33 protein-coding genes are annotated in these 43997 nt (G+C 26.9%); 24 read left to right on the plus strand and 9 right to left on the minus strand.

Features of this window, described 5'->3' with window-relative positions:
- Positions 1 to 81: 81 nt before the first annotated feature.
- Positions 82 to 963 (plus strand): Hsp33 family molecular chaperone HslO, encoded by an 882-nt coding sequence (gene hslO / locus ABGF48_RS06050; protein ID WP_408105443.1) that lies wholly within the window; start codon positions 82 to 84, stop codon positions 961 to 963.
- A 7-nt stretch (positions 964 to 970) separates the two neighbouring features.
- Positions 971 to 1624, plus strand: a complete 654-nt coding sequence (locus tag ABGF48_RS06055; RefSeq protein ID WP_408105444.1) for a trimeric intracellular cation channel family protein — start codon at positions 971 to 973, stop codon at positions 1622 to 1624.
- A gap of 154 nt (positions 1625 to 1778) precedes the next feature.
- Here the strand turns inward: ABGF48_RS06055 and uraA are convergent, their stop codons facing one another.
- The 4 genes from uraA to ABGF48_RS06075 all read right to left on the minus strand — a co-directional run bounded on the left by uraA (position 1779) and on the right by ABGF48_RS06075 (position 5475).
- Positions 1779 to 3044 carry a uracil permease gene (gene uraA, locus ABGF48_RS06060; protein WP_408105445.1) on the minus strand — a complete coding sequence of 422 codons (1266 nt, stop codon included), beginning with the start codon at positions 3042 to 3044 and terminating at the stop codon, positions 1779 to 1781.
- A 186-nt stretch (positions 3045 to 3230) separates the two neighbouring features.
- The gene (locus ABGF48_RS06065) at positions 3231 to 3386 is read right to left on the minus strand and encodes a hypothetical protein (protein ID WP_408105446.1); all 156 of its coding nucleotides are present in this window, start codon (positions 3384 to 3386) and stop codon (positions 3231 to 3233) included.
- 155 nt (positions 3387 to 3541) lie between these two features.
- Entirely contained in the window at positions 3542 to 4294 is a 753-nt protein-coding gene (locus ABGF48_RS06070) for an exodeoxyribonuclease III (RefSeq protein WP_408105447.1), read from the minus strand.
- Positions 4291 to 5475: a glycosyltransferase gene (locus ABGF48_RS06075; protein ID WP_408105448.1), complete on the minus strand. Its 1185-nt coding sequence runs from the start codon at positions 5473 to 5475 to the stop codon at positions 4291 to 4293. The genes ABGF48_RS06070 and ABGF48_RS06075 overlap by 4 nt, the downstream gene beginning before the upstream one ends.
- A 113-nt stretch (positions 5476 to 5588) precedes the next feature.
- On the opposite strand from ABGF48_RS06075, the gene ABGF48_RS06080 reads away from it, so the two are divergent.
- Positions 5589 to 6293, plus strand: coding sequence for an aldose epimerase family protein (locus ABGF48_RS06080; RefSeq protein WP_408105449.1), 705 nt, complete (start codon positions 5589 to 5591; stop codon positions 6291 to 6293).
- A gap of 142 nt (positions 6294 to 6435) precedes the next feature.
- On the opposite strand, the gene murC is transcribed toward ABGF48_RS06080, so the two are convergent.
- Positions 6436 to 7818, minus strand: coding sequence for a UDP-N-acetylmuramate--L-alanine ligase (gene murC / locus ABGF48_RS06085; RefSeq protein WP_408105450.1), 1383 nt, complete (start codon positions 7816 to 7818; stop codon positions 6436 to 6438).
- Positions 7819 to 7956: 138 nt separating this feature from the next.
- On the opposite strand from murC, the gene glmU reads away from it, so the two are divergent.
- From glmU to ABGF48_RS06125, 8 genes are all read left to right on the plus strand, one after another.
- Complete coding sequence (glmU, locus tag ABGF48_RS06090; RefSeq protein WP_408105451.1) at positions 7957 to 9330, plus strand: bifunctional UDP-N-acetylglucosamine diphosphorylase/glucosamine-1-phosphate N-acetyltransferase GlmU; 1374 nt, start codon at positions 7957 to 7959, stop codon at positions 9328 to 9330.
- 39 nt (positions 9331 to 9369) lie between these two features.
- Positions 9370 to 10338 carry a ribose-phosphate diphosphokinase gene (locus tag ABGF48_RS06095; protein WP_408105452.1) on the plus strand — a complete coding sequence of 323 codons (969 nt, stop codon included), beginning with the start codon at positions 9370 to 9372 and terminating at the stop codon, positions 10336 to 10338.
- Positions 10338 to 10910, plus strand: coding sequence for an aminoacyl-tRNA hydrolase (gene pth, locus ABGF48_RS06100; protein WP_408105453.1), 573 nt, complete (start codon positions 10338 to 10340; stop codon positions 10908 to 10910). Before ABGF48_RS06095 ends, pth begins: the two co-directional genes overlap by 1 nt.
- Before the next feature lie 4 nt (positions 10911 to 10914).
- On the plus strand, positions 10915 to 14391 hold the full coding sequence (mfd, locus tag ABGF48_RS06105; protein WP_408105454.1) for a transcription-repair coupling factor: 3477 nt from the start codon (positions 10915 to 10917) through the stop codon (positions 14389 to 14391).
- Positions 14378 to 15364 (plus strand): peptidylprolyl isomerase, encoded by a 987-nt coding sequence (locus ABGF48_RS06110; RefSeq protein WP_408105455.1) that lies wholly within the window; start codon positions 14378 to 14380, stop codon positions 15362 to 15364. The genes mfd and ABGF48_RS06110 overlap by 14 nt, the downstream gene beginning before the upstream one ends.
- Positions 15365 to 15482: 118 nt before the next feature.
- Complete coding sequence (locus tag ABGF48_RS06115; protein ID WP_408105456.1) at positions 15483 to 15761, plus strand: HU family DNA-binding protein; 279 nt, start codon at positions 15483 to 15485, stop codon at positions 15759 to 15761.
- Between the two features lie 106 nt (positions 15762 to 15867).
- Positions 15868 to 17922, plus strand: coding sequence for an efflux RND transporter permease subunit (locus tag ABGF48_RS06120; protein WP_408105457.1), 2055 nt, complete (start codon positions 15868 to 15870; stop codon positions 17920 to 17922).
- The gene (locus ABGF48_RS06125) at positions 17923 to 20319 is read left to right on the plus strand and encodes a hypothetical protein (protein WP_408105458.1); all 2397 of its coding nucleotides are present in this window, start codon (positions 17923 to 17925) and stop codon (positions 20317 to 20319) included. It abuts the gene before it with no gap.
- A 41-nt stretch (positions 20320 to 20360) separates the two neighbouring features.
- On the opposite strand, the gene ABGF48_RS06130 is transcribed toward ABGF48_RS06125, so the two are convergent.
- Positions 20361 to 22199, minus strand: a complete 1839-nt coding sequence (locus ABGF48_RS06130; protein WP_408105459.1) for an ATP-dependent helicase — start codon at positions 22197 to 22199, stop codon at positions 20361 to 20363.
- A 132-nt stretch (positions 22200 to 22331) separates the two neighbouring features.
- Between ABGF48_RS06130 and ABGF48_RS06135 the strand changes: the two genes are divergently transcribed.
- Positions 22332 to 25520 carry a SpaA isopeptide-forming pilin-related protein gene (locus ABGF48_RS06135; protein ID WP_408105460.1) on the plus strand — a complete coding sequence of 1063 codons (3189 nt, stop codon included), beginning with the start codon at positions 22332 to 22334 and terminating at the stop codon, positions 25518 to 25520.
- A gap of 29 nt (positions 25521 to 25549) precedes the next feature.
- On the opposite strand, the gene ABGF48_RS06140 is transcribed toward ABGF48_RS06135, so the two are convergent.
- On the minus strand, positions 25550 to 27055 hold the full coding sequence (locus tag ABGF48_RS06140) for an IMP dehydrogenase (protein ID WP_408105461.1): 1506 nt from the start codon (positions 27053 to 27055) through the stop codon (positions 25550 to 25552).
- 179 nt (positions 27056 to 27234) lie between these two features.
- Here ABGF48_RS06140 and ABGF48_RS06145 point away from each other — a divergent pair, with 179 nt between their 5' ends.
- The gene (locus ABGF48_RS06145) at positions 27235 to 28140 is read left to right on the plus strand and encodes a D-alanyl-D-alanine carboxypeptidase family protein (protein WP_408105462.1); all 906 of its coding nucleotides are present in this window, start codon (positions 27235 to 27237) and stop codon (positions 28138 to 28140) included.
- Positions 28141 to 28257: 117 nt separating this feature from the next.
- Here ABGF48_RS06145 and ABGF48_RS06150 read toward each other — a convergent pair whose 3' ends face one another.
- Positions 28258 to 29445 carry a coenzyme F420-0:L-glutamate ligase gene (locus tag ABGF48_RS06150; RefSeq protein WP_408105463.1) on the minus strand — a complete coding sequence of 396 codons (1188 nt, stop codon included), beginning with the start codon at positions 29443 to 29445 and terminating at the stop codon, positions 28258 to 28260.
- 9 nt (positions 29446 to 29454) lie between these two features.
- Positions 29455 to 30138: a phosphoribosylaminoimidazolesuccinocarboxamide synthase gene (locus tag ABGF48_RS06155; protein ID WP_408105464.1), complete on the minus strand. Its 684-nt coding sequence runs from the start codon at positions 30136 to 30138 to the stop codon at positions 29455 to 29457.
- Between the two features lie 170 nt (positions 30139 to 30308).
- Between ABGF48_RS06155 and purE the strand changes: the two genes are divergently transcribed.
- From purE to ABGF48_RS06210, 11 genes are all read left to right on the plus strand, one after another.
- Positions 30309 to 30785 carry a 5-(carboxyamino)imidazole ribonucleotide mutase gene (purE, locus tag ABGF48_RS06160; protein ID WP_408105465.1) on the plus strand — a complete coding sequence of 159 codons (477 nt, stop codon included), beginning with the start codon at positions 30309 to 30311 and terminating at the stop codon, positions 30783 to 30785.
- Complete coding sequence (locus ABGF48_RS06165; protein ID WP_408105466.1) at positions 30785 to 31822, plus strand: 5-(carboxyamino)imidazole ribonucleotide synthase; 1038 nt, start codon at positions 30785 to 30787, stop codon at positions 31820 to 31822. Before purE ends, ABGF48_RS06165 begins: the two co-directional genes overlap by 1 nt.
- Positions 31815 to 35480 (plus strand): phosphoribosylformylglycinamidine synthase, encoded by a 3666-nt coding sequence (locus tag ABGF48_RS06170; RefSeq protein WP_408105467.1) that lies wholly within the window; start codon positions 31815 to 31817, stop codon positions 35478 to 35480. The genes ABGF48_RS06165 and ABGF48_RS06170 overlap by 8 nt, the downstream gene beginning before the upstream one ends.
- Positions 35481 to 35484: 4 nt before the next feature.
- The gene (gene purF, locus ABGF48_RS06175; protein ID WP_408105468.1) at positions 35485 to 36897 is read left to right on the plus strand and encodes an amidophosphoribosyltransferase; all 1413 of its coding nucleotides are present in this window, start codon (positions 35485 to 35487) and stop codon (positions 36895 to 36897) included.
- 1 nt (position 36898) lies between these two features.
- Positions 36899 to 37903: a phosphoribosylformylglycinamidine cyclo-ligase gene (gene purM / locus ABGF48_RS06180; protein WP_408105469.1), complete on the plus strand. Its 1005-nt coding sequence runs from the start codon at positions 36899 to 36901 to the stop codon at positions 37901 to 37903.
- Positions 37900 to 38460 (plus strand): phosphoribosylglycinamide formyltransferase, encoded by a 561-nt coding sequence (purN, locus tag ABGF48_RS06185; RefSeq protein WP_408105470.1) that lies wholly within the window; start codon positions 37900 to 37902, stop codon positions 38458 to 38460. The genes purM and purN overlap by 4 nt, the downstream gene beginning before the upstream one ends.
- Before the next feature lie 13 nt (positions 38461 to 38473).
- Positions 38474 to 39994, plus strand: a complete 1521-nt coding sequence (gene purH, locus ABGF48_RS06190; RefSeq protein ID WP_408105471.1) for a bifunctional phosphoribosylaminoimidazolecarboxamide formyltransferase/IMP cyclohydrolase — start codon at positions 38474 to 38476, stop codon at positions 39992 to 39994.
- Positions 39994 to 41232, plus strand: a complete 1239-nt coding sequence (gene purD / locus ABGF48_RS06195; protein ID WP_408105472.1) for a phosphoribosylamine--glycine ligase — start codon at positions 39994 to 39996, stop codon at positions 41230 to 41232. Before purH ends, purD begins: the two co-directional genes overlap by 1 nt.
- Before the next feature lie 6 nt (positions 41233 to 41238).
- Complete coding sequence (locus ABGF48_RS06200; RefSeq protein ID WP_408105473.1) at positions 41239 to 42888, plus strand: formate--tetrahydrofolate ligase; 1650 nt, start codon at positions 41239 to 41241, stop codon at positions 42886 to 42888.
- Positions 42889 to 43022: 134 nt separating this feature from the next.
- Positions 43023 to 43622 (plus strand): NUDIX hydrolase, encoded by a 600-nt coding sequence (locus tag ABGF48_RS06205; protein ID WP_408105474.1) that lies wholly within the window; start codon positions 43023 to 43025, stop codon positions 43620 to 43622.
- A gap of 145 nt (positions 43623 to 43767) precedes the next feature.
- Positions 43768 to 43953, plus strand: a complete 186-nt coding sequence (locus ABGF48_RS06210; RefSeq protein WP_408105475.1) for a hypothetical protein — start codon at positions 43768 to 43770, stop codon at positions 43951 to 43953.
- Positions 43954 to 43997: the final 44 nt, after the last annotated feature.

Consider the following 43997-nt stretch of genomic DNA (forward strand, 5'->3'; position numbering starts at 1 on the left):
GAAATTAATATTTCAATCTCTTTTTTATATTGATGAAATTTTGTATAATATATATGTATATAAAATGACGAGAGGTATTAAATGGAAAATTACTTAATTAGAGCGATAGATAAAAATAAATCAGTAAGAATTTTTATTGCAGATACAACACAAATAGTTAAAGAAATTAGAAAAATTCATAATAGCTCTGCAACTGGGTCGGCAGCTTTAGGAAGATTAGCTACTATTTCTGCGATTATGGGAGTTACAACTAAAAATGAAGATGAGAAATTAACTATAAGATTTGATGGTGGTGGAGTAGGTGGAAAACTTATTGCTGTTTCAAATACTAAAGGAGAAGTTAAAGTGACTGCTACAAATCCTGAAGCAGATGCACCTTCAAAATATCCTGGAAAGTTGGATGTTAGTGCATTTGTAGGTAAAGAGGGAAATCTTGCTGTTATTAGAGATTATGGATTAAAAGAACCGTATACAGGATTGTCAAATATTGTAACTGGGGAAATTGCTGAAGATATTGCTAATTATTATTTTTACTCAGAGCAAACACCTTCAATAGTTTCTCTAGGAGTTTTAGTAGATACGGATTTATCGATTAGAGCAGCAGGAGGTATTTTTGTACAAGTACTACCTGGAATTAAAGATGAAGAATTAACAGTTTTAGAAAAAATTGCATCAAATTTAGATCCGGTTTCTAAAATGATATATGATGGATTATCGTCCGAAGAAATTCTAGAAAAATATTTTTCAGAAATTGAACCTGAAATCATTGAAAAACAAGAATTAACATATAAATGTGATTGTTCAAGAGAACGTATAGAACAAGGATTAATATCAATAGGGAAAAAAGATTTACAACATTTATTAGATGAAGATGGACAAGCAGAAGTAATATGTGATTTTTGTAAAACAAAATATGTATTTGATAGAGAAGATTTAGAAAATTTAATTAAAGAAAGTAAATAGGAAAATAATGAAAAATTATATTTTTTATATTGAATTGATTGGGATAGTCGCTTTTGCTATTTCAGGTGCTCTAGAGGGCATTAAAAACAGGATGGACTTTTTGGGTGTTGTTATATTAGGTATTGTAACAGCAACAGGTGGAGGAGTTATTAGAGATTTGATACTGGGAATAAATCCTCCCTTATCATTTAGAAGTGGATTAAATATATATATTTCAATAATTACATCAGTTATAGTATTTGTTGTTGCTTTATTTAATGATAAGGTTAATAAAAGAACAGTTCATAAAGTTTTTGAAGATGCATTAGTGTATACAGATGCTGTAGGATTAGGAGTATTCACTGTTACAGGTATGCAAATAGCTTATTCTGTTAGTTATGAATATAGTGCAATTCTTTATATTTTTGTTGGACTTATATCAGGTGTAGGTGGAGGGGTAATAAGAGATTTACTTACAGATAATGTTCCATATATTATGGATAGACATGTCTATGCTTCCGCAAGTATTGCCGGCGGTTTTGTATTTCATCAACTACAATGGCAAACAATAATTCACGATGTTATTTCAATTCCTGTATGTATAATTATCATTGTTATTATTAGAGTATTTGCATATAAGAAAAAATGGAATCTTCCAAAAGCTACAAGAATAATAGATTAAATTAAAAAAAATTGCTGACGCCATTAGTCCTTGCTCATTTAAGAGCTGTGGATATGCCGAAGCAATTTTTTATTTTAACTTAATCTGTGAATATTTAATTTTTTTTATTTCTTTATTGATATTCAAAAACATCTAATAATTTATTTGATTATTTTTAGTTATTTGTCAATTTTAATTTTTTTAATATTGCAAGGAATCCGCTTAATACAACAGCTACAACTGATGCTAATACCATTCCACTTAACTTGATTGATCCAAATTGTATTGACAATCCTGATAAACCTGAGATAAATACAACTGATGTAAGTACTAGGTTTAAGCTCTTTGAATAGTCAACATTTTGGTCTACTAGTAATCTAATTCCAGATGTACCTATCATACCATATAGTAAGAATGTTACTCCTCCAATTACATTTCCTGGTATAGTTTTGATTAATGCTGCCAATGGCCCAAAAAATGCCATTAAAATTGAAATTATAGCTGCACCAGCTATTACTTGTACTGAGTAAACTCCTGTGATTGCCATAACACCGATATTTTCCCCATAGGTTGTTGTAGGAACCCCACCAACTAAACCGGATAATACTGATGAAAAGTTGTCAGCAAAAATTGATCTGTGTAGACCTGGATCTTTAACTAAGTCTTTTCCAACTATATTTGAAGTTACAACTTGGTGTGAGATGTGTTCAGAAGTTATAACTAAAAGTACTGGAATCATTGCAAATATTGATTCCCATGAAAATTTGGCTAATTGGAAATTAGGCATTGTAAATAATTTTGCTTCTAAAACTGGTGTAAAATCAACCATATTGAAAAATATAGCTGTTATATATCCTACAACTATTGATATTAATATTGGAATAGTTGAGAAAAATCCTCTAAATACAATCGAACCAATTACTGCAGTTAAAAGTGTTACTAAAAATACAATCCAATCAGCGTATTTTGCTGTTTCGGTCATTAAATTTGCTCCTATTGCACCACCTGTAACAGTGTTTCCGGCAAGCTCAAATCCTATTAAAGCTACAACAGCTCCCATTGCAGCAGGGGGTAGGACTATGTCTATCCATTTTGTCCCGAATTTATATATAACAAATGCTAATAAACAGCCCAAAAGTCCAACTACAATAAAAGCACCTTGAGCATATTCAAATCCTTGTTTAGCAATAATAGCAGTACCGGGTGCTAAAAATGCAAAACTTGAACCTAAATAAGCAGGTGCTTTTTTCTTTGTTATTAAAATAAATAATAAAGTACCAATCCCGTTCATTAATAAAACGATACCTGGATTAATACCAAAAATAATAGGAACTAAAATAGATGCTCCAAACATAGCAAATGTATGCTGTAATGAAAGCGGTAATAATAATTTCCCAGGAACTTTTTCTTCAATTTGATAGATGTGTTTCTTGTTCTTCATATATCCTCCTAAAATTTCACTGTGAATAACTTTACTATAGAATAAAAAAAATGTCAATATATTTTATTTTTTATTTATAACCTCTCATAGCATTTAATTTCGATGTTTTTATTTCGATATATAATATAAAAAAGCTTCAGACTTAAAATCTAAAGCTTTTAATGTGAATTTAATCTTTCAATTCTTTCATTTTGTTACTGGATAAAATATTATTTCATAAATTGTTTCTAGGAATGTCATTGATAATGTCATTATTAATAAAGTATTAAACGGAATTATTCCTGAAAATGCAATAGTGCTAAATACTAAGCTATCTGCAAGTATTCTTGGTACATTTCCCAATACTATCGAAAATGAAGTTTGAATTTCTGGGGAACTTGCATTTGGAAGTGCTATAGCAATTTTTGATTATATATTAATTTTACATTTATTGCAAAATAAAAGGAGCTGTTGCAAAATAATATTTTTAATTATTTTGCAACAGCTCTTTAATTAAATTATTTCAAATATAACACAACCGGACAGTGGTCTGATCCTAATTGTTCCATATGAATGCTTGCATCCAATAGTCTATCTTCAAAATCTTTACTTACTACAAAATAGTCGATTCTCCATCCAATATTTCTGTCTCTTGCTTTAGTGATATATGACCACCATGTGTACATATCAGGAATATCAGGATAAAAATATCTGTAAGTATCTATGAATCCTGCGTTTAATAATTCTGTAAATTTATTTCTTTCTTCATCCGTAAATCCAGCATTTTTACGATTTGATTTTGGATTTGCAAGGTCGATTTCTTCGTGAGCAACATTCAAATCTCCACATAAAACAACAGGTTTAGTTTTGTTTAATTTTAGTAAATATTCTCTAAAATCATCTTCCCATTTTTGTCTATAATCCAGTCTTAATAATCCTCTTTTTGAATTTGGAGTGTAACATGTTACCATGTAAAAGTCTTCAAATTCTAAAGTTATTACACGACCTTCTTTATCATGTTCTTCGATTCCTATACCATAAGATTCGCTAATAGGTTTTTCTTTGGTAAAAATTGCTGTTCCAGAATATCCTTTTTTTTCTGCATAATTGTAATATTCAAAATAGTCTGGCAAGTCTAATTCTAATTGACCTTCAGACATTTTTATCTCTTGTAAACAAAGAATATCAGGATCTTCTTGATTTACATAATCCATAAAACCTTTGTTCATAACTGCTCTAAGGCCATTAACATTCCATGAAATTAACTTCATTTTTTCTCCTTGTTCTTATCTTCAATAGCTTTTTGATATATATCAAGTAATATCTTAGCTTGATTTAAATGATCGTTTTCCATAGAATATTGTAACACATTTTCTTTTAATTTTTTAGCTTCATCATTACTTAGATTTAAAATCATATTGAATACTTTGCTAAAATCTTCATATGAGTCCCATTGGTATCCGTTTATACCTTCTTTTATTTGTTCTTTATTTGGTCTATCAAGTTTAATAATAGCTGGTAATCCACAAGCCATAGCTTCAAGCATTGAAATAGAGTGCATTTCTGATAGGGAAGCTGTTGTATAGTAATCCATAGCATGTAGATGTTTTGGAATTTCAGTGTTTGGAACTGAACCTACTAATATAATTTTATTTTCAAAGTTATTTTCTTTAATTTGTTCTTTTATCTCTTCAAATTGTGGACCATTTCCTATTATGAACAATTTAGCTGCATCTTCAGAAAAATTAGCTTTAATCCAATTATTAATTAATTCTTTTATATTTTTTTCTTCACCAATTCTACCAACGAATACAAATGCTTTTGTGTTTTCATTTAGATTATATTTTTTTCTAAAATTATTTCTAAACTCTTTTGTTTCATCAGTATCCTTAAATTTTTCAAATTCCACTGCATTGTCAATAACAACTACTTTTTTATCTATTCCTTGTCTATCCATATAGCATTGAGCTTTAGGTGATGGACTTGTAACTATATCAGCTTTTTTATAAAATTTTCTAAAATATTTATCTGATAATTTTTTTGAAAACTCCTCAAAATACTTTAATCCAACATAGAATAGAAATCTGTCATATTCTGTATGTAAAGTATAAACCGCAGGAATTTTAAGCTTTCTTGCAACTCTTAAACCTGTAGCGCCAATTGCAAATTCATTTTGAATATGCACTACATCGGGCTTGAATTCTTTAGCAATTTTTTCTCTTGAAAAATGTATTGGTAAGGCAATTCTGTAATTGTATATTTTTTTTAATAATATACCTGGAACATAAATAACATTATCTTTCACTTCAATTTTTTTTTGTTTTTCGGATCCAACAGTTAACACCATTACTTCGTGACCTAATTTTTCGTATGTGTCTTTTAAAATTTTTGTTTGTGTTGCAACACCATTTATATAAGGTGGATAAGTTTCTGTGAAAATCGCTATTTTCATACATACCTCCATTTTTATATAAATTATATCACATTAAATTTATATGCCAATTATATTTCTAATTTGTAATATTGTAGTATATAATAAAATAAAAACTATCGAGGAGAAATAAAATGATTTTAGAAATTAAAAATAATTTGAATTTTGCCGAAATTGATCCATTTGGCGCTTATCTTAATTCGTTAAAATTTAACGAATTAGATGTAATATTTCCAAAACAAGAAATTTTAGAAGGTAATGATAAAAAAATTAGAGGTGGATCTCATGTTTGTCTACCACATTTTGGATTAAGTGATAAAGTAGGAATGGAAAGACATGGATTTGGAAGAGATTCAGAATGGGAAGTAGTAGAATTAAGAGAAAATTATTTAAGACTTCAATTAGTTAAGAATATAAAACAATGGGAAAATTTAATTTCTACAATGGAGTATATACTTTTAGATAATTGTTTAGAAATGAGATTAGTAGTTAAAAATGTTGGAAATGAATCATTATTTGTAAGTCCTGCATTTCATCCATATTTTAAGTATGAAGATGAAAATGAAATTTATATAAATGGAGAAAAATTTGATTTTAATTTAGAAAAATTATCAAATACAATATTTTATGGTGATGTTATAAGCCTGAAAACATCAAATTATGAGTTAAAATTTGAAAATACTAATCTTTCAAAATATGTTTTATGGACGAATGGTACAGATAAATACTTATGTGTAGAGCCAACCTATAATTTTCAAGCATTAGAAGATGATGAAAAATTATGTGAAATTAAACCTGAATCAGAGAATGAGTTTTCATTTAAGATAATTATAAAGTAGAAATATATTTTTCGATATGCAATATGAGGTAAGACTTAAAAATAAAAAGTCACCAGAAATGATAAAAAAAGAGATCTTTTAAAATATGTTATCACTTCTAATAAAGTAGAAGTAATGCAATAGGGAAAGATCTCTTTATTTTTTATTTTACTAACATTTTAGCAAGAATGTGTGGATTACCACAACCTGTTGTTAATACTAAATCTTTATCTGTAATTTCTGATTGTAAATATTCTTTTGCTGATTCGAAATCTGGAATATATTTAGCATTTACACCATTTTTTACAAGTTTTTCAACTAAATCTCTTGAATGAATTGTAGGATCAAATTCTTCTCTTGCTGGGAAGATATCTGTTACAATTACTTCTTTAGAGTCATAGAATGAATCTGCAAAATCATCTAATAATGCTTTAGTTCTTGAGAATGTATGAGGTTGGAATACTGTAATAATATTTCTTTCAGAAAACGCATCAATTGTCTTTAATGTAGTTTGAATTTCAACAGGATGATGACCATAATCAGTCATTACGATAGCTCCATTGTAAGTCCCGATTGTTTCCATTCTTCTATGAAGTGATTTGTATTTTTTTATACCATCTTTAATATTAGAAAGTTTTACTCCATTTTCATATGAAGCAATTATTGCAGCAATAGCATTGTAAATATTGTGAATTCCTGCAACATTAAGTTGAAATTCTTCAATTGATCCATCTCTCATATTTAGTTTGAATTTTGAATGACCAACTTCATTATATTCAACGGATTCTAAATAATAATCAGCTGATTTATTGTGTAAACCAAAAGTTATTACTTGACCTTTAACATGTTCTATTAGTCTATGTGTATTTTCATCATCAATATTAATAATTGCTTTAGAATTTTCATCTAAGTTTTTCATATATCCGATGAATGTTTCAACAATATGATTCAAATCTTTGTAATAGTCTAAATGATCTTCATCAATGTTTAAAATTACAACGGTTGATGGATAATAATTTAAAATGTTACCCTTAAATTCACATGCTTCAGAAAGTAAAATATCACTATTTCCAATTTTTACATTTCCTTCAATTTCATCAAGTATACCACCAAGTAATATGGATGCGTCATTATCTGAATTTACTAAGATTTTTGCAATCATTGAAGTTGTTGTTGACTTACCATGTGAACCAGATATAGCAATTGAACGTTTATAATTACGCATCAAAGCTCCTAAGAAAACTCCCCTTGATATAACTTCTTTTCCAGTGTTTTTTGCAGCTATTAATTCTTCATTATATTGAGGAATAGCATCAGTATAAATAAATAAATCTTGGTCTTTTATATTTTCTTTTTTTTGTCCAATGAAAATTTTAATATTATTTTCCCTTAAAGTTTTTAAATAATCAGATTCATCTCTATCAGAACCGCTAACATCATAGCCTTTTATTTTAAGCAATAGAGCAATACCGCTCATGCTTACACCACCAATTCCGATAAAATGTATTTTTTTATATTTTTTTTCTTCTAAATTAAAATTAAACATAATATCCCTTCTTTCAATTATTTAATTATAGCATATTTACTCTTTATTTAAAAATTTATATACTTTTCATTTTAATTATCTTGGATATTGTTGTATAATAGATTTATTAGAATTTGTAAAAAAATTAAGAGGAGTTTTATGAATAAAGTCATAATTTTAGCTGCAGGAGAAGGAACTAGAATGAAATCAAATATTTCAAAAGTTCTTCATAAAGTATGCAATAAAACTTTATTATCCTATGTAATAAAAGCTTCAAAGGATGCAGACATTGATGAGGTTATTGTTATTGTAGGAAATAATCAAGATCAGGTAAAAGAAATTTTTGGTGATAGTATAAAATATGTAAAGCAAAATATAGGGGATGAATATCCTTATGGAACAGGATATGCTGTAAAATTAGCAGAATCACATATTGATGATGACGACAAAATCTTAGTTCTTTCAGGAGATGTTCCATTGATTCAATCAGAAACAATTAAAAATATGATAAATTATCATATTGAAGTTCAAAATGATGCTACTGTGTTATCAGCGATTTTTGAAAATCCGTTCGGGTATGGTAGAATTGTAACGGATTCAAAAGGGAAATTAGTGAAAATTGTTGAACATAAAGATGCAAATGATAATGAGATTTTAATAAATGAAATTAATTCAGGAATTTATCTTTTTAATGGTGAAAGATTAAAATACGCATTATCTAAACTTGATACAAATAATGCACAAGGAGAACTATATTTAACAGATGTTTTTGAAATTTTAAAACAGGATAAATCTAATATATCTACTTATAATGTTAAAGATAATAATGAAATTAAAGGAATAAACACTAAAGTTCAATTATCAGAAGTAGAAAAAATAATGAGAAAACGCATAAATGATGAATATATGTTAAATGGTGTTATCTTAGAAAATCCTGAAACGACTACAATTCAAAAAGGAGTTAAAATAGGGAAAGATACCATTATTGAATCCAATGTTAAAATTTTAGGAGATACAGTAATAGGAGAAAATTGCTTAATTGGTATGAATTCAAGAATTGAGGATTCGCAAATAGCTGATGATGTTAAAATTCTTTCATCAGTCATTGAAAAAGCAATAGTAGAAAAAGGTGCAGATGTAGGGCCATTTGCAAGACTTAGACCAAAAGCACATTTAAAGGAAAAAGTTCATATTGGTAATTTTGTTGAAGTTAAGAATGCAGTTGTAGGAAAAGGTACCAAAGCTGGACATTTAACTTATATAGGAGATGCTGATTTAGGAGAAAATATTAATGTAAGTTGTGGTGTGATTTTTGCAAATTACGATGGAAAAAATAAATTTAGGTCTACAGTAGGAGATAATGCATTTATTGGATCAAATGTTAATATTGTTTCACCGGTAAATATTGAAGAAAAAGCATTTTTAGCTGCAGGATCAACAATTACAAAAGAAGTTAAATCAGGACAATTGTCAATTGAGAGAGCTGAACAAAAAAATATTGATGGATATTATAAAAGAAAATTTGAAAAATAAAATATTTAAGAATTATTAATGAAATATATTGGAGGAAAAATGCGTATTTCAGAAAATGAAGTTAAATTATTTAGTGGTACATCAAATAAGCCACTTGCAGAAAAAATTTCTAAAGAGTTAGGATTACCTTTAGGAGATCTACATATCAGTCATTTTGCTGATGGTGAAATTGCTGTTAAAATAAATGAAACTGTAAGAGGTAGGGATGTATTTTTAGTTCAACCAACTTCAAAACCTGTTAACGATAATTTGATGGAAGCATTAATAATAATTGATGCATTGAAAAGAGCTTCAGCTCATAAAATTAATTTAATTATGCCATATTATGGATATGCTAGACAAGATAGAAAATCATCAGGAAGAGAACCTATAACAGCAAAATTAGTTACAGACTTAATTCAAGCTGCTGGAGCAGATAGAGTTGTTTGTGTAGATTTACATGCTGATCAAATTCAAGGTTTCTTTAATATTCCTCTTGATCACTTAACAGCTAGACCGGTGATTGCAGAATATTTTGAAAAAGTAATAGCTGAAAGTGGAAAAGACAATTGGACTGTTGTATCACCAGATTTAGGTGGGGTAACAAGAGCACGTAGATTAGCTGACGTACTTGGATTACCAATTGCAATTATTGAAAAATCAAGACCAAGACCAAACGAATCAGAAATATTAAATGTAATTGGTGAATTTAAAGGCAAAAATTGTATCATAGTTGATGATATGATCGATACAGCTGGTACAATTGTTAATGCATCAGAAACATTGAAAAAAGAAGGTGCTGAAGAAGTTTATATTACAGCATCACATGGTGTATTATCAGGACCGGCAATGGATAGAATTAAAAATTCATGTGTAAAAGAATGCGTAATCACTGATACAATAGATCATCCAGAACTTGAAAATATTAAAAATATAAAAGTATTATCAATGGCTCCAATGTTGACAGAAACAATTAAGGCAATTGCTACATATAAATCAGTTTCTGATATTATGAAAGAAAAGAAATAATGTATTTGATAGTTGGATTAGGAAATCCTGGAAGACGTTATGAAGGTACCAGACATAACATAGGATTTGCTGTTATTGATTCTTTAGCAGAATACTTAGGTGTAAAGCTTGATAAAGTGAAATTTAATGGTATTTTTGCAAAGACAAGTTATAAAAACGAAAAAATTATTTTACTGAAGCCAGAGACATATATGAATGCCTCTGGTGATTCAGTTCAACCATTTATAGATTATTTTGGAATAGATATTGAAAAAGTAATTGTAATAGTTGATGATATTGACATAAAATTTGGTACAGTAAGAATAAGAAAAAATGGTTCTGCAGGGACTCATAATGGATTAAAATCTATAATTCAAAGAACAGGAAATAAAGATTTTCCAAGAGTTAAAGTTGCGGTTAATCAAAAACCTTCATATATGGATTTGGCAGATTTTGTTATGTCAAAATTTAGTGCATCTGAGCAAAAAATTATTTCAAAAGAGGTAGAAATAGCAAGAGATGCTATATTAGATATAATTGAGAAAGATGTAGATTCATCTATGAATAAGTATAATCCAATTATAGTGGAATAAAAATATGATAGAAAAAGCTTATAACAGCTTATTTAAGGCTGTTAACGAAAAACACAATTTAATATATTCTTATGGAATAATAGAACAAGCTACAGGTCATTTTATTTATGAATTATTTACAAACTTAAATAGACCTGTTTTTGTGCTGTGTGAAAATGATGTTATAGCTAGGAAAATTTATGAAAATCTTCAAAATAATAATTTAAATGTAGATTTCTTTCCTGATTTAGAATCAAATTATCAAAATATTGAAGATTTAGATTATACAAATAAATCATTGCGTTTAGGAACGATGATAAATCTAATAAATGAAGAAAAAAATATTATAGTTTCAAGTATATCAGCTGTGACTAGAAAGTTATATTCTAAAGATAATTTTATAAAAAATAGTTTTGAAATAAATATTGAATCTGAAATAGATATTGATGAATTATCAAAAAAATTAATTGAATTTGGATATGTTAGAAGAAATATTATTCAATCTAAAGGCGAGTTTTCAGTGAGAGGGGATATAATTGATATATTTCAAATTCATGAAAATAATCCAACTAGACTTGAATTGTTTGATATAGATGTAGATTCTATTAGAAAATTTGATGTTAATACTCAAATGTCAATTGAAGATATTGATGGATTTACAGTTTATCCTATACAAGAAAATTATTATAACGTTGATGATATTTCAAATATTTTAGAGGAAATAGATAAAGATATTAAAAAATCAAAACAAAAATTTGATGTAGAAATAACTCAAAAAGTTAGTGAAAAATTTTTGAAAATAAAAGAGGATTTAGAATATAATAATTCAATTAATAATATGGATCTTTTAATTCCTTATGTTTCTGAAAAAACTAATAGTATATTTGATTATTTAAGAGATGATACAATTCTACTGCTAAATGATTATTCAGTTATAAGTAATCATTTCAAAAAAATAGAATTACATAGAAATGAAGATATTTTATCTAGAATACAAAGAGGTGAATTGTTATTTAAGCATCAAAATATTTTTTATAAATTTTTAGATATAGAAAGAAAATTTTCAGAATATATAAAAATTAATATTTCTGGATTGTTAAAAAATATTGGAAATTTACATCCTGACAAAATAATTGAATTCAAGGTAAGGCAAAATCAATCTTATCATGGACATTTTGATGATTTTATTCAAGACTTAAAATTTTCATTATCAAATGGATATACAATAAAAATATTTACACCAAATATTGAAGATGCTAAAAACTTGCAAAATAAGTTATTTGAATTTGAGCTAGATTCAGATGTAATATATGAAAATATAACATCTTCAAAAAATATAAAAATAATAATAGGATATCTGGAAAATGGATTTGATTATTTTGAAGAAAAAGAAAAATTTATAGCATATTCTCAAATCTTCAGGAAGGTCAAAAAGCAAAAATCAAAGACTGTAAAAAATAAAGACATTATTAATTATTCAGATTTGGTTCATGGAGATTTATTAGTTCATGATAATTATGGAATTGGTAAATTTGTAGGTATAAAAAATATTGAAATAAACAATATAAAAAGTGATTATATTGAATTGCATTTTAAGGATGATGCAAAATTATATATTCCAACTACGGATATGAGTATGGTATCTAAATTTGTTGGAAATGGAGATAAGAAACCATCACTTTCAAAACTTGGTGGAACTGATTGGAAAAAAGCTAAAAATAAAGCAAGAAAAGCTATTGAAGAAATTGCAGAAGATTTAGTAAAATTATATGCTAAAAGGGCGGAAATTAAGGGATTTGAATATTCTAAAGATACCCCATGGCAAAGAGAATTTGAAGATTCTTTCCCATATCAAGAAACTGATGCACAATTAAGATCAATTTCAGAAATAAAAGAAGATATGGAATCTGATAAAGTAATGGATCGATTATTATGTGGAGATGTTGGATATGGAAAAACAGAAGTTGCTCTTAGAGCTGCATTTAAAGCTGTTATGGATGGAAAGCAAGTTGTAATGTTGGCTCCTACAACTATTTTAGTAAATCAACATTTTCATACGATGAAATCTAGATTTGGAGATTTTCCTGTGAATATTGATTATTTATCAAGATTTAAGACTCCTGCACAAAAAAAGAAAGTTCTTGAAAATTTAAGAAAAGGAAATATTGATTTTGTTGTTGGCACACATGCAATTTTATCTGATAAAGTTGAGTTTAAAAATTTGGGGTTATTAATTGTTGATGAAGAGCAAAGATTTGGTGTTAAACATAAAGAAAAAATAAAAAAAATAAGTGAGAATATTGATGTATTAACACTTTCTGCAACTCCAATTCCTAGAACACTTCAAATGTCATTATCAGGTATAAGAGATTTATCATTGCTTGATGAATATCCTGCAAATAGATTACCTGTAAATACTTATGTCATAGAATATGATGAAGAATATATTAGAGAAGCCATATTAAGAGAAATGGCTAGAAATGGACAAGTATATTTTGTATATAATGAAGTTAAAACTATACATAAAATGTATGAAAAACTTAAAGAAATTGTACCGGAAGCAAGTATTGTAATTTCTCATGGACAAATGAGTACAAGAGAACTAGAAAATATTTTGGATGACTTTACAAATAATAAATATGATATTTTACTTACAACTACAATTATTGAAACTGGTATGGATATACATAATGTAAACACAATTATAATATATAATGCAGATAAAATGGGTCTATCGCAGTTATATCAATTAAAAGGAAGAGTTGGTAGGTCAGATAGAAATTCGTATGCTTATTTTACTTATAAACATGGGAAAATTATGACAGAAATAGCAGAGAAAAGACTAAAAGCTATAAAAGATTTTTCTGAGCTTGGATCAGGTTACAAGGTTGCTATGAGAGATCTAGAACTGAGAGGAGCTGGTAATTTACTTGGAGAAAGTCAAAGTGGTCATATTGAATCTGTTGGATATGACTTATACGTAAGAATGCTTAAAGAAACAATTGATGAAATTAAGGGTATTGATGTTAAGAAAATTGATAAAGAAATTAAAATTGATTTAAATATTGATATATATATTCCATCAGAATATATAAAAGATGAGAATGAAAAAATTAATATATATAAAAAAATTTCATTTATTGAAAACTCTCAAGATCATTATAATATAATTGATGAATTAACTGATAGATTTGGTGATATTCCTCAACCGGTTCAAAATATTGTAGATATTGCATATATACGTGCATTAATGATAATTAACAATATAGATGAATTGATTGAGGTTGATTCTGAGATAATGATAAGGTATACTAAATTAGAAGTTTTTGATTTTGAAAAATTAAAAATATTGTCGAAAGAGTATAAAGGAAATTTGAGATTTAGCTTAATTAATAGTCCAAGTATATATATTCCTAAAGAAAAAGGATATATGATAAAACTGATAGAGTTATTTGAATTAATTAATAGTATAAATAAAGGAGAAAATTATGAAGAAAATTAAATTATTGAGTATTATTTTAGCAGCAACTATATTTGTTGCAGGATGTCAAGCAAAAACTGATAAAAATGGAAGTGAAAAAGCAGATGTATCAAAAACTAAAGATGCAAAAGACGCTGATTTAAATAAGATTAAAATTACTGATTTGAGAGGAAATACTAATACTTTTATGGATATAAATGGACAAAAAGTAACTTTTGATAATTTTTATAAATATTATGATTTATACTCTGGAATTTTAGCAATGCAAAGAAATTTAACAGGTGAATTATCAAATTTATTAGTAAGAGATAAAATTATAAAAGATGAATTAAAAGCAAAGAATATTACTGTTACTGATGAAGAAGTAAAAAAAGAAATTGATCTATATGTTAAAAATTTGGGTGGAGAAGAAGAATTTGGCAAATATTTAAGCATTTTAGGTGTTAAATTGGATGTTTTTACTGAAAATATAAAAAATAGTTTATTAAATAAAAAACATCTAGAAACATTCAAAAAAGAAAATAAGGCAACAGATGAAGAAGTAAAAAAATATTATGAAGCTAATAAAGATTCCTTAGATAATGTTGATGCAAAGCATATATTGGTTGACGATGAAGAAAAAGCTAATGAAATTTCAAATAAATTAAAAGCAGGGGAAGATTTTGAAAAATTATCTACAAAAAATTCAAAAGATACAGCTGCAAATGCAAAAGGTGGACAATTGGGAAAAGTTACTAGAGCTGCATTTGAACCAGATTTTGTTGAAGCTGCATTTAATTTAAAAGATAATGAAGTATCTGCACCAGTAAAAACTAAATATGGATATCATGTAATTGTTGTAAATAAAAATAATGTTGGATTAGATAAAAATAAAGAAAAAATAAATGATATTTTGACAAAACAAAAATATAATAAAAACATTGAAGAAAAAATTAAATCCACAAAAGTAAATTTTTATGATTTTAATGGAAAAAAAATGGAAAATAAAAACTAAAAAATGAAAAAAAAAAGTTAAAAAAATTAATAAAAGTATTGAAAATGCTTGATTTTGTAATTCAATATGTTATAATAAAGATACAGTTTATGATAACTGAAATATTAGGAGGAAATAAATGAACAAATCAGATTTAGTAGCAAAAATTGCTGCAAAAAGTGGATTAACAAAAGTTGATTCAACAAAAGCATTAGACGCATTTTTAGAAACTGTAACAGAATCATTAAAGAAACAAGAAAAAGTACAATTAGTTGGTTTTGGTACATTTGAAGTTAGAGAAAGAAAAGAAAGAGAAGGAAGAAATCCAAGAAATCCTGAAGAAAAAATTCACATTCCTGCTTCAAAAGCTCCAGTATTCAAAGCTGGTAAAACATTAAAAGAAGTTGTAAATAAATAATTTATTTATACATTAATTGACATTGGTTTATCCAATGTCTTTTTTATTTTTAAAATTAAGGGTATAATATCTATGAAATTATAAGCATTTTGATTTAGGAGAAAACATGAAAAAAGTAGCTAGATTTTTAATAAAAAAAAATAAATCTGTTATTTTAATATTTTTAATTTTAACTATTATAACAGGAATAATGGCATTGGGAGTTAGGATAAATTTTTCATTATCAAAATATTTACCTGAAGACTCTGATTCAGTGATATCTATTAGTAAAATGGCTGATGAGTATGTCGAACCTATACCAAATTTGAGAATAATGTTAAAAAATGTTAGTGTTCAAGATGCTATAGCTTATAAAAATAAATTGTCAACTTTACCTGAAGTAAAATTAATTTTATGGTTAGATAAATTTGAAAATACATCGAAACCAATTGAATTAATGGATAAAAATCTATTGGATACATATTATAAAAATAATAACGCACTATTTCAAGTAGCGGTAAAGACAAATAATTCAAAAGAGTCATTAGATAATATAAAAAGAATCTTAAAAGATGATACAGCATATGATGGAGAATTAGTATCTGAGGCAGCAGCACAAAATTCTACAAAAGATGAAATTTCAAAAATTACTATTTTTGTATTGCCTGCTTCATTATTAATACTTTTACTTGCTGTTAAATCATGGTTTGAACCTATAATTATAATGATTGCAATAGGGGTAGCTATTGTTATAAATATGGGAACAAATATATTCTTAAAAGAAGTTTCTTTTATTACTCAAGCAGTAAGTGGTATATTACAGTTTGCTGTTTCACTTGATTATGGAGTATTTTTATTACATGAATTTAAGCATCAGAAGACTCTAGTTGAAGATACTGATTTAGCATTAGAAAATGCTGTAGTTAAATCTTCATCTGCTGTCATTTCATCTGCACTTACAACTATTTTTGGATTTATAGTATTAGTATTTATGAGATTTGGAATAGGATTAGATTTAGGATTAGTTTTAGCAAAGGGAGTAATTTTTAGTTTGTTCTCTGTAATATTTTTGCTTCCTGCAATTATAAAATTATCTATGAAATTAATAGATAAAACAGAACACAGAGATTTATTACCAAATTTCAATCGTTTATCAAAATTTGTATTAAAATTTAGATGGTTAATTATATTTGTTATTTTAATAGTTCCAATTGCATTTATAGGTCAAATAAAAAATGATTTTACATATGGAATGGGTGAATTTAGAGAAGATTCTATTGAAGGAAAAGATAAAAAAAATATAGAAAAGTATTTTGGAAAAGATATACCTATAGTTTTGCTTGTTCCAAAGAATAAAATAGCAAAAGAATTTAAAATGATAGAAGAATTAAAAAATATTGATATGGTTAAAACTGTTCAATCATATACAGAACAAGTAGGTAACGCTATACCTATAAAAATTCCACCACAGGAACAAATAAAATCTTTAATTAGTAAAAATTATTCAAGGATAATATTAAATACAACAAGCGAGAGTGAAGGTAAAACTGCATTTAATCTTATAGATAATATTAAAAATATAGTAACTAAATATTATTCTGATTTTGAAATCTTAGGAAAAAGTGTTGTTTTACAAGATATGAGTAAAATAATAAAAAAAGATAATTCTTTAGTAAATATCTTAGCTATAATTTCGGTGGCTCTGGTAATTTTGATAAATTTTAAATCATTGATATTACCACTTTTACTTGTATTTACTATAGAGGCATCAATATGGATCAATCTATCTCTTCCATATTTTACTAATACAAAATTAAGTTTTATAGGTTATCTTGTAATTTCTTCAATACAATTAGGAGCAACAGTTGATTATGCTATTTTGTATACAAATAATTATCTTGAAAATAGAAAAAAAATGGATAAAAAAGATGCATTAATTAAAGCTTCTGAAAAGGTCTATGGTTCAATAATTCCACCTGCTATGATCCTTATAACATCGGGGTACGTGTTATCTTGGATATCATCAATAGCTCTAGTAAGTGAATTAGGTAAAGTTTTAGGAAGAGGAGGAATATTTTCTCTTACATTAGTAATATTTTTATTACCTGTATTGTTATATTTCTTTGATTCTATAGTTGAGAAAACCACATATAAACCCAATTTTAAGAGAAAGGAGTATTAAATGAATTTTAAAAAGTTTACATTAGTTATTTTATCATTAATAATGATTATAATATATCCATTAAATGTGTTTGCGGCTGAGAATACGACAAAAGATGAAATTGTATATATTTCTGTATCTCCAACTGGTAATAAAAAAGGAGTTTATGTTGTTAATGGTTATAGTTTAGATAAAGATGAGAAAATACTTGATTATGGTAAATATAAGAGTATAAAAAATTTAATGTCTTTGGAATCTATTAATCAAAATGAAGATGAAATATCAATAAATGCAAAAAAAGGTAAGTTTTTCTATCAAGGTGATGAACCGGATAAAGAAATTCCTTGGAATATAAATTTAGATTACTATTTAGACGGAAAAAAATTATCTGAAAAAGATATACTTGGTAAAAAAGGATTAATTACAATTAAAGGAAGTGTATTAAAAAATCCTAAAGCTGATAAAATATATTCTGATTACTATATAGGACAACTTCAATTAAGTATAGATTCTAAAAATGCAGTTGTAAAAAAAGTAGATGATGCAACAATTGCATTTAACGGAAGTATACAATTATTGACGTATGCAGTTTTACCAGAAAAAGAACTAAATTTCGAAATAGAAATTGAAAGTGAAAATTTTAAGATGAATGCATTCACATTTTCAGCAGTTCCGTTTAATATGAATTTTGATATTCCTGATATTGATGAATTTACCAATGAATTAAAATTATTAGAAAATGCAATTGGTCAAGTTGGAAATGGTTCAAAAGATTTATTTAATGGGGCAAATCAATTAAATTCAAATGCTGATTTATTATATAATTCTCTTTATGATATTTATAAAGGTATTGATGATACAAAAGATGGACAATACCAGTTAAAAGATGGTGTATCAAAGTTTAATAATGGTTTACAAAAATATTCAAAAGGTATTGATGAATTAGTTATAAAAATTGGAGAATTGGGTTCAGGTATGGACCAATTAAAAAATGGTTTGTCTGAAATGTCAACAGGTACTAATCAATTAAATGATGGATTAAAAGAGTACTCTGATGGTATTATAAAATATACAGATGGTGTATCTAAACTTGATGATGGATATAAGGAATATATATCAGGAATTGAAAAAATGGGAAATGAATCTAAAAAATTAATAGATGGTGGTTCAAAACTTGTAGATGGATCTTCACAAATTTTAGATGGTTTATCATTTTTTGATAAATTACAGTTTTTAGATAATTTAACAGAATCAGATATGAAAAACTTAAAAAATATTATAAATGATATACTTAAGTTTTGGGTAGATGTACAATTTAAAATAGAAAATTTATCTTCAGATGATTTGAAAAAATCATTAAATGATATAAAAATAAAAATTTCAAATATAATTTCTGAGTTAGAAAAAAGTAATATTTCTACAAATGCTGATGATTTAATTAAAAAATTAAATATAAAATATACAGAAAATGAAGATGTAAAAAAACTTTTAGATGAATCAGTAAGGTTAGCAAATATTATAGAAAATACAAGAAAGAAATTTAACATAATTAATGATATTCTAAATAGTATATTAATATCTGATGATCAAATAGATAATTTAATAAAAATTATTCAAGATTATAATCTTGAATTAAATAGAAAATTATTACCTTTAAGAAAAGCGTTGATTGAATTTGATGAAAACAAAGCATTGGAAAATATAAAAAAATTAACTAGTTTTAAGGTAGAATATCAAAAGTTCCACAATGGATTAGTAGAATATACTAAAGGGACAAAATCATTAGTAGAAGGTATAAATAATGATTTAATTCCTGGAAGTAAAAAAATAGGGAATGGAATTAGTGAATTAAATTTAAATGGAAAAAGTCTAGTTGAGGGTATTATTGGAATAAAAGGAGGAGTCTCTAAATTAAATGATGCTATAAATATTATTTTAGAAAGGTTAAATTTCGGAGAAGATATTTCCAAGGTAAATCAATTGAAAACAGGTATGGATTTACTTGTAGAAAATCATAATAAAATACTTAATGGAGAAACTGAACTTTCAAGCGGTCTATATAGACTTTCATCTGGAGTGTTAAGTTATTACAATGGATTTGGTCAATATAAAAATGGTTTTAATAAATTTATAGATGGTTTTGGACAATTTGAATATGGAACATCAAAATTAAAAAATAGCACAAATGGTATGACAGAAAAAGCTAAAAAACAAATTGATGAAAAATTAAAAGCTTTTAGAAAAGAAGGGTTTAAGTTAAAAAGTTTTGTAAGCGAAAAGAATACAAATTTAAGACTTGTTCAATTTGTTTATGTATCAGATTCTATTGAAAAAGCCTTAAAAAAAGATGAAAATATTGTTGAAAAATCTCCATCCTTTTTTGAAAAACTTTGGGATATTATAACATTTTGGGATTAAAAAAAGCTGTGTTGAGCTTGATTTCAGCACAGCTTTTTATATTATTTTTTAATTATTTCATCAATAAAAGATGAAGGTTTTGTATCATTTACATAAAGTTTTTTAGGATAAACCAATGTTAAATTTTTCTTTGCTCTGGTCATTCCAACATAAAATAGTCGTCTTTCTTCTTCTAAAATTCCAAGTTCTTCATTAACAGATGAAGAATATGATGAAGGAAATTCTTTATCTATTAAATCTATCATAAATACATTATCAAACTCTAAACCTTTTGATCCATGTATAGTTGAAAATATCAAATTTGAAGAATTATTACTATGTAGTTTTTGTTTATTTATTAAAAATTGAACTTTTTGTTCAAATTCTGAAACAGTTTTTACATCTTTTGAGATATTTATTAAAGTATCAATAATTCTATCGAAAGCAATTATTGATCCGGAAGTTCTTCTAGATAGCTCTTTTACATATTCGTAATAATCCATACTCCTTAGGATGTATAAAATAGCATCATAAAAATTTAAAGATGATAATTTGTCCATGTAGTAAGATAGTAAATATACTTTTTCTAAAAAGAAAGAATTCATGCCGTCTACATCCTTTAATCGTTCAATAACATCATAATTTTCGTCCATAAATTCAAGTTGCTTTACAAATTCTTTTTTTATAAATAAATTTAACTTGTAATATATTTTCTTAAATAAATTTAGATCATATTGATCTTTAGAAAAATTTATAATATCAATAATATCATAAATTATTTGATTAGAATAAAATGCATATTTACTGTCTTTTATATAAAAATCTAAGTCTTCAGGTATAGAGTTAATAAATGAAATTGCTGATAAATTATTTCTATATAAAATAGCTACAGTTTCATTTAATTTTAATTTTTCTATTGCGTTTTGCAATACAAATTCTATTTGTTGTTTGGTATTTTTTGTAGCGGTAATATCTACAATCTCACCCTCATCCTTAGTTGATTTTATTATTTTTAAATATCTTTGTTTATTATTTTTTATTAATAGATTAGAGAATTTTACAATATTATCACTTGATCGATAATTATTTTCCATATAAAATATTTTAGCATTTGGATAAACTTTAGGAAAATCAAGTAATTGTTTTGAATCTGCACCTCTAAATCCATATATAGATTGATCATCGTCAGCAACAATAAATAAATTATTATTTTTTTGTGAAATTAAACTAATAATTTTTAATTGTACATAGGATGTATCTTGACCTTCATCTATTTGTATATATTCAAATTTATTTTGTAGAAATTTTAGAGCATATTTATTTGTTTGAAGTATTTTTAATGCTTCTATAAGAATGTCATCAAAATCTAGCAAATTTTTTGTTTTCTTAAAATTTTCATATATAGAATATACTTTTTCAAATCCATTAAATGCACTAGAATACATTTTTTTATAATCATTATAATCCATTAATGTATTTTTTAGGAAACTAGAAACCCTGAAAAAACTTTCAAGTTGCTCATCATTCATATATTTTTTTCTAATATGTAGATAGATTTGTTGAACTATTGAATATTTATTATAGTCTTTAGAATTTTCAATTATTTGAAAATTTGATAATGATTTAGAAAATTTTCTCAAAACTCCATAAGTAAATGAATGTATTGTAGAAAAATGAATATTTTGATTTCCGTATATTTTTCTGTATCTTTCTTCCATATCTTTAGCTTGAGACTTAGAAAATGTCATAGCTAAAATATTTTCAGGATTTATTCCATTATTTATTAAATTGTTTATTCTTGCTAATAAGACGGTAGTTTTACCAGAACCAGGTACCGCCAATACTAAGGCAGGTCCTTCTTTATGATTAATAACATTTAATTGACTTTCTGAAAATTTCATAATAACTCCTTAAAATAATATTAATATAAAACACAAAAAAAATAAAATATTAATTTTTTGTAACAATAATGACAGTTTAAATTTTTATTTATATTATATAATACTTATAAATTTATTTTTTAAGGAAGAAAAATGAAAAATATTATAAAACAAATTTTATTATTCGCTTTTATATTTGGTTTTTTAATAACGCCAAATTATAGCTATGCTCAAGAAGGGAATGATAGAGATATAAATCTCTATAGGAAAAATATAGAATGGAAAAAGGGATCTCCCATTTTTTGGACAATTAGCGATTGGGCTGTTGTATGCTTAAATGCTGATGCTCCAGCTCCTGTCAATGTTGGAGAAAATAAAAATATAAAATTTACCGATCTAAGTAAAATTTATGATCAAACTTTATTAAAAATATTATATTATGGTTATGGGGGACCAAATGAATGGATTGAGTTATCAAAAACATTAAATTCAGAAATGACAACAGCAAATGATGGAACTAAAATATTACAATTTGAAACTTTTGATGGAAATACTAAAACATCGATAAGTGGAGAAGATGCAGCGTATCATAGAACACACTTATATATTTCAAATTATTATAGTCCAAAATTTACACCAGAATTTAGTGATAGGATTTATTTAGCTAAAGAGTATAAAGACTTTCTTAATTTTTTAGAAGGACAACCTAATCCACCATCAAATTTTGAAGCATATATACTACCATCATCAAATGGGAAAGAACAAAATATGGCGTTCTGGAGAATTATAAAAAAACACAATTTTTCAATTACAAAATCAGTTAAAAATTTAAAATTAGAATTATCAAATTATTTATTATCAAATGCAGAATATGCAATCTATAAATCTGAATCAGACGCAAAATTAAATAAAAATCAATTAAATATATTAAAAACAAATCAATATGGAAAAACTGATAGCTTAGAACTAGATTCAGGGATATATTATGTTAAGGAAATTAAATCTCCAAAAGGATTTAAATTAGATGAAAAAATATATACAGTAAATTTAGAAAATGAGTCCTCAAATTTAGAAGTTTTGGAAGAATATCAAAAAGCTAAATTCTCAATTACAAAACTTGATAGTGAAACAAATAAAGGCTTAAAAGGTGTAGTATTTAGCTTAATGAAAGATAATCAAGAAATAAAAAAATTAACTACATTAGACGGTGGAAAAGTAGAATCTGGTGATTTAGATTTTGGAACATATACATTGAGAGAAATTAATGTACCAAAAGGATACACTCAATTACCTGGAGATATTACTATTGTAATAGATGGTGATGAAAGTGGAAATGAATATAGTACAAATATTAAAGTTAGCGGTGAAAAACAAACATTAAAAGGTACAGATATTGAAATTTCTAACCATTCTCAAAAAGGTAAATTAATCTTAGAAAAAAAAGCTAAAGTATTAAATGGAATTTCTAAAGATGAACAAACAGGAATTACTAAATTAGAATTTACAGACACATTCTTAGAAGGTACAACATGGAATTTAATTGCAAATGAAGATATTATGTCTTATGATACAGTAACAAAACTTCACAATAAAGGTGATGTAGTTTCAACAATTAAGACTAATGATAAAGAAGCTGTTAAAGTAAAAGATATAGCATTAGGTAAATACATCTTAAAAGAAGTATCAGTACCAAAACAATATGTATTAGATACAAGAGAATATGAAATTGAATTTACACCACAACAACAAGAAGTGAAAGTACATTCAATAACACAAAGAAAATACAATGAAAGAAAATCAATTAATTTTGAATTTACAAAGAAATTTGAAGATACAAAATTATTCACACTAAATCCTAAGGCAGAATTTGGATTATTTGTTTTAGAAGATTACACAGAAAATGGTGTAACTGTAGCTAAAGATACTATGGTATCAAAGACAAGTGTTTTAGCAAAAGAAACAAATGATAAAGAATTTGTAGTAAAAGGAACATTTGAAAACATACCAATAGATGCAAAATATTATATTAAAGAATTAAATGTAGATAAAAATTATATAATTGATGAAAATAAATATGAATTAGAAGAATTTGATTTTGCAAATACTAAAACAAAAGAAAATACTGTAACAAATAAAGCTATTATAGAAAACAAATTACAAAAGATTTCATTAAAGGTATCTAAAACAGAAATGGGTTCAGATAAATCTATTACTGTAGAAGGAGCTAAATATAGATTAGTTGCTGTAGATAAAGTTAAGGGAGAAAATGTAGTTGGTGAGTATATAACAGATAAAAATGGTAAGATTGAAATTGTAGACTTACCAAATGCTGGAAAATATTACTTAGAAGAAGTTGAATCTCCAAAAGGTTATTTCAAAAATGAAGAAAAAGTAAATGTTGATCCAATAAATACAAAACATGGAGAAACATTAGAAGTAGAAGTTGAAGATGAAAAAATTCCAAGCATTGAAACAACTGCTGTAGATAATGAAACTGATAAAAAAGAATCATTACCATTAGAAGAAGTTATCATTAAAGATAAAGTAATGTATTACGATTTAATTATTGGAAAGACATACATTGTAGATGGTACATTAATGTATAAATTAACAAATAAACCAGTTTTAGTAAATGGTAAGGAAGTAAAAGCAAGTAAAGAATTTATTCCAACAAGTAGAAATGGATTTGTAGAATTATTATTTACAGTACCAGGAAATGTTGTAAGAGGTAAAGAAACAGTTGTATTTGAAGATTTATACAAAGATGGGAAGTTATTAACATTCCATAGAGATATACATGATAAAGCTCAAACAACAAGAACAACAAACCCAAGAATTAAAACAACATTAATGGAAGTAAAAACTGGAGCTAAAGAATTTTTACCATTAGATAAATTAATACATTTAGTAGATCGTATTGAATACTTTGATTTAGTACCAGGAATTAAAATGAGATTTGATTTAGTTTTAATGAATAGTGTAACAAAAGAAGTATTAAAAGATGCTAACGGTAAAGAATTAACAGCAAGTTTAGAATTTACCCCTGAAACAAAAGATGGAGTAGCAGAAGTATTTATCACAGTTAATGCAAAAGATCTAAGAGGTATCTCACTTGTAGCATTTGAAACATTAAGTGATATTTCAGTAGAAGGAAAAGTAAGAAAAGTAGCAGAACATAAAGACTTTAATGATAAAGGTCAAACTGTTGATATTTTAAATAAACCAGAAAATCCTGAAACAGGAGATAGTGGAGTAGCAATATTTGGAGCTATGACAATTATTTCTACATTAGGATTGATATTTACATTTATAACAATCAAAAATAAAAAGGCTCTCGATTAAGAGAAAGCCAATCTAATTAATTTTATTATCTAAATTTTATTTTGAAAATTATCTTTTACGATAACATCGTGAGCTCCACCTTCAACTATAGAAGTAGAAGAAACAAGAGTAATCTTTGCGTTTTCTTGTAATTCTTTAATACTCAAAGCACCACAATTACACATAGTTGCTTTAATTTTATTAATTGTTAAATTTACATTATCATGTAAAGACCCTGCATAAGGAACATATGAATCAACACCTTCTTCAAATTTTAGATTTGAAGCTCCACCTAGATCATATCTTTGCCAGTTTCTAGCTCTATTTGAACCTTCACCCCAATATTCTTTAACAAAATTACCATTTATATTTACTTTATTTGTAGGAGATTCATCAAATCTTGCAAAATATCTACCTAACATTATAAAATCAGCACCCATTGCAAGAGCAAGAGTCATATGATAGTCATGTACAATTCCACCATCTGAACAAACAGGAACATAAACACCAGTTTTTTCAAAATATTCATCTCTAGCTTTAGCAACTTCAATTACTGCAGAAGCTTGACCACGTCCGATACCTTTTTGTTCTCTTGTAATACAAATTGATCCACCACCGATACCTATTTTGATAAAATCAGCACCTGCATCTGCAAGGAAATCAAAACCTTCTTTATCAACAACATTACCAGCACCAACTTTAACACTATCTCCATAATTTTGTCTAATCCATTCAATAGTGTCTTTTTGCCACTCGCTAAATCCTTCAGATGAATCGATGCATAAAACATCACATCCAGCTTCAACTAGGGCAGGTACCCTTTCCTTATAATCTCTAGTGTTGATACCTGCTCCTACTACGAAGCTTTTATTATCATCTAGAAGTTCATTAGGATTTGATTTGTGCATATCATAATCTTTTCTAAATACAAAGAATTGTAGATTTTGATTGTCATCAACTATTGGTAAAACATTTAATTTATGTTCCCAAAGTATATCATTAGCTTGACTTAGTGTTAAACCAACATTAGCATAGATTAGATTTTCAAATTTAGTCATAAATTCTTTAACTTTAATATCAGTAGTCATTCTTGAAATTCTATAATCTCTACTTGTTACAAGTCCTAAAAGTTTACCTTTACTTGTACCGTCTTCAGTTATTGCTATTGTTGAATGACCATTTCTTTCTTTCAATGCAAGTACATCTGCCAAAGTTGCATCTGGAGATAAATTGCTATCACTTATTACAAATCCTGATTTATATGATTTAACTTTTCTAACCATATTTGCTTGAGATTCAATGGATTGTGATCCGAAAATAAAAGAAATTCCACCTTCTCTAGCTAAGCTAACAGCCATTTTGTCATCTGAAACTGCTTGCATTATTGCTGATACAAGTGGAATATTCGCACTAATCTTAGGTGTTTCACCCTTTTTAAATTTTGTAATAGGTGTTTTTAAACTTACATTTGATACCATATGTTGTTTTGATGAATAACCAGGTACCAATAAGTATTCACTAAATGTTCTTGATGGTTCGCTAAAATAAAATGCCATAAAATATCCTTTCTTATTACTAAATATTTTCAAAATTAAAATTTAAAATATCTAAATTTGTGATTAATTTTACCATTTATGTTTAGTAAAGTCAAAGGGATACAATTTAATTAATAACTTTTTAGTTAAAAAATTGTAATCCTTTACATTAACAGTTATATTTATTTTGAGGAGGAGATATGGATTTTAATAGTCGTAAAATTTTAGTAAAAAAAAGTAGATTAAACAAAAATAAAATTGTTAAAAATATTTTATACATTTTATTTATAATTTTTATATTATTAATAGCAAAAAATTATATTTTTAAATCAAAAATGAAATCAGAAATTATTTACGTTTTTGATAAAACAAACAATAATGTTATATTTGAAAAAAATAAAAACAAAAAAATATCTCCAGCAAGTCTATCAAAATTATTTTTGATAGACTATGTCATAGAAAATTATAATTTAGATACTGTAATTTATCCTTCGGATGGCATATTAGAATACGTACCTAAAAATTCATCTTTAGCTAATATTGAATATAAAGAATATACATTAAGAAATTTAGTTGCAGGGTTATTAGTTCCATCAGGAAATGATGCTGCGTATGTTTTGGCTGATTTTTGTGGAAAAAATTTAGATAAAAGTTTAATAGATATAAAAACTACATTAGACTTATTTCAAGAAAAATTCAATATATTTTTGAGGAATAGGGGATATAAAAATACTAAAATATATAATCCATCTGGATTTGATTATGAATCATATACCACATCTGAAGATCTAAATAAAGTTGTAAAAAATATTATTCAATATAAATTTATAAGAGATGTGATATCTACTTATGAATATCAATCTGTTTTATCTGATAATACAAAGCATATTTGGATAAATACGAATAAGTTTTTAGACCCTAATTTTAAGTATTTTAATGAAAATGTTAAAGGAATTAAGACAGGTTCCTTAGATGGTATAAATAATTTGATTTTATTGTATTACAAAGGAAACACAGAATATATTATTCACGTATTAGGCTCAAAAACTGATGAACAAAGATATGAAGATGCAAATGAAATTATAAAAAGAATTATTGAAAAATAAAATAGTCATGTTCTAATTCAAATTTTGAAATGACCCCAAAAAGTTGGACTTAAAATCCAACTTTTTGGGGTCACCTTATTTTGAGAACATGACTATTTTTTATTTTTTTATTTAATTTTATTCAACTGAGTAATTATCAAAGTAACCTTTAATGTAAATTACAGGAGTACCTTTATCTCCAGAACCTGACATTAGGTCACATAATGAGCCAACAAGGTCTGTAAGTTGACGAGGTGTTGTACCTAATTTTGCATTTTGTGTAACATCGTCACCATCTTTTGTTTTGATTTTTTCTTTCATAGCTTTAATTGCTTCTTCACCGGATAAATCCGCTAAATCATTATCTGCAAGATATTTGATTTTAACTTCATTTGGTCTGCCGATTAAACCATCTGTAAATCCAGGTGAAACAATAGGATCAGCTAATTCCCATATTCCACCAATAGGATCTTTAAATGCACCATCACCATATACTAAAACTTCAATTTTTCTATCAGTTCTTCTCATAATTTCTGCTTGTACATCGTCAACGAATTTTTTTGCATCTCTAGGGAATAACTTTAACGAATCATCACTAGCTGCGTTTGAACCATATAGTCCATATTGTTCGTTATATCCAGAATTGTTAATTGGGCTTGACATAATATCAGCAAGTGTATATACAGAGTTAATACCATGTTCTTTGAAATATTCTTTCATGTATGCACGATCATGGATATTTGCTACTAGTATTGATTTTGAGTTTTTTGCAATGTCTTCTAGATTATTTGAGTATAAGATTTCTACTTGACCTTTTTGAAATACTGATTTATATATTTCAACATAGTCAAGTCCTGTGAATGGGTGAAGGTATTTTTTACCTAAGATATTTAGATAGTCCTCTTCAGTTAGAGTATCTTTGTAGATATTTACATTTTTTTTCATTATTTCATATTTGTCCATAAGTAGATTTCCTACTTCATCACTTGGATATGAAAGATAAATTTTAACTTTTTTATTTGTATTTGCGATAGCTTTTAGAATGTTTAAAAATCTGTTTCTACTTAAAATTGGGTGCACTAAGCTTATTTCATCTTCGTACTTGTTATTCAAGTCTTCAGTTATATCAGATAATTTTACATAGTTTCCTTGTGTTCTTGCCAATAAAGATTCAGTAATACCAATGATGTCAGTATTTGAAACTTCGATTTTTTGCTGTTCGATAACTTCTGTAAAACAATCACTCACAATTTTTACTAAATCATCTCCTTGTTTTACAATTGGTAACCTTATTCCTAATGAACTTGTACCTATTAATCTACTCATTTATGCTCCTTATTTGTTTAATACTAATTTGTGTAATTCTAATGGCAAGATATATTCACCATTTTTGTAAACTCTCATATTTCCACCGGAAATTTCGTCTATAAGAATAATGTTTTGATTTTCATCAACACCAAATTCTAATTTAATGTCATATAAGTCTAAACCTTTTTCTTTTAGAATTTCAAATATTTCATCGGAAACTAATTTAGTTTGTTCTACGATTACATCATATTGTTCAAAAGTTATAATATTTAATAAATTTAGAGTTTCTTTTGTAATAATTGGATCTTGAGCTTTATCGTCTTTTATTGTAATTTCAACGAGTCCTCCTAAATCTTGAGCTTCTTCAACGTATTTTCCATATCTTTTGAAGAATGATCCAACTGCTTTGTATCTACATATAAATTCTAAACCATGTCCAAATACTTTAGCTTTTCTAACTTCCATAGTATTTTCTTCAATGTTTGAATCTACATAATGAGTTACAATTCCTTTTTCTTTTAATTTTTCAAAGAAAAATTTTGTTAGTTCCAGTCCTGCTTTTCCTGACCCTTCGATCGAAAGTCCAACTTGGTTTTCACCTGGATCGAATACGCCATCTTTACCTGTTACATCATCCTTAAACTTTAATAGAATGTTGCCATTCTCTAGTTCAAAGAGTGTCTTAGTCTTACCTTGATAAATTAATTTCATAATTTTCTCCTTTTTGACAAAACTTTTACAAGAGAATACTACATTAAATTTATTTAAATTTCAACTAAAATTTAAAAAAATTTTTTTGTTAAAAAATAATTGCAAATAAAAAAAAATTTGATATACTAATCTTGTAATTGTAAAAAATTAAAAAAAATAAGGAGCATACAATGCCTAAAGTCGCTGTTGTTATGGGATCATCTTCTGATTTTGAGACAATGAAGGAAACTTGTCAATTATTAGAATACTTTGGTATAGAGTACGATAAAAAAGTTATTAGCGCACATAGAACGCCAGATTTGTTAGTTGATTTTGCAAAAAACGCAAAAAATAACGGGTTTAGTGTAATTGTTGCTGCTGCAGGTGGAGCTGCACATTTACCGGGCATGATTGCATCTATGACAATTTTACCTGTTATAGGTGTACCTATAAAGTCTAGTACATTAAATGGTGTTGACTCACTTTTATCAATTGTTCAGATGCCTTATGGGGTTCCTGTACATACTATGGCTATAGGTGTAGCTGGAGCTAAAAATGCAGCTATAAGTGCATTATCAATTCTTGCAATTGAAAATGATGAGTACGCTCAAAAATATGAAAAATTTAAAACTGAATTAGAAAATATAGTAAAGGATATGAAGATATGATGAGTACTATATTACCTAAAAGCACTATTGGAATAATCGGTGGTGGTCAACTAGGAAGAATGTTAGCTATGTCTGCAAAAGAGATGGGATATAAAATAGCTATACTGGATCCAAGTGAAGACGCCTGTGCAAGAAAATTTGCAGATTTTTTTATACATAGTGCTTTTAGTGATTTTAAAGGCATAGAAAAGCTATGCGAGTTAAGTGATGTAATCACATTTGAATTTGAAAATATTGATTTGGATGTATACAGGCAAATTGAGAACAAATACAATATTGTTCAATCGTCAAAAATTTTAGAAATATCACAGCATAGACTTAAAGAAAAAGAATATGCAAAAAAATTAAATATTCCTACGGTTAAATATTTTAGCTCGGATGATAAAAATATTGAAATTAATGGAAAATATATCATGAAAACATTGAGATTTGGATATGATGGCAAGGGTCAATCAATGATAACCTCAATATCTGAATTACAAAAAAATACTATTTTAGAAAAATTTATTTCATTGGAAAAAGAAATTTCTGTAGTTGCTTGCAAGGATATTCAAGGTGTAAATATCGTAGCAGTAGTAGAAAATGAACATAGAAATAATATTTTATATAGATCTAAAATTCCTGCAAATATAAGTAAAGAACAGTATGAAACAGCTGTGGAATATACAAATAGGATTTTGTCAGACGTAGAATATTACGGTGTTTTAACTGTTGAATTTTTTATCAGCGAAGGAAAAGTAATTTTTAATGAAATTGCTCCAAGAGTTCATAATTCAGGACATATAACAATGCAATCCGCAAATAAATCACAATTTAGAGCTCATATAGAAGCAATTTGTGGGTTGGCAGTAGGGAAGATAACAAATAAAGAAACGACTTTATACAATATTTTAGGTCAGAACGAAAAATATTTTATAAATTTAGTTAAAAATAAACAATGTTATTTGCATTTGTACGAAAAGGAAGCCCGTCACAATAGAAAAATAGGACATATTAATTTCGATGGAAATGTTGTTTTGGAGGATAGTTTTGGATAAAAGAATTTTTGTAAAGAAAAAAAATAAATATGATGTAGAATCAAAAAATTTAATGACCTTATTAAATTTAGAGTTTGGAATATCAATATCAAAATTAGAAAAATACGTAATTTATGATATTTTCGACATTGAAGAGGATATTTTTAATAAATCAAAAAATCTTGTATTTTCCGAAGTAATGATAGACGAAGTCTATGATAATATTAGCTTAGAAAAAAATAAATATATTGCTTACGAAACTCTGCCAGCACAGTATGATCAGAGTTCTGATAGTGCTATGCAATGTTTGAAATTAATAGATAATAAAAATAAATCTGTTGTAAGGACGGGTACATTAATTGTATTTGACAAGGAATTGAGTGAAATACAATTACAAAAAATTAAAAACTTTTTAATCAATCCAATTGAATCTCAAGAAAAAAATCTAAATAAATTAGAATTTATTATCAATCAAGAATCTAAAAAAATGTTAGATTTAACAGGATTTAGAACATTTAATAATCAAAAATTAGAAGAAATCAAGAAAAAATTATCTTTAGCTCTTGATCTAGAAGACCTAAATTTTATTCAAAAATATTTTGTGAAAGAAGATAGAGATCCTACAGAAACAGAATTGTACGTTCTTGACGTATTTTGGTCAGATCACTGTAGACACACTACTTTTGAAACAAGTCTAGATGAAATATCAATTAATTCAAAATTATTCCAAGAAGAAATGCAAGAAGCGTTTAATTATTACATAAAAATAAGGGAAGAATTAGGTATTACAAAACCAATAAGACTTATGGATATGGCATCCATTATTGGAAAATATCATACAAAGATATTAGGTGATAAAAACATAGAAATTAGTGAAGAAATAAATGCTTGTTCATTCTTTACTGAAATAGAAAATAAAGGACATAAGGAAAAATGGTTAATTCAATTTAAGAATGAAACTCACAATCACCCTTCAGAAATTGAGCCATTTGGTGGCGCTTCCACATGTATAGGTGGAGCAATTAGAGATCCATTGTCAGGAAGAAGTTATGTTTATCAAGCAATGAGAGTGTCTGGTTCAGGTAATATTTTACAAAATAGGGAAGATACATTAAAAAATAAATTACCTCAAGTTGATATTTCAAAAGGTACTGCACAAGGAAATAGTTCTTATGGAAATCAAATAGGATTAGCAACAACATTTGTAAAGGAAATTTATGATGATTCATATGTTGCAAAGACTATGGAAGTTGGAGCGGTAGTTGGAGCAGTTAAGGCTGATGAATATAAGAGAGAAACCTTAGTTTCAGGGGATATAGTTGTTATGATTGGTGGAAGAACTGGTCGTGATGGTATTCAAGGAGCTTCAGGATCATCGATAGAACACAATGATGAATCATTAGTAACTGCATCAAGTCAAGTTCAAAAGGGAAATCCAGTTGAAGAAAGGAAAATTCAAAGATTATTTAGAAAGCCTGAAGTGACAAAATTAATAAAAAAATGTAATGATTTTGGGGCTGGTGGAGTATCAGTTGCAATTGGAGAATTGTCTGAAGGAATTGAAATTTTCTTAGATAGAGTTCTTACAAAATACAAGGGATTAAATCCTACAGAGATTGCAATTAGTGAATCTCAAGAAAGAATGGCAGTTGGAATTTCTAAAGATGATTATGAAAAATTTGTAGAAGAATGTGAAAAAGAAAATCTTGAATATGTTCACGTTGCAAATATAACAGACAGAAATAGACTTGAAATGTATTACAATGATGAATTAATTGTAGACTTTAAGGCTGAATTTTTAGAAACTGCGGGTGTGAGAAAACATTCAAAGGCTGAATTAATAGACAATTATGCTGAAAATCCATTTGAAAAAAGAGAATTTACAAAAGCTGCATTCCTAAAAGAGTTATCAGATTTAAATGTAACAAATCAAAAGGGTATGGTTTCTATGTTTGACTCAACTGTTGGAGCTATGACTGTAATGATGCCATTTGCAGGGAAAACAAGATTGACACCTGTACAAGCAAGTGTTGCTGCCATTCCTACTTTATATAGCACTCCAGATACAGCAACTGTATTAACTTATGGATTTATTCCTAAAATTTCAAAATATTCACCATTTTTATCAAGTATTTACGCTGTATTGGAATCACTTGCAAAAGTTTATGCAATTGGTGGAACTAAAGAAAACTTATATTTTTCATTCCAAGAATATTTTGAAAAATTGCTAGATAATCCTACAAAATGGGGTAAAGTTACACAGTCACTTTTAGGAAGTATCGTTGCACAAAGGGAAATTGGAAGACCTTCAATCGGTGGTAAAGACTCAATGTCAGGTACATTTAATGATATAAATATAGTTGAAACTTTAATATCATTTGCATGTGCACCTGTAAAAATAAATGATGTAATAACACCTGAATTGAAAAAAGTAGGAAATAAACTTTATTTAATAGATATTGAAAAGAATCCTAAGGGATATCCAAATATCAAAAAAGCAGTTGAATTATTTGAAAAATTGAATCGATACATTAAAGATGGAAAAGTTGTTTCAGCGTATGTTCAAGAATATGGTTCAATGGCATCATCATTATCAAAGATGGCAATAGGTAATAATCTAGGATTTACAGTAAATAGTGAAAAAGTATTTAATTTTAATCCTGCATCCATTGTTGTAGAAACTACTGAAAAACTTGATTTTGAATTAATAGGAGAAGTTACAGAAAATATTTCAATAAATGGTGTGGAAATAAGTAAAGAAGAGATATATCAATCATATATGAATACATTAGAAGAAATTTATCCAACTTACTATAATCTTGAAAAAGATAAAGTAGAAAATATTTCTAACGCTTGTGAAACTAAGAAATATTATAAGGAAAAATTAGATAAAGTCAGAGTTGTGATTCCGGTATTTCCAGGGACAAATTCAGAATATGACACTCAAAAAGCATTTGAAGAAGCTGGGGCTGAAGTTACTCAGGTTGTAATTAGAAATACAAAAGAAGATGATATTCAAAATTCTATTGATGAATTTGTAAAAATGATTGAAAAATCGGAAATTATAGCATTTCCTGGAGGTTTTTCTGCAGGCGATGAGCCAGATGGTAGTGCAAAATTTATTGTAAATATTTTGAAAAATGAAAAAGTTAAAAATGCAATTCATAAACATTTAGAAGATGAAAAATTAATTTTAGGAATATGTAATGGATTCCAAGCATTGATAAAATCAGGATTATTGCCATATGGAGAAATAAAAGATTTAGATACTAATGATTTAACATTGTTTAGAAATGAGGGACTAAGACATATTTCTGATACTGCAATTACTAGAGTTGCAAACACAAAATCACCATGGACTCAAGACTTTGAAATTGGACAAAAACATGAATTAGTGTTTAGTCATGGAGAAGGTAGATTAACAGGAGAATTAATTGATAAATTTAAGCATTTAGCTGCATTCCAATATGTTGATGAATATGGAGATGCTACATTAAATGGTAAATATAATGTTAATGGATCACTTTACGCTATAGAAGGAATGATTAGTGAAAATGGTTTAATTTTAGGAAAAATGGGGCATAGTGAAAGATCAGGAGAAAATTTATACAAAACTAACACTATAAAGGAAAGACAAGATATATTTTCTAATGGAGTTAAATATTTTACAAGGGGTTAAGTAAATGTTTGGAATTTGGAATAACAAAAACGCAGTAAATTTGACATATCTGGCATTGCACAGTATGCAGCATAGGGGGCAAGAAGGAGCAGGGATTGTTTCTAATGATAGAAATAGAATAAAAGGTTATAGAAATATCGGCCTATTAAATGAAGTTTTTAGAAATAGAAATGTTTTAGAAAACTTAACAGGGGATAGTGCTTTAGGTTCAGTTTGGTATTCAAGCCACGATACAAATAATATTCAAAATATTGAGCCATTGCTTTTTAAGTTTTTTGATGAACATATTGGAATATCATTTTCAGGAAATATACTAAATGCAAAATCTCTTAGAAAAAAATTAGAAGAAAAAGGAGCTGTATTTCACTCATCATCAAATGCAGAATTAATTGTTCATTTGATAAGAAGAAGCTCTAAAAAAGAATTTGAAGAAAGATTAAATGAAGCTCTATTAAAGCTAAAAGGAGCATTTTCAATAGTTATACTACTTAAAAATGCAATGTATGGAATTGTAGATAAACATGCAAGAAGACCTTTAGTTTTAGGGAAATTAGATAATTCGCTAATGATTGCTTCAGAAACTTGTGCATTAAATGTTATCGGTGCAAAATTTCTAGATAATATCAGTGCTGGTGAAATAATAAAAATATCTGATGAAGGTTATAAAAAATATAATTTTGTACAACCTGAAGCTATCACAATTGAAGCTATGGAATTTATATATTTTGCAAGACCAGACTCAACAATTTTAGGTAAGAATGTCCATATGGTTAGAAAAAATTCTGGAAAAATTTTAGCTAAGGAAAGTCCAGTAGATGCAGATATTGTAGTGGGTGTGCCAAACTCTTCATTATCTTTAGCTAGTGGATACGCTGAAGAAATTGATTTACCTTATGAAATGGGATTAATAAAAAATCAATATATGGGAAGAACATTTATACAACCAACTCAAGATTTAAGAGATTTAGGTGTGAAAATGAAACTATCTGCATTAAGAGATGTTGTAAAAGATAAAAGAGTCGTGCTTTTAGATGATTCAATTGTAAGGGGTACTACTTCTAGAAGAATTGTTAATTTACTAAAAGATGCAGGGGCTAAGGAAGTTCACTTGAGAATCGGATCACCGCTTATATTATTCCCTAGCTATACAGGAATTGACATGCAATTATCTAAAAATTTGATTGGTGCAAATAAGAGTAAAGATGAGATATGTGAGGAAATAGGGGCGGATTCTCTAGAATACTTAAGTTTAGAAGGGCTACAACAAGCTGTAGGATTTAATTTCGATTCAAAATTTAATGGAATCACAAGTGATTTATTCAATGGTGAATACACAGATGAATTATGTGATTATGAAAAAATATTTAATGAGGAACTTACAGAAATTGAAAAAGAATTTTTAAATCAAGGAAGGTAACATGAGTCTAAAATATAAAGAATCAGGCGTTAGTTTAGAAAATGGATATGAATCTGTTGAAAGAATAAAAAAACATGTTCAAAGAACGAAAAATAAAGGAATGATGTCAATGATTGGTGATTTTGGTGGAGTTTTTGACCTTTCAAAATACAATTTTAAGAATCCTGTTTTAGTCAGTGGTACTGATGGAGTTGGTACAAAATTAAAATTAGCATTTGAATTAAATAAGCATGACACAATAGGAATTGACGTTGTTGCAATGTGTGTAAATGATATTTTAGCTAAAGGTGCAATTCCACTATTTTTCCTTGACTATTTAGCAGTTGGGAAAAATAATCCAAAGCAAATAGAAGAAATTGTTAAAGGTGTTTCTGATGGATGTGTAGAATCAAATATGGCATTAATAGGTGGAGAAACAGCTGAAATGCCTGGATTTTATAAAGAAGATGAATATGATATTGCTGGTTTTTGTGTTGGAGTCCAAGAAAAAGAATTATTAATATCTAAGGAAAATACAAAAGTAGGGCAAATAGTCATAGGTATTAAATCCTCTGGATTTCATTCAAATGGATTTTCATTAGTTAGAAAAGTGTTGAACGACAGTAAAATTGAATTATCAGAAAAATTTGAAAATACTACAATTGGTGAAAAACTTTTAACACCAACAAAAATTTATGCTAAAGAAGTATTAAGTTTAATTGAAAATATTAAAATAGCAGGGATTTCTCATATAACTGGTGGAGGATTTTATGAAAATTTACCAAGATGCTTAAAATCAGGATTGGGAATGAAAATCAAAAAAGATTCTTATGAAGTTCCATCTATATTTAGATATATTCAAGAAAAAGGAAATATTGAAGACGATGAAATGTATCAAGTATTTAATATGGGAGTTGGTTTAGTTGTTGTAGTAGACAAAGAAGATGTTTCTAAAGTGTTAGAGATTATTCCTGAAAGTTTTGAATTAGGTGAAGTAACTGATGAAGAAGGAATTAAATTAATATGATAGATGTAGCAGTATTTGCATCTGGGACAGGATCAAATTTCTACAATTTAGCTATTAATCCAGATTTAAAAAAATTGATTAATATTAAATATTTAGTTTGTGATAACCCAAAAGCAAGTGTAATTGAAAAAGCAGAATCATTAAATATTAAAACGCTTGTAGTTAATCCAAAAGATTTTGATTCAAAAAAATACTATGAAGAATATATTTTGAAAAATATTGAAAATGTAAAATATATATTTTTAGCGGGATATATGAGAATAATTTCGCCATATTTTTTAGAAAAATTTAATGGGAAAATAGTCAACATTCATCCTTCCTTGCTTCCTTTATATAAAGGAAAATATTCTATAAAAAGAGCTTATGAAAATAAAGAGGAATTTATAGGGATAAGCATTCATTATGTAAATGAAGAAGTGGATGGTGGTGAAATATTAGCTCAAGATAAATTTAAGGTTGATTATAAATTAAGTTTAGATGAAGTTACTCAAAAAGTTCATGAATTAGAGCATGGACTTTATCCAAAAACTATTATAAAGATTTTAACTGATAATTAATTAGGAGGAATAGTTGGAAAAAGCATTAATTAGTGTAAGTGATAAAACTGGCGTTTTAGAGTTTGCAAGGTCATTAAAAGAAAATAATTTTGAGATAATTTCAACAGGTGGGACACTTAAACATTTAGTTGAAAATGGAGTTGAATGTATTGGAATAGAAGATTATACAGGATTTCCAGAAGTTTTAGAAGGTAGAGTTAAAACACTTCATCCTAAAGTTCATGGTGGGTTATTGGCAAAAAGAGATAGTGAATTACATATAAAAGAAGCAAGAAATAATGAAATTGATTTTATTGATTTAGTTTGTGTAAATTTATATCCATTTGAAGAAACATTAAAAAAAGACGGAGTTTCTGATGTTGAAATAATTGAAAATATTGATATCGGAGGCCCTAGCATGTTAAGATCAGCTGCAAAAAATTTCAAGTTTGTTACAGTTGTTACAGATTATAAAGATTATAATATGATTATTGATGAAATATCTGAATTTGGAGAAACAAAATTTGAAACAAGAGCTTATTTAGCTTCAAAAGTTTTTAATAAAACGGCAAATTATGACTCAGCAATAGCAAATTATTTTAATAATAAATTTGACTTCAATCCTGAAAAATTAACATTAACATATAAATTAGAAGATGAATTGAGATATGGTGAAAATCCACATCAAAAAGCTGTACATTATACGAATGATGAAGTTTGTTCATATAAATTGCAAGATTGTGAACAATTACATGGAAAGAAAATGTCATATAACAATCTTCAAGATGCAAGTGCAGCATTAGATATTTTACAGGAATTTGATGAAACAGTTTGTGTTGCATTAAAACACATGAATCCATGTGGAGTTGCAACAGGAAATACTGTTTTAGAAGCATATACAAAGGCTTATGAAGCTGATCCGATTTCAATATTTGGTGGAATTGTTGCAATAAATGGAAAAGTTGATCTTGAAACTGCAACAATGATGAATAAGCTATTTTTAGAAATAATTCTAGCTGAAGATTATGATGAAGATGCTTTAGAAAAATTAAAAACAAAGAAGAATTTAAGAATTTACAGAATCCCTAAGAAAATATCAAATAATTCTAAACTTATTAAATCGGTTAGAGGTGGGATTTTAGTTCAGGATTATGATGAAAAATTGTATGATGAACTAAATGTCGTTACTGAAAAGAAAGTATCTGATGAAGAAATGAATGATTTAATATTTGGATATAAAATTGTAAAGCATGTAAAATCAAATGCCATAGTTGTTGTTAAAAATCAACAAACATTGGGAATTGGTGCTGGACAAATGAATAGAGTAGGAGCTTGTGAAATTGCATTAAAACAAGCTGGTGAAAGAGCAAATGGAGCTGTAATTGCTTCAGATGCATTCTTTCCAATGAGAGACAGTGTTGACATGGCTGGAGAATATAATATTTCTGCAATAATTCAACCAGGAGGATCTATTAAAGATCAAGATTCTATTGACGCATGTAATGAACATGGAATTTCCATGACATTTACAAAATTACGTCACTTTAAGCACTAATGAGTAGAGTATTAGTTTTAGGAAATGGTGGTAGAGAGCATGCCATTTCATATAAATTATTTAATGAAGGTCATGATATATTTATGCTTGGACAAAATCCAGGTGTTGCAAAATTTGGTACTTGTGTAGAAATATCCGAGGATCAAATTGCAGAATTTTGCAAAAATAATATGATCGATTTAGTATTTGTTGGACCTGAAAAATATTTAGTAGACGGTATAGTTGACAAATTAGAAAATGAACAAATTCGTGTATTTGGACCAAATAAACGAGCTGCCATATTGGAAGGAAGTAAATCATTTTCCAAAAATTTAATGAAAAAATACTACATTCCTACTGCTAAGTTTGAAATTTTTGAAAAAATTGAAGAAGCAAAAGAATATCTTAAAAATTTAGATTTTCCAATTGTAATTAAAGCAGATGGTATAGCTGCTGGAAAGGGTGTAATTATATCGGAAAGCTATGAATCTTCAATTTCTGATTTAGAAGAAATTATGATTAATAATAAATTTAACGATGCCGGCAAAAAAGTAGTTATAGAAGAATTTTTAGTAGGGGAAGAATTTTCATTAATGTGTTTTGTGAGTGGAAATAAAGTCTATCCTATGAAAATTGCCCAAGATCATAAAAGAGCTTTTGATAATGATGAAGGCTTAAATACTGGTGGAATGGGTGCATATTTGCCTATAAAACACATAACTGAAGAAGATGTTAAAGAAGCAGTTGATAAGATTATCATTCCTACTGCTGAAGCAATGATTTCTGAAAATAGGGAATTTAAGGGAATATTATTTGCTGGACTTATGAAAACTGCTGATGGGATTAAGACAATTGAGTATAATGTGAGATTTGGTGATCCTGAGTCAGAAATAATTTTACAAAGTATGAATTCTAGTTTATTCGATATTGCTAATGAAATAATTGATGGAAATGATATTAATTTAGAGTGGGATGATAAATCTCATGTTGGTGTTGTTTTAGCATCTAAGGGATATCCTGAAATTTATGAAAATGGATATGAAATTTTAGGATTAGAAAAAATTGAATCACAAATATTTTATATGGGAACTAAGGAATTAAATGGTAAAATAGTTACAAATGGTGGACGCGTTTTAATTGTGTGTGCATCTGCTCATACATTAGAGGAGGCTATTGAAAAAGCTTATAAAGACATTGAAAAAATAGAATGTGATAATTTATATTATAGGAAGGATATAGGGCATTTATCATTAAAGTGAGGTTAAATGAAGACAGATTACGAAATTTCATTAGAAGCTAATAAAAAAAACATTGAAAAAGTTGCTTCAAAAATAAATATATCTCAAAAAGATTTAAATAAATATGGAGAATATAAGGCAAAAGTTAATATTCCAAGTTTTGATAATTTATCAGAAAATTTAATTTTGGTTACATCTATAAATCCTACTTCTAGTGGAGAAGGAAAATCTACAGTTACAGTTGGATTATGCGATGGTATGAATTTAATAGGCAAAAAGACTTCTGTTGCACTTAGAGAGCCATCTTTAGGGCCGGTTTTAGGTAGAAAAGGAGGTGCTACAGGGGGAGGTTATGCTCAAGTAGTTCCAATGGATGAAATAAATCTTCATTTTACAGGAGATTTTCATGCAATTACATCTGCACATAATGCAATAATGGCTTTAATAAATAATCATATTTTTCAAGGAAATGAATTAAATTTTGATAAAATAAAATTTAATTATGTAATGGATATGAATGAAAGAGCACTTAGAAGTGTTGAAATTTACAGTAATGGTAAATTAAGTAGTCCAAAGTCAAGTTCATTTGATATAACTGTAGCTAGTGAAATTATGGCTATTTTATGTTTATCAGAAGATATTTTTGATTTGAAAAAGAGAGTTTCAAATATCATATTGGGATACACAAAAGAAAATAAACCTATATATTTAAGGGATTTGAATATAGATGGTGTTATAACAGCTTTATTAAAAGATGCAATTAGACCAAATTTAGTACAAACACTTGAAAATAATCCAGCATTTATACATGGCGGTCCATTTGCAAATATTGCTCATGGCTGTAATTCGGTGATTGCAACAAAGACAGCTCTAAAATATAGTGATTATGTAATTACAGAAGCAGGATTTGGAGCTGATTTAGGAGCAGAAAAGTTTTTTAATATAAAGTGTAGAAATGCAAATTTAAAACCTAAAGCAGTTGTAATTGTAGCTACTATAAAAGCGCTTAAACTGCATGGTGGAGTGCTTGAAAAAGACTTATTATTTGAAAATTTAGATGCGTTAAAATTGGGTGTAAAAAATTTAGAAAAGCATGTTGAAAATGTAAATAAATTTAATTTACCGGTAGTTATCGCTCTAAATGAATTTATAACAGATACAAAAGCTGAAAAAGAATATTTATTAAATTGGGCTAAAGATCATGATGTTGAAATTTCCCTTACTCAAGTTTGGTCAAAAGGTGGAGAAGGGGCTATTGATTTATCAAGAAAATTAGTCAATTTGATAGAAAATACCAATAAAGAATTTAAGTTATTATATAAAGATGAAGAAACTATTGAATCAAAAATAAATATAATTGCAAAAGAAATTTATGGTGCTAAATTTGTAAAATTTACAGAATTAGCTAAAGAAAAATTAAATTTAATTAATGAATTAGGATATGATACGTTACCGGTTTGTATGGCAAAAACTCCAAATTCACTTTCTGACAATCCTAAATTATTAGGAAGACCTGAAAATTTTGAAATAACCATATCTGATTTGAAAATAAATAGTGGAGCTGGTTTTGTGGTTGCATATTTGAATAAAGTACTTACAATGCCTGGGCTACCTAAAATACCAAATGCAATTAGTATAGATATTGATGAAAATGAAAATATAGTTAATTTATTTTAGAAAAATTATTAAATATAAAATTGTCATAGATTTTTATTTATGGCAATTTTTTATTATAAAAAAAACAGTTTTATTATTTTAAAAATTAGTGTACAATTTAAAGTAAATATACAAATAGAATAGAAAGGATAATTATGGAAATATTTGATTTATATGATATAAATAGAAGAAAAACAAAGCGAACCATGATTAGAGGGAAGAAGACTCCGAAGAATTTCTATAGAACAATTATCCATGTATGTATTTTCAATTCAAAAAATGAAATGCTAATCCAACAAAGACAAACAACAAAACGTGGTTGGGCTGATTTGTGGGATTTTAGTGTTAGTGGGAGTGTAAAAAAAGGTGAAACATCTCAAAGAGCTGCAAGAAGAGAAGTTAACGAAGAACTAGGAGTTGATCTTGATTTTAGAGGTGTCAGACCTGATTTTACTATCAATTTCAAACAAGGATTTGATGATTTTTACACATTCACAGAAGAAATAGATATAAATGATGTTGTTATTCAAGAAGAAGAAGTTCAAGACTGCAAGTGGGCAACAAAAGAGGAAATTTATAAACTAATTGATGAAAATAAATTTATTCCCTATACAAAATCATTAATTGAAATGCTTTATTTTACTAAAGAAAAACGAGGCATTCACACAAATAGTAAAGCGTTTGATAATGGTAAAAAGGTTAGAAATTTTAATAGAAATAATAATTCTCATTATTATTCTAAGAATAAATTTTAATAGAAATAATAATACCTTTTCTACGAAAAACAAATGGAGAATTAAAACACAAATAATAAAAACAACATTAAAAGAGAAATTACAATTTGTATTATTCATTGCGATAATCATAGCATTATACTTATTATTTAAATAGGATGGATATATGTCAAAAACAGAATATGTATATAACCCACAAGCAGATAAAAAATGGTATGAAAGTAATAAAGAACATAAACAATATTTAAATTATCGAAGTATATCAAGAAGTTTTATAAGAAATAAAGCAACTTTAGAAGATTTAGAAGAATTAGAAAATTTAATAGAACAAAGAAAAAAAGAGTTGGATTGATATTGTAAAAGCCATGAAAATTATTCGTGGCTATTATTTTTGCA

Origin of the sequence: Helcococcus bovis, assembly GCF_046035835.1 — a bacterium.
Taxonomy (GTDB): Bacteria; Bacillota; Clostridia; order Tissierellales; family Peptoniphilaceae; genus Helcococcus; species Helcococcus bovis.

Bases quoted from the DNA above. Each gene is read 5' to 3' on its own strand.
- ABGF48_RS06140 (WP_408105461.1), bottom strand. From the start codon at position 27,055: ATGGCATTTTATTTTAGCGAACCATCAAGAACATTTAGTGAATACTTA.
- ABGF48_RS06070 (WP_408105447.1), bottom strand. From the start codon at position 4,294: ATGAAGTTAATTTCATGGAATGTTAATGGCCTTAGAGCAGTTATGAAC.
- ABGF48_RS06120 (WP_408105457.1), top strand. From the start codon at position 15,868: ATGAAAAAAGTAGCTAGATTTTTAATAAAAAAAAATAAATCTGTTATT.
- purM (WP_408105469.1), top strand. From the start codon at position 36,899: ATGAGTCTAAAATATAAAGAATCAGGCGTTAGTTTAGAAAATGGATAT.
- ABGF48_RS06155 (WP_408105464.1), bottom strand. From the start codon at position 30,138: ATGAAATTAATTTATCAAGGTAAGACTAAGACACTCTTTGAACTAGAG.
- ABGF48_RS06095 (WP_408105452.1), top strand. From the start codon at position 9,370: ATGCGTATTTCAGAAAATGAAGTTAAATTATTTAGTGGTACATCAAAT.
- murC (WP_408105450.1), bottom strand. From the start codon at position 7,818: ATGTTTAATTTTAATTTAGAAGAAAAAAAATATAAAAAAATACATTTT.
- ABGF48_RS06135 (WP_408105460.1), top strand. From the start codon at position 22,332: ATGAAAAATATTATAAAACAAATTTTATTATTCGCTTTTATATTTGGT.
- ABGF48_RS06080 (WP_408105449.1), top strand. From the start codon at position 5,589: ATGATTTTAGAAATTAAAAATAATTTGAATTTTGCCGAAATTGATCCA.
- purF (WP_408105468.1), top strand. From the start codon at position 35,485: ATGTTTGGAATTTGGAATAACAAAAACGCAGTAAATTTGACATATCTG.
- ABGF48_RS06075 (WP_408105448.1), bottom strand. From the start codon at position 5,475: ATGAAAATAGCGATTTTCACAGAAACTTATCCACCTTATATAAATGGT.
- ABGF48_RS06210 (WP_408105475.1), top strand. From the start codon at position 43,768: ATGTCAAAAACAGAATATGTATATAACCCACAAGCAGATAAAAAATGG.
- ABGF48_RS06130 (WP_408105459.1), bottom strand. From the start codon at position 22,199: ATGAAATTTTCAGAAAGTCAATTAAATGTTATTAATCATAAAGAAGGA.
- ABGF48_RS06165 (WP_408105466.1), top strand. From the start codon at position 30,785: ATGAGTACTATATTACCTAAAAGCACTATTGGAATAATCGGTGGTGGT.
- ABGF48_RS06200 (WP_408105473.1), top strand. From the start codon at position 41,239: ATGAAGACAGATTACGAAATTTCATTAGAAGCTAATAAAAAAAACATT.
- mfd (WP_408105454.1), top strand. From the start codon at position 10,915: ATGATAGAAAAAGCTTATAACAGCTTATTTAAGGCTGTTAACGAAAAA.
- ABGF48_RS06110 (WP_408105455.1), top strand. From the start codon at position 14,378: ATGAAGAAAATTAAATTATTGAGTATTATTTTAGCAGCAACTATATTT.
- purD (WP_408105472.1), top strand. From the start codon at position 39,994: ATGAGTAGAGTATTAGTTTTAGGAAATGGTGGTAGAGAGCATGCCATT.
- ABGF48_RS06150 (WP_408105463.1), bottom strand. From the start codon at position 29,445: ATGAGTAGATTAATAGGTACAAGTTCATTAGGAATAAGGTTACCAATT.
- glmU (WP_408105451.1), top strand. From the start codon at position 7,957: ATGAATAAAGTCATAATTTTAGCTGCAGGAGAAGGAACTAGAATGAAA.
- purN (WP_408105470.1), top strand. From the start codon at position 37,900: ATGATAGATGTAGCAGTATTTGCATCTGGGACAGGATCAAATTTCTAC.
- ABGF48_RS06125 (WP_408105458.1), top strand. From the start codon at position 17,923: ATGAATTTTAAAAAGTTTACATTAGTTATTTTATCATTAATAATGATT.
- pth (WP_408105453.1), top strand. From the start codon at position 10,338: ATGTATTTGATAGTTGGATTAGGAAATCCTGGAAGACGTTATGAAGGT.
- ABGF48_RS06145 (WP_408105462.1), top strand. From the start codon at position 27,235: ATGGATTTTAATAGTCGTAAAATTTTAGTAAAAAAAAGTAGATTAAAC.
- ABGF48_RS06205 (WP_408105474.1), top strand. From the start codon at position 43,023: ATGGAAATATTTGATTTATATGATATAAATAGAAGAAAAACAAAGCGA.
- hslO (WP_408105443.1), top strand. From the start codon at position 82: ATGGAAAATTACTTAATTAGAGCGATAGATAAAAATAAATCAGTAAGA.
- uraA (WP_408105445.1), bottom strand. From the start codon at position 3,044: ATGAAGAACAAGAAACACATCTATCAAATTGAAGAAAAAGTTCCTGGG.
- purE (WP_408105465.1), top strand. From the start codon at position 30,309: ATGCCTAAAGTCGCTGTTGTTATGGGATCATCTTCTGATTTTGAGACA.
- ABGF48_RS06055 (WP_408105444.1), top strand. From the start codon at position 971: ATGAAAAATTATATTTTTTATATTGAATTGATTGGGATAGTCGCTTTT.
- ABGF48_RS06115 (WP_408105456.1), top strand. From the start codon at position 15,483: ATGAACAAATCAGATTTAGTAGCAAAAATTGCTGCAAAAAGTGGATTA.